Raw genomic sequence first — 52,993 nt, forward strand, 5'->3', positions numbered from 1 at the left:
CCGCCAGAGGGGCGGATAGTGAACAGTGCATGTCGGTTTCGGCCGGCTTTGTTTCAGGGAAAACGCGTCTCCCGGCTGCAACAGCCTAAACTTTCATGGCTGGCATACCGTTTTGGCGCTTGAACTCTCGGTTTTCGCGCGTATGTAAGCGTCGCGAATTGACTTCAGGGAAGTGGACTTGGCTATCTACAGGGAAAAAGACATTTTCGAGCGGCGCAATGCCGCGAACGAGGCAAAGAAGGCGCTTCTGGAGCGCTTCAAGTCGAAGCCGGCGGCTGATGATCCTGCGGTTCTGGCCAAACAGGCCGAACGCAAGGCGATTCTTGAGGCTCGCGAAATACGCGAGGCCGAAAAGGCCAGGCTGAAGCAGGAAAAGCTGGCACGCGAGGCGGTCGAGAAGGCCGAGCGCGAGGCAGCAGCCGAAGCGGCGCGTATTGCGGCCGAAGAGGCAGCGCAGGCTGAAGCGAAGATCAAGGAAGCCGAAGAAAACGAGCGCATCGCCCGTTTGCTGGCCGACGAAGCCGAACGCAAGGCCAAGCGCGACGCACGCTATGCGGCGCGCAAGCAGCGTACCGGCAGGACGCCTCCGGGCTTCTCCGCCCGCTAACGCTTCGATCGAAACGATCGGACATCAGGGTCGCCTTCCAGCGGCCCTGAATGTGTTTGTGCGTCGATTTCCTTGGTTGCTTTGCTCAGGCGGCGAGCTTCAGCCCCATAATGCCGCAGACGATGAGCGCAATGCAGGCGAGCCGGATGGCCGTCGCAGGCTCGCCCAGCAGCCAGATGCCAAGAAGCGCCGTGCCGACCGTGCCGATGCCGGTCCACACCGCATAGGCCGTCCCGACAGGCAGCGTCTTGAGCGCCAGGCCGAGCAACCCGAGGCTGATGATCATCGAGGCGACAGTGAGCACCGTCGGCAGCGGCTTCGAGAAGCCGTCGGTGTATTTGAGGCCGATCGCCCAGCCGATTTCGAACAGGCCGGCGAAAAACAGAAAAATCCACGACATCGGGATGCACTCCATTCCATGAGCATGGCGGGCCGTCCCGGCCGATTTATGGGAAGGCGCGAGGTCGTCCTCGCCGCTTCGACACAAGCGGCTGCGCCGGTGCGATCAACAAACACCGGCCGCATCGTTCATGCCGCCGGTGTCAAAATCTGCGCCGAAACGGTTTGTCCGGATTTCAACCGTCCAAGATCTTCCGAGGCGGGCTTACTTTTCCTTGAGCCTCATCGCCTTGACGGGCGGCGCCTTGAGTGCCGGAGCCGCTGCGGGCTTCTTGGCGTCTTTTTTCGGCTTCCGAGCTTCCTTGCCCGCCTTCATCGCACCTTTAGCCATGATTCGTTCCTCCAGTTGCTGGGAGGCCAAGTGAAACAAGAGAAACGCCGGACTGCAAGAGGGCTGCGTCTGTCGCCGGCGCCGTCGGGCCGCTTTCAACCGGTTTCTAATTTGCTCGTAAACCATTCCGGTCCGTGCCATGGTTGCCTTCGCACTGCAGCATCGGCCATGCCTTCGCCCGGCGATGATCAGGCAGTGCGGTCAGGACGACAATGCGAATCCGCATCGGCAGCGAGATGAGTTTCGATTTTCCGCAGGAAACGCCGCTGATCGCGATGCTCAACGTCCACTACTCCAGGGCCTCCGATCTCGAGCGCCCGGATTTCCTGACCTCCAACCCGCCGGTGCCGATCCAGAGCTACCGCGACAGTTTCGGCAATTGGTGCAACCGTTTCGTCGCCCCGCCCGGTCGCTTCACCTTCGGCACCGATTCGGTAATCCGCGACCCCGGCACGTTCGAGATGGGCGACCTGATGGCCTGGCAGCACGAGGTGCGCGATCTGCCGTCGGACACATTGCTGTTCCTGTTGCCCAGCCGCTTTTGCGAGAGCGATCTGCTGGCCAGCGAAGCCTGGCGGCTGTTCGGGCATACGCCGCTCGGTATTGCCCGCGTCCAGGCGGTCTGTGACTTCGTCCACAACCATATCGTCTTCAGCTACGGCAATGCGCGGCCGACCCGCACCGCGGCGGAAGCCTATCGCGAGCAAAGCGGCGTCTGCCGTGACTTTGCCCACCTCGCCGTCACCTTTTGCCGTGCGCTAAACATCCCGACCCGCTACTGCACCGGCTACATCAGCGACATCGGCCTGCCCAAACCTTGGGCGAGCATGGATTTCGCAGCCTGGATGGAGGTCTATCTCGGTGGCCGCTGGCATGTCTTTGACCCGCGCAACAATTCGCCACGCATCGGCCGCATCCTGATCGCGTCGGGTCGCGACGCCGCCGACGTGCCGCTGACCCACATCTTCGGACCGGGCACGCTGGCTGGTTTCAAGGTGTGGACGGACGAGATCATCGAATAGGGGCGTCTTTCCGCAAGCTGGCCTTCAACCTGAACGACCAGGCGATTCGTGCGTTGTGATCCCTGTGGAGCTCGGCGGCAGGCCGTTCCATTGGGCGCCTTGGAGGGACAGCATGGCAGCGCATGGCGGGTCGAAAACGGTCATCTACGCGGCGCTCGCCGGTAATTTAGCTATTGCTGTGACCAAATTCGTCGCCGCCTTCTTCACCGGCAGCTCGGCGATGCTGTCGGAAGGCGTGCACTCGCTGGTGGATACCGGCAATGGCGGGCTGCTGCTCTACGGCATGCACCGCGCCGCCCGTCCGCCGGACCGCACGCATCCGCTCGGCCATGGCCGCGAGCTGTATTTCTGGAGCTTCATTGTCGCCCTGCTCGTCTTTGCGCTCGGCGCTGGCGTGTCCTTCTATGAAGGCGTCGTCCACATCATGGCGCCTGAGCCGGTCGCCAATCCCAAAATCAACTACATCGTGCTTGGCCTTTCGATGCTGTTCGAGGGCAGCTCCTGGTACGTGGCGCTGAAGGAGTTCCGCCAGCAGAAGGGCAAGCAAGGCTGGCTGCAGGCCGTGCAATCGAGCAAGGATCCGAGCGTCTACACGATCCTGTTCGAGGACAGCGCCGCCCTGCTCGGTCTGTTCGTCGCCTTCGCCGGCATATTGGCGGCCGAACTCCTCGACATGCCCGAACTCGACGGCGTCGCCTCGATCGGCATCGCGATGATCCTCGGCGCCACCGCCATCTTTCTGGCGCGCGAAAGCAAGGGATTGCTCATCGGTGAGCCGGCCTCGCCGGAAGTGCAGGCCAAGGTGCTGGCCATCGCCCAGCAGGATCCGGCAGTGCAGCGGGCCAACGGCGTTCTCACCGTCCATCTCGGCCCGCAACAGATCGTCGCTGGGCTGAGCATCGAATTCGAGGACCATCTGACGGCGCCTGAGATCGAAGCCTGTGTCGAGCGCATCGAGGCGCTCTTGAAAAAAGAAATGCCGGAGATCACCAGACTGTTCGTCAAGCCGCAGACGACCGGAACCTGGGAGCACCGGCGCAAGCAGGTCGAGGCGGCGTCGGACTAGTTCTGGACCAGCAGTCCACCGTTGGCCCCGTCGCCTGGTCCCGCTAAGATCACCCGACGGATTTCGGAGAATCAACCATGAAAATCGATGGTGGGTGCCATTGCGGCGCCATAACTTATGAAGCAGACGTCGACCCGGAAAAGACCTCTATCTGTCATTGCACCGACTGCCAGCAACTGACCGGTACCGCCTTTCGTGTCACTGTTCCCGCGCCTGAGGATCATTACAGGATCACAAAGGGCACACCGAAGGTTTATATCAAGACGGGATCGAGCGGCGCCAAGCGTGCCCAGGCGTTCTGCGGCGACTGCGGTTCGCATCTTTACGCAACGTCGGTTGGCGACGGGCCGAAGGTCTATGGGATCAGGGCGGGGACCGCGCGGCAACGCGAGGATCTCGTTCCGACCCAACAGAAATGGCACCGATCGGCCCTGCACTGGCTTCCGGAATTCGAGGGCGTAAGCATCGTAGAGGCGCAGTAGCACCTGCCTCCCGGTTAAACGCGGCCCAAACCAGCCAATTATGTGCTAGGCTCGCCATCAAACGGATGGCGGGGGATAGCAATGTCGGAAACGGACAAAGTGTTTGCCGGCTCGATTCCGGAAAACTACGACCGCTACATGGTGCCGTTGATCTTCGAGCCGTTCGCCGCGGATTTGGCACGACGGGCAGCGTCCTTGTCGCCCGGCGCCGTCCTGGAAGTCGCCGCCGGCACCGGCGTTGTCACCCGCGCATTGGCGCCGAAACTGTCCCCTGGCGCAAGCTATGTCGTGACCGACCTCAACCAGCCTATGCTCGACTACGCGGCCTCGCGACAAGCTCCCGACAGTCGCATACAATGGCGTCAGGCGGATGCTCTGGCGCTGCCGTTCGAAGATGCGGCTTTCGATCTCGTTTGCTGTCAGTTCGGCGCGATGTTCTTTCCCGACCGAGCCGCCGGCTATCGCGAAGCAAAGCGGGTCCTGAAGACCGGCGGCCATTTCCTGTTCAACGTGTGGGATCGCATCGAAGACAATGTATTCGCCAATGATGTGACGAATGCTCTTGCGGAGATTTTTCCGAACGATCCGCCCCGCTTTCTCGCCCGCACGCCGCACGGCTACAATGACACTGCATTGATCCGCGGCGAGTTGGAAGCCGCAGGTTTCTCCCGTGTGGTGATCGACACGAGGGCCGAACAAAGCCGTGCCTCCTCGCCGCGCCTTCCGGCGGTTGCCTATTGCCAGGGAACTCCGCTTCGCAACGAAATCGAGGCCAGAGGAAAACTGGAAGCCGCAACCGATCACGCCGCGTCCGTGATTGCAGCCAGACACGGCAGCGGCGAGGTTGCGGCCAAGATCCAGGCGCACATGATCGTGGCTACGGTCTAATGCATGGCGCCCAGAAGTGTGCCGCGGTTCCGGGACAACGACATGCATCAAAACAAAGACTTTTAAAGCGCGTCGTATGAATCCGTTCAGCGCGACGCGCTTTAATCGTCGCCTTCGACGACACGTAGCCTGAGCTGCCCCGTCTTGGAATCCGCCACCCGCACCCCGGCTTCGGCCTTGGCGGGTCCGCCACCGCGCACTTCGGCTTCGCTTTCGCCAAACTCCAGCGCTTCGATCTTTTGGCCGCGCTTGGTCACCTTCGACGTCGACACCAGTATCTCGTCGATATCCTTGGCCGACTGGCCAAAATGCGTCTGCAACCGGCGCACGCGTTCGTCGACGCGCGCGACGTCTTCCATCAGCCGGATCACCTCGCCCTGGATCAGATGCGCCTGTTCGCGCATGCGGGCGTCCTTGAGGATGGCCTGGATGACCTGGATCGACAGCATCAAAAGCGACGGTGAGACGATGATGACACGCGCCCGGTGCGCCTTCTGGACCACGGCGTCGAAATTCTCGTGGATTTCGGCGAACACCGATTCCGACGGCACGAACATGAAGGCGGTGTCCTGCGTCTCGCCCTGGATCAGGTATTTTTCCGAGATATCGCGGACGTGAATTTCGATGTCGCGGCGGAAAGCCTGGGCCGCGATCTTCTGTTGTTCGGCGCCATCGGCGGCGCGGATGGCGTTCCAGGCTTCCAGCGGAAACTTGGCGTCGATGGCAAGCTGCGGCGCACCGTTCGGCATCCTGACCAGGCAGTCGGGACGGCTGCCGTTTGACAGCGTTGCCTGGAACTCGTAGGCGCCCATCGGAAGGCCGTCGGCGACGATCGCCTCCATGCGCGACTGGCCGAAGGCGCCGCGCGTCTGCTTGTTGGACAGGATCGCCTGCAATTGCACGACCTGGCCGGCCAGCGACTGGATGTTGCCTTGCGCGGTGTCGATGACCGCCAGCCGTTCCTGCAGTTTGGCGAGGCTCTCATGCGTCGATTTGGTCTGTTCGGTCATGGTTTGACCGAGCCTGCCGGTCATGGCGTCGAGGCGCTGGCCGATCGACTGGTTGAGTTCGGCCTGCCTTGCGCCGAACACGTCGGCGATGGCGCCCATGCGGCCCTGCATCTCGGCCTGGCTTTGCAAAATGCCGGCCATCCGCGCCTCGGCGTCGCGGGCGTGGTCGGCGGCTTCCGCCGCGGCGATGGTGCGCGCCTTGGCCGATCGCCACAGCGCCACGACAAGCGCCAGGAACAGGCCGAGAAACACCAGCGCGCCGAGGGTCAGTGCATGGCCGAGCGTGATCGTCGTGGCGCCAAGCCGGGCAACGGGTTCGGAAAGGATGGTGCTCAGGTCGTTCATCCCGCCAGCATAGCCGATTCGCAGACCTGGCACAGATCAAAACGTGAACGAGACCGATTCGCACCGGTTGACGCTTCTCCTGCGACGTTTTAGGTGAGGCGCCATGTCGATCAAGCCGCTCATCATCCTTCCCGATCCCATCCTGCGCCAGGTTTCCAAACCAGTCGAACGCGTCGACGCGCCTTTGCGCAAACTGGCCGACGACATGCTGGCGACGATGTATGATGCGCCGGGCATCGGCTTGGCCGCAATCCAGATCGGCGAGCCGCTGCGCATGCTGGTCATCGACCTCGCCAAGGAAGACGAGCCAACGGCGCCGCATGTGTTCATCAATCCCGAAATCCTCGAAAGCGCCGACGCCCGCTCGGTCTACGAGGAAGGCTGCCTGTCGATCCCGGACTATTACGCCGAGGTCGAGCGTCCCGCCTCGGTGCGCGTGAAATATCTCGACCGCGACGGCAAGCTGCGGGAGATCGAGGCCGAAGGCCTGATGGCGACTTGCCTGCAGCACGAGATCGACCATCTCAACGGTGTGCTGTTCATCGACCACATCTCGAAGCTGAAGCGCGACATGGTGGTCAAGAAGTTCAAGAAGCTCGCCAAGGACAAGGCGCCGGGCAAGCTGGTGGGATAGGCCCTGCTTTCGGCGACTCGCACAAAATCGCGTCTCGACCCGCCCCTATTGAGAGACGCTTCCTTGCGTGATATCATTGATATCAGACTGGAGACTCCGATGGGCGATATGTTGATCAGAGATATTCCCGAGCCGTTGAAGCGTGAAATCGAGCATGCGGCACGCAAGGGCGGCCAAAGCCTCTCGATCAAGGCGATCGATCTGTTGCGAAAAGGCATGGTTGCGGAAAAAGAAGGCAAGGCCGAGCCTGGACTCACGGCTTGGGATGCGATTCGCGCTGCCTTCGCCTCGGAAAATGCAATCAGCGACGAATTTGCGCAGATGATGGATGAGATCGAAGCGGAACGGAAACGCGACTTTGGCCGCACCATTGAGAATTTCGAGTGATAATCCTCGATACCAATGTCGTCTCGGAAGCGAGCCGGCCCGCGCCCGATCCAAACGTCGCTAAGTGGTTTCGCAGACAGGACCTGCTCGACCTCTATCTCTGCGGTCCTGTTGTCATGGAGCAGTCCTTTGGAGCCGAAAGGTTTCTGAACAAGACCGGCTCGGACCGCCACGTCCGTGCACTTGACCACCTGGTTTCGAAGCAGTTTTCGGGACGTGTCGTCGAATTTGCCGGTCCCATTCCCCGTCTGGCGGGCAAGCTCCGGGCAATGCGGGAAACTATCGGCCGGCCGATCAGCCTTTCCGATGCCATGATCGCTGCCATCTGCCTGTCGCACGACGCTATGCTGGCGACGCGCAATATTAAGGACTTCGAAGAGCTTGACCTCAAGATCGTAAACCCGTTTGAAGCAGACGCTTGAGCGGACTGCCGCGCGCAGAACAGGATACTGGACGAAAAATGCCGCTTCGCGTCATCTTCATGGGCACGCCGGAGTTTTCGGTGCCGGTGCTGCGCGCGATTGCCGAGGCCGGGCACGAGATAGCAGCCGTCTACACGCAGCCGCCGCGCGCCGCGGGCCGCCGCGGGCTGGAGCTGACACCGTCGCCGGTGCAGCGCGAGGCTGAGCGGCTGGGCATCGAAGTGCGCACGCCGCTGTCGCTGAAGGGCGAGGGCGAGCAAGCTGCTTTCCATGCGTTGCGTGCCGATGTCGCAGTCGTCGTCGCGTATGGTTTGCTGTTGCCGAAGGCTATTCTGGAGGCTCCGCGCCTCGGCTGCCTCAATGGCCACGCCTCGCTTTTGCCGCGTTGGCGTGGTGCAGCTCCCATCCAGCGAGCCATTATGGCCGGCGACGTCGAAACCGGCATGATGGTGATGCGCATGGAAGAGGGCCTGGACACCGGTCCGGTGGCACTGGTTGAAAAATGCGCCATAGAGCCCGACATGACGGCCGGCGATCTGCACGACCGCTTGATGAACATTGCTGCCACGCTGATGGTGGAAGCGCTGTCCCGATTGGAGACAAATACCCTGGCATCGACTTTGCAGGCGGCTGACGGGGTGACCTACGCCAGGAAAATCGATAAGTCGGAGACACGTGTGGACTGGACGCGCCCGGCTGCGGAGGTCCACAATCACATTCGCGGCCTGTCGCCATTTCCCGGCGCCTGGTGCGAGGCCGACATCGGCGGCCGCACGGAACGGCTGAAACTGCTTCGCTCGACGCTTTTGGAAGGCACGCTTTCTGAAAGCATGGGCGAGTCGGGAGGAATTCTCGATGACCGGCTGACGGTCGCCTGCGGGTCGGGCGCGGTCAGGCTGGTCGAAGTTCAACGGGCAGGCGGAAAGCCCGCTGCCGCGCAGGAGTTTCTGCGCGGGGCCAAGATCGAAAAAGGAATGAAGTTCTCATGAGCATGATGTCGATACGCGGCGCGACGCCGCGGGACCGCGAGGCCATACGCCTGGTCGAGGAACACGCATTCGGCCAGCAGGCGGAGGCCGGGCTGGTCGACGCTCTGGTCACCGGCGGCGACGCCGTTGTCGAACTGGTGGCGGAAGAAGACGGCCAGGTGGTCGGCCACATCCTGTTTTCCAGGCTGTTCGTCCAGAACGGCGGCAAGCAGTTCGCAGCCGTGGCGCTGGCGCCGTTGGCGGTGGAACCTTCGTTCCACGGCTCGGGCATTGGCGGTGCGCTGATCCGCGAGGCGCATATCCGCCTCAGGGATGGCGCCGAGACGCTCGCCGTTGTGTTGGGCGATCCGGCCTATTACGGCCGCTTCGGCTACAGCCATGCGCGCGCCGAAAAGTTCGAGAGCGAATATCAGGGCGAAGCGCTGCAGGCGCTGGCCTGGGGTGACGCACCCGAAAAAGGCAAACTGGTCTACGCCCAGGCCTTTACCGCACTCGCCGCCTGAACGAAGGGTGTATGCCGCGTTTTCGTCTCGATATCGAATATGACGGCAGCCTCTTCGCCGGCTGGCAACACCAGGCGGATCAGCCTTCGGTGCAGCAGGCGATAGAGCAGGCGATCGAGAAATTTTGCGGTGAGGCGGTGCGGATACGCGCCGCCGGCCGCACCGACGCCGGCGTGCATGCGACCGCCCAGGTGGCGCATGTCGACCTCGCCAAGGCATGGCCAAACGACAAGGTGCGCGACGCCGTCAACGCGCACCTGCAGGCGGCAGGCGCGCGCATCGCCATCCTGCAGGCCACGGTTGTCCCCAATGAGTTCGACGCCCGTTTCTCGGCCACCGGACGGCACTATCTCTACCGCATCCTCAACCGGCGCGCGCCTGCAGCGATGGAAAAGGGCAAGGTCTGGTGGGTGCCGAAGCGGCTCGATGCGGACGCCATGCACGAAGCGGCGAAAGTCCTGCTCGGCCGACATGACTTTACCACCTTCCGCTCGACGCAATGCCAGGCCAATAGTCCGGTGCGGACGCTGGAGCGGCTCGATGTAAGCCGCCAGGGCGACCTGATCGAAGTCAGGGCCTCGGCGCGCTCTTTCCTGCACAACCAGGTGCGCTCCATGGTCGGTTCGCTGAAACGCGTCGGCGACGGCGGCTGGACCGCCGCCGACCTCAAGGCCGCGCTCGCTGCACAAGACCGCGCCGCCTGCGGCCAGGTGGCGCCGCCCGACGGGCTTTTTCTCGTCGGTGTAGACTATCCGGAAAAGTTCTAGGCCGGAGCGGCGGTCGGCACAGTGATGCCGAGCAGCGCCACCAGGCCGAACAACACGGCCAGAGACACCACCAACATGCCTGCGAACACGGCGCTGCCGACAGCCGCGCCCTTGCCGATCGCGGCGTTGGTCATCCGCCAGGAGAGTACCAGCGAAAGCACCACCAGAACCAGCCACACCAATTCGGCAACCGGGTTGCCGGACGGCAGGAAAAGCCTGATCAGCGCTGAAGGCAGCAGCATCCAGGCGGTGATCGCCGACGCCCAGTTGCTGGCAACGACATAGTGGACGAAGCGGTCGCCGATGCCGGCGCGCGATGCGACCAGGGCAAGCACAAACAGGGGCAGCAGCCACGAGCCGAGGTCGACGGTCGCCAGGCGAACCAACATGCCCAGCCGGCCGGCGAACGCATTGGGATCGCCGATCTCGTTGGCCGTGCCGACCCACCCGACGATCATCGCCGGCGCTGCGACGACGATGGCGAAGAAGGAATTCCAGAAGCCGTCCGCCGAAAGGTCGAGCAGCCGCAAGCCGTCGGCCTTTCCGAGCATCAGCCGCCAGGCGCCGTTAAGCGATGAAGAGGTCTCGTCAACCGAAAGCATGATCAGCCCTGCTCGAACCAGTCATCGATGAAGCGCTGGTAGATTTGGGTCAGCGTCTCGAGGTCGGCCAGTGCGACGCGCTCGTCGACCATGTGCATGGTCTTGCCGACCAGGCCGAACTCGACCACCGGGCAATAGTCCTTGATGAAACGCGCATCCGAGGTTCCGCCCGAGGTGGACAGCGCCGGCTCCTTGCCGACCGTCGCCTTGATCGAGCCGCGCAGCGTCCCGATCAGCTTGTCGTCGCGCGTCAGGAAGACATGGCTCGGCCGGTCGCGCCAGATCAACTCGTAGTCGACCGGCGTCTTGCCGGTCCGGTATTTCTTGCGCTTCGCCGCCTGGTCGAGGCGGTTATGGATCTCGGCCTGCACCGTCTCGGCAGTCCATGTGTCGTTGAAGCGGATGTTGAAGGTGGCTGTCGCCTTGGCCGGAATAACATTGGTCGCGGGGTTGCCGACATCGATCGAGGTCACTTCCAGATTGGTCGGCTGAAAATCCTTCGTGCCCTTGTCGAAGACGGGCGACAGCAAGGCGTCGACCAGGCTGATCAGGCCGCGCACCGGATTGTCGGCGAGCAATGGATAGGCGACATGGCCCTGGCGGCCGTTGACCGTGACACTGCCCGACATCGAGCCACGCCGGCCGATCTTGATCATGTCGCCGAGCGTGTCCGGATTGGTGGGCTCGCCGACGATCGCGGCGTCCCATTTCTCGCCCCTGGCCGCCGCCCAGTCGAGCAGTTTTGTCGTCCCGTTGATGGCCGGCCCCTCCTCGTCGCCGGTAATCAGCAGCGAGACCGAGCCTTTCGGACCACCCTTGTTCTCGACATGGCGCGCCACGGCAGCGATGAAACAGGCAATGCCGCCCTTCATGTCGACGGCGCCGCGGCCGTACATCTCGCCCTTGGCGATCTCGGCGGCGAAGGGCGGATGCGTCCACGACGCCTCGTCGCCCGCCGGCACCACGTCGGTATGGCCGGCAAACATCAGATGCGGCCCGTTGCCGGAGCGACGCGCGTAGAGGTTCTCGATGTCGGGGGTGCCGTCTTCGGAAAACACAGGGCGTTCGACGGAAAAGCCGAGCGGCTTCAGCATGCCTTCCAAGGCAGCCAGCGCGCCGCCCTCGGCGGGCGTTACGGAGGCGCAGCGTATGAGGGTCGCGAGGTTGGCGGCGGGATCGGTCGGCAGTTTCATGGGCAAAGCGATAGTCGAAAGCGAAAGGCCTGTCACGGCCAGAGATGATGACCGATCCTGCCGCCGACATTATGGTTTTCCTGTCGTATAGTGCAGGCCAACACGAGATAATCGCATGGCCAACGCCGAAAAGACCATCGTCATTGCCGGCGCCGGCAGCATCGGCTGCTATGTCGGTGGTTGCCTGGCGCTGGCCGGACGCAAGGTGGTGTTTTTGGCGCGGCCAGACATAGCGACGGCCTTGCTGGGCGGTGGCCTGCGCATCACCGATCTCGATGGTCGCGACCGATCCATCCGGCCGGAGTCCGTCACCACCGATCCCGCCGCTGCCCTCGCCAGCGCCGACGTGGTGCTGGTGACGGTCAAGAACGGCGCTACCGAGGAGATGGCGTCGCTTGTTGCCGGACATGCGCGCGGCGATGTCGTGGTGGTCAGCCTGCAGAACGGCGTCGGCAATGCCGACCGGTTACGCGCCGTGCTCGGTGGCCGGACTGTACTCGCCGGCATGGTGCCGTTCAATGTCGTCCAGTCGGCCATAGGCAATTTGCCGCTTCACGTGCATCGCGCCAGCGACGGCAAGGTCATGATCGAAGATGGCGTGACCGGCCTTGCCGGCCTTCTCGATGTCGAAGGGCTTGGCGTGGAAACCCATCCCGACATGAAAGCCGTTCAGTGGGGCAAGCTGCTGATCAACCTCAACAACGCGCTTGTCGCCTTGTCCGGCCTGCCGCTGGCGAGCGAACTTGCCGACCGCCGCTGGCGGCGGATCCTGGCCGGTCAGATCGACGAGGCCCTGGCGGCGATGAAGGCGTTACATATCGCGCCGGCGCGGATCGGCGGCTTGCGTCCCGGCCTGCTGTCGAAGCTGCTCCGGCTGCCGGACTGGCTGTTCCGGCTGGTCGCCCGCCGCATGCTCGCCATCGACCCGCAGGCGCGCTCGTCCATGTGGGACGACCTCCAGCGCGGTCGGCCGACCGAGATCGGTGACCTGCAGGGGGCCGTCCTGAGCCTCGCCGAAAAGGCCGGCACGCCGGCGCCTCTGCTGAAGCGGGTCACCGCGCTGGTGCAGCAGGCCGAGCGGGAAAAGCGCGGCTCACCCGGGCTGACGCCGGAAGCCGTCACTGGATAGTCTGCTTGCGCGAGCCTCGGGCCTTGGCCCGCATAGCCCGAAAATAGGCGCGTGGGCCCGCCGCGTCACAGCTTTGGTGCGCGCCTCGGAGCCGGCGCTTTGCTCGCCGAGCCTGGCGCCGGCAGGGGCTGCGCAGCCGGGTGGTTCTCGATCAGCGTGATCTTCTGCCAGATCTTGCGCGACAGGTTGGACGCCAGGTTCTCGACGTCGTTGACGCCGTCGATGACCACATCGTCATTGACCGACTGCGCAAACAGCGCCGCGATCTTGCCGGTGATCGACAGCATCTCCGAGCAATAGTCGAGGTAGCGCGCCAGGTCGGCGGCATTGGTGATGCGCGCCGGCGAATGCGCGGTCGGCCTGAAATTGGCGGACAATGCTGCCGGATCCTTGGTCAGCTGGTGCATGTCGATGACATGGATCAGCGATCTCAACCCATGCAGCTGGCGAAACACCCGCTTGCGCTTGATGCGCTCCTCGGTGCGGATCAGCGCCAGCAGGCCAAGCACGGCAAGGATCATCATGTTGATCGTGGCTTCGATGCCTTGCACCGACTGCACCGCATCGTCGGCCTGCGAGATATGGATGAGCGGCAGGATGGTGCCGACGAACAGGAAGATCAGCGCGCCGGCGGCAACAGCGGCGACGATGGCGCCGCGGAGCCACCAGATCGGCGCTTCGAGCGCCTGCGCCGCCTTGGCCAGGTCGCGCGACAGCGACACCAGTTCGGCGGCGACGCCGCGCAGGCCGGCATCGGGAAAACGCTCGGCGACGCGCTCTTCCAGCCGCTCGGCGGTGTCGATGATCAGTTTCGGATCAAGCGTGCGGTAGCGCATGGCGAGATATCCGGTCGGCGCTCATGGTTCAGCCGGCGCGTTGCTGCGTTTGCCGTAGCGGTTCGGACCGGGGTCACCGCGGAAACACGCTAGAACGATGAGAAGAATGGGGCCGATGATAAGAGAGATCAACGCGAAATAAGTCGGCTTGCCGAAATCATGAAACCGCTTTGCGGTTACCGCAAAGCTCGACCATGTCGAGATCAGCAAAACGACCCAGAACACAAGTGCCCAGTTCTGGCTGGTTGCGGTGCCGGGTTCCAGTCTCGACAACTGGTAGAGCGGGAAAAACTGTGCAAGCACCAGCAGCAGCCCGGCGAGCACGTAGGCACTTGGGCTGACGCGCCCTGAGAGGCTGAAGAAAAGCCAGGGAAGTGGTGGTGTGTTGGGCAATCTGGAGCGCTCTGGTTGCTCGGACAGGATCAATCACGCAGCAGTTCGTTGATCGAGGTTTTCGACCGGGTCTTGGCATCGACGCGCTTGACGATGACGGCGCAGTAGAGGCCAGGGCCCGGCTCGTTGTTCGGAAAGGCCTTGCCCGGCATCGAGCCGGCGACGACGACCGAATTAGGCGGCACCTCGCCATAAAACACTTCGCCGGTGGCGCGGTCGACGATCTTGGTCGACTGGCCGATGAACACACCCATTCCGAGCACCGAGCCTTCGCGCACGATGCAGCCCTCGACCACTTCGGAGCGCGCGCCGATGAAGCAATTGTCCTCGATGATGGTTGGGCCGGCCTGCATCGGCTCCAGCACCCCGCCGATGCCGACGCCGCCCGAGAGGTGCACATTCTTGCCGATCTGGGCGCAGGAGCCGACCGAGGCCCAGGTGTCGACCATGGTGCCGCTGTCGACATAGGCGCCGACATTGACGAAGGACGGCATCAGCACCGCGCCCGGCGCGACATAGGCAGAACGGCGCACGATCGAAGACGGCACGGCGCGGAAGCCTGCCTTCTCGAAATCGACCGCACTCCAGCCGTCGAACTTCGACGCCACCTTGTCCCACCAGACCGCCTGGCCGGGGCCGCCCTTGATGATCTCCATCGGATAGAGCCGGAAGGAGAGCAGCACCGCCTTCTTCAGCCACTGGTTGACATGCCATTTGCCATCCGGCTGGCGCTCGGCGACCCGCACGGTGCCACGGTCGAGCAGGTCGAGTGAGGACTGGATGGCGTCGCGCGTTTCGCCACGGGTCGCGGTCGAAATCGTGTCGCGCTCCTCGAAGGCCTTCTCGATGATCTTTTCGAGGCTGGCCAGATCAGGCTTCGACATGAATTCGCTCCGTTACCACGCTGTTAAGGCCGTCGGCCTTAACCTTGTTTTGAAAGTCGCGCGGACCCTATGTTAAGGCGTATTGGGGGTCAATCGCGGGTGCGCCATGGGACGGCGCAAGTGAACTGTTGGGACGGGTAGAAGCATATGACTCCTATGGAAAAGGCGGGATGGACGCCGCTGCCGCATTCGGACGAGGATCTGGAGCGCTCGAAAAGCGTACCCGACACGCCGCAGACTCGCGCCGAAACCTACCGGCTGGCCTGGAACGATCCCGACTTCATGACGCGCCGGGAGTTGCGCGCTGTGCGCTTGCAGCTTGAGCTCTTGAAGCCCGAAATGATCCTGGCCGAGCGCGGCATCCGCTCGACGGTGATCCTGTTCGGCGGCGCGCGTATTCCCGAGCCCGGCGGCGAGGCCTGGGCCGCCAAGAACGAGACGCAGAAGAAAAACCTCGAGGAAAACAGCAAATATTACGAGGAGGCGCGCAAATTCGCCCGCCTCTGCTCACAGCAATCGGCCACGTCCTACTACCGCGAATTCGTCGTCGTCACCGGTGGCGGCCCAGGCGTGATGGAGGCGGGAAATCGCGGCGCCGACGATGTCGGCGCGCCGTCGATCGGCCTCAACATCGTCCTGCCACACGAGCAGGCGCCGAACGCCTATGTGACCCCGGAGCTGTGCTTCAACTTCCACTATTTCGCCATCCGCAAGATGCATTTCGTCATGCGCGCCAAGGCCGTCGCGGTGTTTCCGGGCGGCTTCGGTACCATGGACGAATTCTTCGAGACGCTGACGCTGATCCAGACCGGCCGCATGGAGCGCGTGCCGGTGATCCTGTTCGGCAAGGCGTTCTGGCAGCGCGCGATCGACCTCGATTTCCTGGCCGAACAAGGCACCATCACGCCCGGCGACCAGGATATCATCGACTTTGTCGACACCGCCGACGAGGCCTGGGGGATCATCAGCCGCTTCTACAAGTTGGGGGAGTAGGGGAACCGGGAATTGAAGAACTGAAGAATTGAGGAAAAGGAGGTCCGGATCGGTCTCCCTTTCACCAGTTCTTCAATTCTTCAGCTCCTCAATTCCTCTACCCCCTCCACTATCCCCGTCAGAAACGCCGCGAGATCGTCGGTGACGAAATCGACGTCGTCCTCATTGGCCGGATCGCGTTCCCAGATCTCGGCAAAGGTCGGCTCGAAATTGCGCGGCACCACCAGCACCGTGGTCATGCCCAGTGATTTCGGCACCTCGAGGTTGCGGGCGAGATCCTCGAACATCACCGCATTGTGTCCGGTGACGGCGTGCAGTTCGGCAAACTTCTCATAGGTCTGCCGCGACGGCTTCGGCGTCAGCCCGGCGGCGACGATATCGAAAATGTCGTCGAAATGGTCGAGTATGCCGAGCTGGCGCGCGGTGCGCTCGGCGTGCCTGCGGTCGCCATTGGTGAAGATGAACTTGCGGCCGGGCAGCTGGCGGATAGCGGTGCCCAGCACCGGATCCGGCACCAGCCACGAATAGTCGATATCATGCACCTTTTCGAGAAAGTCGTCGGGGTCGATGCCGTGACGCGTCATCAGCCCGTTCAGCGTCGTGCCATATTCGAGATAGAGTTCCTTCTGCAGCTTGCGCGCTTCCTCGCGCGGCAGCGTGAGCAGTTCTCCGACATAGGCCGTCATCTTGACGTCGATCTGCGAAAACAGATTCGAATGGTGCGGATAAAGCGTGTTGTCGAGGTCGAACACCCAGTCGGTGACATGGGCGAAGCGGGCGGGATCGGGCAGCGTGGTCATGGCGTCCTTATGGCATGAAATATCTGCCGTTCGAACCCCTTTCTGATGTAGAGCTTATCCACAACCTATGTGCATCTAGAGTTGTAAAAATGGGCTCACCATTCAAATTTTAGCCATCACGGAAAGGTGGCCTTCAGGGCTTGCTGGCACAGAGACGGTTCAGTGGGAGCCAGCGATGAGTCGCATAGTCTTAAAGTCCGCCGCGGTCGCATTCGGCTCGGTAGCCATCTCGCTTTTGCTGACGCTGATCATCGTTCCCGCCATGGGTTTTCCGGTCGACCGCACTGTCTGGCTGACATCGACGGTGTGCCCGCTGGCGCTCGCCTGGATCGCCTGCGCCAGCACCTTCTGGCAGAGCGACCGACTGAAAAACGCGCATCGCGATCTCGCCCGCGCGCATGCCCAGCTCGCCGCCGCGCATCGGCGCCTGTCGGCGAAGGCGAGCCGCGACGACATGACCGGCATGCTCAACCGCGAGAGCTTCTTTGCCGCGTTGGACGGCTCGCGGCGCAAATCCGATCGCGGCGCGCTGCTGATCATCGACGCCGACCATTTCAAGGCGATCAACGACAGTTTCGGCCATCTGACCGGCGATGACGCACTGGTGTTGATCGCCAGCGCCATCGAGCGCGGCGTCCGCAGCGGCGACGTGCTCGGCCGCATTGGCGGTGAGGAGTTCGGCGCCTTCCTGGTCGGCGCTACGGAAGCCGAAGCCCGGCGCGTAGCCGAGCGCATCCGCCGTGAAGTCGAGCTGGTCCGCTTTCGTCCGGTCGACGAGCGCACGGTGCCGCTGACCGTCTCGATCGGCGGCATCACCTGTGCGCAAGATGCCGATGTCTCGGACCTGATGCGCGCCGCCGACCGCCGGCTCTACGAGGCCAAGCACCGCGGCCGCAATTTGTCGATCCTCGACCGGGACATTTCCGAAGCTGCCTAGGTGTTGGTGGTGGGGCTGTTAACGGTTCGCCAACATTGTTTCCACGCAACTGCGCCGTTTACCGGGTTGTAACTCGTTTACAGGCAAGGCTTGGCACGGGAATGGCATGTCTGGCCGGTACCTGTGCCGTTCAGGGAACGCCATGCGTGGATCGAAGCCCCCATCCAGAGACGTGTCATGAGTTTCTTCATCAGGAAAATGTCGCGCCGCACCATCGTGCAGGCGCTGATTGCGATGCCGGCGCTACAGCTTTTTCGCAAGCTGCCTGACAGCGACCGCCCCCCGGCCGATCCCGACGAGATCGTCGTGGTCAATGGCTGGATCCTGAAGCGGAGCGACCTGGCATGATCTTCGACAGCTATGAGGCGTTTCGAGCCTCGGATTTCAAGCCCAAGGTCTGCATTCTCGGCTCCGGGCCTGCCGGCACCACCATCGCCAGAAAGCTCGGCGCCGCCGGCATTCCGGTGGTGATGCTGGAAGCCGGTTCCCGTGAATTCAGCGATGAATCTCAGGATTTCTATCGCGGCTCCACGGTCGGCGATCAATATTTCGATCTCGACATCACCCGGCTGCGCTTCATGGGCGGGTCGTCGAACCACTGGGCCGGCTGGTGCCGCGTGCTCGACAAGCAGGACTTTGAGCCCAAGGCATGGGCGCCGGACACCGGCTGGCCAATCGCCCGGACCGACATCGAGCCCTATCTGTCCGAGGTGCACGACATACTCGAGCTTCCCGACTTCAAGCCCGATGTGCCGATTTCAGACGACATACGCTGGGTGCAGCTGATCAAGAGCCCGGCCGTGCGCTTTGGCGAGAAATTCTCCGACGAGCTCGACAAGAGCAAGAACATAGCGCTCGTGCTCAACACCTATGCCACCGAACTTGCCGGGGACGGCAAACGAGTGACCGGCGCCAGGCTGTGGTCGAACGGCAAGGATGCCGGCGCCTTCAGCGCCGATTATTTCATCGTCTGCGCCGGCGGGCTGGAGAATTCGCGGCTGCTTCTATGGTCGAACCAGCGCTCGAATGGCGGCGTGGTGCCGAACGCCACGGCACTTGGCCGCTACTGGATGGAGCACCCGACCTTCGAGGGCGGCAATGCCATCCTGGCCGATTACAGGGAGTTCGAGGTTGACGCCGTCAACGAGGCGTTCTTCTCGCCGACGCTCGCCGCCATGGAGCGGCTGCAGATCATGAATTTCGGCATACGCCTGATCGAGATGCCCTATGCCGGCGTCAAGAGCCTGATTGCCGACCTCGCCTGCACCGCGCCCGAGGCCGCCGAATGGGTCGCCTACCAGCTCAGCCAAAACCTGCGCTGTGCGGCCCAGCTCTACGTCGCCTGGGAACAGGCGCCGCTGGCCTCGAACCATATCGAATTGTCGAAGACCGATGTCGACCGTGCCGGCGTGCCGCGCATCGAGCTGCACTGGAAGAAGTCGCCGTTGGAGCGCCGCACCATCCTCGAGGGGCTCAAGCTGTTCGGAACGACGCTGATCGAGAAGGACCTCGGCCGCGTCCGCATCATGGACTGGCTGACCAATGGCGAGGACTACCCGACGGATGAGGAACTGGCCGGCCACCATCATATGGGCGGCACGCGCATGGGCACCGATGTCACCAAGAGCGTGGTCGACGCCAACTGCAAGGTGCACGGCATGGACAATCTCTATGTCGGCGGTTCCTCGGTATTCTGCACGTCGGGCGAATGCAACCCGACGACGACGATCACCGCACTTGCCTGCCGGCTAGGCGACCATCTGACCAAAGTAATCACGGTGTGACGAAGTCATCCCCCCGGGTGTGACGAAGTCATCACCGTCTGATTGTCAAAAAAGCGAACGGCGCGACAGGATTGCTGCCGGCGCTACCCATGCCTTGGTGTCGAAACCCTCGGAAATCAGCGCCAACGAGATCTCCCTCCCCCTTGTGGGGAGGGATTAAGGGTGGGGATAGGTGCCGCGCAACCCTTCAGGATTTGCTAAACCGTCGCTGGGTCCAGCGCCGGCTGCCCCTTGCGGCGGGCGACGATCGCCTTGAAATCGGCGGTCCGGAACGCATCGCGCAACACGTCGAAAGACGGCAGCACGAAATAGGCGCGCTGGAACTTGTCGATCTCGTAACCGGTGCGCATCACCGTTTCGAGGTCGAAGGGCACGTGGTGCGCGTCCGCGCTCGCGACGGCGAACTGCAATTCGGTGAACGACGACATCAGCCCGGCGCCGAAAGCTTTCAGCTTCTGGCCCTCCTCCTGTATCAGGCCGTATTCGGCGGTGTACCAGTAGAGACGGGTGATCATCTCGTCACCGCCCAGCGCAATCACGCTCTCGGCCTTTTCGCCATATATCTGCATGAAGTCGGCAAACACCGGCTGCGTCAGTATGGGCACATGGCCGAAGAAGTCGTGGAACATGTCGGGTTCGACGATGTAGTCGAGCTCGTCCTTGGTGCGAAGCCAGTTGGTAACGGGGAAGCGGCGGTTGGCGAGATGGTCGAAGAAGGGCGCGGCCGGGATGAGGCCAGGCACGGCGACGATTTCCCAGCCGGTCAGCTTGCGCAGCTTGTCTGAGACCGCGCCGAAATCCGGGATCTTGTCGAGCAGGCCGAGTGCGGCGACCCCATCGAGATAGGAATGGTGCGCCAGCTTCTGCGTCAGCTTGGTCTGCCGGTCGCACAGCGTGCGCCACACCGCCTGTTCGTCAGCGCTGTAGTTGTAGCCCTGCGCCACGGTGAAATCGGAACGGCAGACCGAATAGTCGCCACGCAGGCCTTGCGCCGCGCAATCACGGGCATATTCGGCAACGCTCATCGTCGTCATGGTTCTTCTCCCCTGATCGTGACACTTTAATCTGTCCGCAGAGTCTAGCGGCGGCCGGCGAGGCAATTCAGCTTTGATGATGGCTTGGGTCCATGATTTGAGGTAAAAACCACCGAACAGAAGCTGAAAGAGAGTGAAAATGCCTCAGTTCGACGATTTCGAGATCAAGATGCTGGATGTGCTTCAGCGCGATGGACGCAAGCCCGTGTCCGAACTGGCGCAGGAGATCGGCCTGTCGACGACGCCTTGCGCCCGCCGCTTCGAGGCGCTGCAGGGGGCCGGCATCATCAAGGGCTTTGCCGCCGTGCTCAACCGCCGCGCCGTCGGCCTGATGGTCGAGGTGTTCATCCAGGTGCGGCTCACCAGCCACAGCGACGGTTCGCCCGAAACCTTCATCGCCGCCGTGCAACGCATGGATGAAGTGTCGTCATGCTGGACGATGACCGGCGACCACGATTTCCTGCTGCACGTCATGGTGCCGTCGGTCGACGAACTCAACGCCTTCGTCATGCACCGCCTGATGCGCCTTGCCGGCGTGCGCGACGTTCACACCCAGCTGGTGCTGCAGAACATCAAGGGCCCGGGCCACGTGCCGCTCGCCCACCTCAGGCGGTAGGACACGCACCGCCATTTCTGCGGAAAAGCTGCACGCAAACTGCTGAACGGAGCCCAAATGCGAAACTGAAACGCCGGCTACGCCATGCGGACCGTCGCTCAAAGGTCCGTCATGAACATCGTGCTGATCAATCCGCCGCACACCGCCATCGGCAGCCGCGTGCCCGATGACCATCTGCCACCGCTCGGCCTGCTGGCACTGGGCGGCCCGCTTATCGAAGCCGGCCATAAAGTCCGGCTGGTCGATGCCGAATTCGGGCCGATGCCGTTGGAAACGCTGGTGCGCGATGCGCTCAGCGGCCAGCCCGATTGCATCCTGATCGGCCATTCCGGCTCGACCTCGGCGCATCCCACCGCGCTCGCGATCGCCCGCATGGTCAAGGCGCTCGAGCCGGCGACGCTGGTGATCTATGGCGGCGTGTTCCCGACCTATCACTGGCGCGACATACTGGCGGCGAGCGATGTCTTCGACTTCATCGTGCGCGGCGAGGGCGAGGCAACCATCCTTGCCCTGGTCGTGGCACTGGACAATCGCCGGCCACTGGCCGATGTCGCGGGCATCGCCTATCGCGACGATCTCGGCCGCCCCTTCGCGACGCGGCCGGCCGGGACCATTGCCGATCTGGACGAGTACCGCGTCGGCTGGGAGCTGATCGATCACCGCCGCTACAGCTATTGGGGCGGCAAGCGCGCCGTGGTCATGCAGTTTTCGCGGGGCTGCCCGCATCTGTGCAACTATTGTGGCCAACGCGGTTTCTGGACCCGCTGGCGGCATCGCGACCCCAAGAAATTTGCGCAGGAGATTGCCTGGCTGCACCGCCAGCACGGCGTCGAACTGATCAACCTCGCCGACGAAAACCCGACCGTGTCGAAGAAGGTTTGGCGCGCCTTTCTCGATGCGCTGATCGCCGAGAACGTGCCGGTGCTGATCGTCGGCTCGACCCGGGCCGATGACATCGTGCGCGATGCCGACATCCTGCACCTCTATCGCAAGGCCGGCGTCATCCGCTGGCTGCTCGGCATGGAAAACACCGACGAACAGACGTTTCAATTAATCCGCAAGGGCGGCAGCACCTCATCCGACCGCGAGGCAGTCCGGCTGCTCCGCCAGCATGGCATACTGTCCATGGCGACCTGGGTGGCCGGGTTCGAGGATGAGACCTTTCGCGATCTGTGGCGCGGCTTTCGCCAGCTGCTTGCCTATGACCCCGACCAGATCCAGGCGCTCTATGTCACGCCGCACCGCTGGACGCCGTTCTTCCGCATCGCCAAGAACCGCAAGGTGATTCAGACGGATGCCCGGCTGTGGGACTACAAGCACCAGGTGCTGCAGATGACCCGGCTGAAACCGTGGATGCTGTTCTTCTCGATCAAGCTGATCGAGGTCGCGGTGCAGTCGCGGCCGAAGGCGCTGACGCGCATTCTCTTCCACCCCGATCCCGAACAGCGCCATTCGATGCGCTGGTACACGCAAATGGGCCGCCGCGTGTGGTTCCGCGAGGTCTGGGGTTTTCTGGCCCGCGACCGCCGCCTCAAGGATGGTCCGACGCTGGCTGAGTTCTGGGGCGCGCCGCAGGATGCCGATGAGGAATCCATGGTCGTCATGCGCCCGCCGCTCAAGCCGGCCGAAGCGGCTGTCGCGATCTCGGCCGGCGCCTGACGGGCTCGCTGCCCTTCATACCTACCGTATGCATATTGACATACGCAGCGTATGTACCTACCTCATGCATACGGGACGTATGTGAGTGCCCCGGACAATGGAGTGAAAATGACAAAACGCGACGCGATCTTTCCTGCCGGCCGGCAGGCTCTCTACGAGATAAATCGCTATTCTGCTGCAATCCGATCAGGCGATCTTTTGTTTGTCTCGGGCCAGGTCGGCAGCCGCGAGGACGGGTCGCCCGAACCTGTCTTCGAAAAGCAGGTCCAGCTTGCCTTCGATAATCTCGCGGCCGTGCTGAAAGCAGCGGGCGCCACGTTCGACGATATAGTCGACGTGACCACCTTCCACACGGATCCGGCAGCGCAATGGCCCGTGATCGATGCCGTTCGGCTGAAGGTGTTCGGTGAACCGCCCTACACCAATTGGACGGCGGTCGGCGTCAACTGGTTAGCCGGCTTCGACTTCGAGATAAAGGTCATCGCGCGCCTGCCCCAGCCTGCCTAACGGCTGGCCAGCCGATCGACTGGCCGCCAAGCCAGTTGCACCTCAGGGCACGATCAGCGTGCCGGCGCCGTGTTCCGTGAACAGTTCCAAAAGCACCGCATGCGGCGTCTTGCCGTTGAGGATGACGACGCCTTCGACGCCGCGCTCGATCGCCTCGATGCAGGTCTCGACCTTGGGGATCATGCCGCCCGACACCGTGCCGTCCTTGATCAGCGCCTTGGCTTCGGCCACTGTCAGTTCGTCGATCAGCTTCTTGTTCTTGTCGAGCACGCCGGGCACGTCGGTCAGGAACAAAAGGCGCGTCGCCTGGCAGGCGCCGGCGATGGCGCCGGCGAAGGTGTCGGCATTGATGTTGTACGTGTGGCCGTCGCGGCCCGGCGCCACCGGCGCCAGCACCGGGATCATTTCCGAGCGTGCCAGCAGGTCGAGCAGGGTGCGGTCGACCTCGACCGGCTCGCCGACGAAACCGAGATCGAGCACACGCTCGATGTTGGAGTCCGGGTCGATCATGGTCTTGCGCGCCTTTTCGGCGAACACCATGTTGCCGTCCTTGCCGCACAGGCCGATCGCCCATTCGCCCTCGGCGTTGATCAGCGCGACGATCTCCTTGTTGATCGAACCGGCCAGCACCATCTCGACGATTTCGACCGTCTTCTGGTCGGTAACGCGCAGGCCGCCTTCGAACTTGGATTCGATGCCCATCTTGGCCAGCATGGCGCCGATCTGCGGCCCGCCGCCATGGACGACGATCGGGTTGACGCCGGACTGCTTCAGCAGCGCGATGTCACGGGCGAAAGCCTTGCCGAGCTCGATATCGCCCATGGCATGACCGCCATATTTCACCACCACCGTCTTGTGCTCGTAGCGCTGCATATAGGGCAGGGCCCGCGAGAGCAGGGCGGCCTGCATTTCGGCGGTGGCGGTGATCTCCGTCATCGGCATGGTTCCCTGGATGTGGGTAAGGACGGCGGCGTCTTAGCGGGAATTGGCCCAGGCCGCAAACAGCTTTGCTATCACGATGATGAAATCTGCCGGATCAGGCCGGCACCTTGAGCGGCGCCCGCCGCGTCAGCCACCCGGAAATCTTCTCCATCTGCGCGGCGAGCGACAAAACCGTCTGCTCGTCGCCGGGGCGGCCGACGCCCTGGATGTCGAGCGGCAGGCCATTCTGGATCGCCGGCCAGTGGTGAACCACAGGCTCTTGTCCATCAATCGCCCAAACAGGGATCTGATCTCCAAGGCACGGGTCAGATGCAATTTTTCGAGCAGGTTTCGATGAGCTCGTCGGCCCTCTTCGGGTCCATGGCGCGCAGGCAAGCGGCGGATGCGCAATGATCGGGTTGCCTCGGCGCGCGCGATCGCAGCATCGACAACGTCCGGCGGCGAGATCTCGCCTCTGTGCAACAGCTCTGCCAAGCCGGTCGCATCGTTCTCCCACAGCATCCGTTCGGCCGACATTGCTGTTCCCCTATTTGCGGGAGGCTAACGACAGCCGATTTCCTTGGCAACCGACCGGCGATTACTGGCGATTGGGCGCGACATCGATTGCGTGGACAACAAGATTTCTGCCTTTGCAAACAAATTGTGATCGCTTAGCTTGTCCGTATGACGCCGCAGGATATCTCCACCCTGATTGTCCGGACCTCGATGAAGGATCGGACTGCGTTCGATCTGCTTTACCGGCAAACCAGTGCGAAACTTTTCGGCGTGTGCCTTCGTGTATTGAAGGATCGCGGAGATGCGGAAGAAGCGCTGCAAGAGGTCTTCGTCAAAGTGTGGACGAAGGCGGATCGTTTCGCTGTTTCTGATCTCAGCCCAATCTCCTGGCTGGTGGCCATAGCACGCAATCATGCGATTGATCGCATCCGGTCGCGACGCAAGCCTGCTGCCGATATCGATGCCGCGCTCGACGTGGCTGACCCCGGTCCCGGGCCAGAGGCTATGGTTGTTGCGGGCGGTGAATCCGAGCGCATCTATCAGTGCCTTGAAGAGTTGGAACAAGACCGGGCGCAAGCCGTTCGGGGTGCGTATTTGAACGGCGAAAGTTACGCCGAGCTCGCGGAACGTCACAAGGTTCCGCTCAACACGATGCGGACATGGCTGCGCCGCAGCCTGTTGAAACTTAGAGAATGTCTGGAAAGATGACCCTGGCAGAAGAAAATGGACCGGAACGTGGAGGCGACGACCTGCTCGCAGCCGAATACGTTCTCGGCGTGCTGCCGGCGGATGAGCGCCAGATAGCCTCCGGACGCATCGACGCGGAGACCGGCTTTGCCCGTCTCGTCGATTCCTGGGAAGTGAATCTCTCGCCGATGGCTGCCGCTTATGCTGAGGTAGAGCCGCCGGCCACCATCAAGCCGGCTATCGATCGCCGGCTGTTCTCCTCCACCGCGGCGTCGACGACGGCCCCGAGCGGCAGCCTGTGGTCCAGCCTTAGCTTCTGGCGCGGCCTCACCGCAGCGGCTCTCGCGGCCCTGGTGCTCTATGTCGCCGTGCCTTACGTCAGGTCGCCGGTCGTCGTGCCGCAGGAGCGCCTCGTCGCCTCGCTGGCTGCCGAAGGCAGCGATGTCAAATACCTTGTCGTCTACGACGCTTCCCGCCGCGATGTCGGCCTGTCGCTGGTTTCGGGCGAACGCGCCGCCGGCAAGGACTTCGAACTGTGGATGATCGAAGGCAAGAATGCTCCGGTCTCGATGGGCGTCATCCCCGCCGGCCAGGTCGCCCATATCCCGGTTACCCCGGCCGTGCAGCAGAAGCTGGCGCAGGGCGCCGTGCTTGCTGTCAGCGTCGAGCCGACGGGCGGTTCGACGACGGGACAGCCGACCGGACCGGTCGTTGCCGCGGGCGACCTGAAGGGCATCTGATAGATCGTAAAACCATGACGTGATAATGAAGTCAGCGGAAGTAGATCTTCCGCTGTTTTCGTTTTGGATACGCTGCTGGAGATTAGAGATTCGATCTCCGGAGATAATTCGCCGACAAGATAAAGGATAAATTTTTCCCGGCGCGCGGAAACTCAGGCAGTTCTATTCCGTATCTCCTCATGTTCCCGAAAGAGGAAACAATAACCCCGAGGAGTTCGAACCTATGCGTAGAATCGCCACCCTTTTGCTCGCCGGTACCATTGCCGTCTCCGCCCTCGCCACAATCGCCTATGCCGAGAATCCGATGGTTGGCGGCGCCGCCATGTACGCCAACAAGAACATCGTCGAGAACGCCGTCAATTCGAAGGATCACACCACGCTGGTCGCCGCGGTCAAGGCTGCCGGCCTGGTCGAGACACTGCAGGGCGCCGGCCCGTTCACCGTCTTCGCGCCGACCAATGAGGCGTTCGCCGCGCTTCCGGCTGGCACGGTCGAGACGCTGCTCAAGCCCGAGAACAAGGACAAGCTCACCAAGATTCTGACCTGCCATGTCATCGGCGCCAAGGCGATGGGCGCCGATGTCGCCTCGATGGCCAAGGCCGATGGCGGAACCCATAAGGTCAAGACGGTTGGCGGCTGCGAGCTGTCGCTCAAGGCCGATGGCGGCAAGGTCACCGTAGCCGACGAGAACGGCAATGTCGCCAATGTCACGATCGCCGATGTCGAGCAGTCGAACGGCGTCATCCACGTCATCGACAAGGTCCTGCTGCCGAAGATGTAACAAAGCCCCTGCCGCCGACGAACAGGCGGTAAGCTCCTGCAGATTGCGCGGCCCCGCCCCCGTGGGCCGAGCAAACGACCGAGCGCTCCATCCCGTCCGCAACAAGCGCGGAGCCGGTGTGGAGCGTTCGTTTGCAGGACAACCGTCACCGGCTTTTGATTTTCCAGTGGCGGCCAAATTTGGCAAAACAACCCGCAGGAGGATTTCTGTCATGAACCGTCGAGATTTGCTTTTGAGCGGCGCCGCCATCGCTGCCGTGGCCGGCGCGGCGGCAACGTTGCGCATGGGCGGGCCCGCTAAGGCTGCCGAAACCTTCGAGGTCACCAAGACCGACGCCGAATGGCACGCCATCCTGTCCGACGAAGCCTTCAACGTGCTGCGCAAGGAAGGCACCGAATATCCCGGCACCAGCCCGCTGCTGAACGAGCACCGCAAGGGCATTTTCGCCTGCGCCGGTTGCGACCTGCCGGTCTATTCCTCGGAGACCAAGTTCGAGTCCGGCACCGGCTGGCCGAGCTTCTGGCAGGAGATTGCCAACGCCGTCGGCAAGACCGAGGACCGTTCGCTCGGCATGACCCGTACCGAGGTCCACTGCCGCCGCTGTGGCGGCCATCTCGGCCATGTCTTCGACGATGGCCCGGCGCCGACCGGCCTGCGCCATTGCATCAACGGCGTGGCGCTCAGCTTCAAGCCGGCCACTGCCTGACCGTTCGGTGCTGGGCGCGGTCAAAGCACCCGGCTCTGTGCTGGTCCGGCCTGACGGTTATGTGGCCTGGGTCGGCGGCCCTGAAGCAGCCGGGCTAACCGACTCGCTGACCAAATGGTTTGGGCCGCCTGCCGCAGCATAGCGCGCCGGGTGTTCGACCAAGGAGCTTGATAACGATCGATGCTTAAGCGTGACCCCGGAAATCGGGGGTGATTTCCGGCGTCACACATGAGGGCGCCAGGCGGGGGGTCCGGCGCGCTCAATGGCCTCCGCCACCGCTGCCCGCGGGCGGCGCCGGCTTGGCGATGACCAGGGTGAAGACCGCCATGGTCGCGAACAGCACGGTCAGCATGGTGAACACATCCATGAACGACAGCAGCGACGCCTGCTGCTGGACCATGCCCGACAGTTTGGAGATCGCGGCCTTGGTGGCGTCGAGACCAGGCGTCTGCTGGAAGTCGAGCGTCATGTTCTGCAGCTTGGTCTGCGCCGCCGCACTGCCCCATTCCACATGCTCGGCCAGCCTGGCGTAGTGGAAGGCGCTGCGATCGATCAGCACGGTGTTGATGACGGCAAGGCCGACCGCACCGCCGAGGTTGCGGGTCAGGTTGAACAGGCCCGACGCGTTCTTCAGCCGGTCCGGCGGCAAGGTGCCGAGCGCAATGTTGTTGATCGGCACCATGCACAGCATCATCGAGCTGCCGCGCAGGATCTGCGGGATCAGCAATTCCCAGAAATCCCAGTCGGCGGTCAGATGCGTCATCCACCATGTGCCGGCAGCGAAACCGAACAGCCCGATCATCATCATGATGCGCAAATCCATCTTGCTCGACAGGATGCCGGAAATCGGCGCAGTGACGAACATCGCCAGGCCGCTGACGAACAGGGCTTCGCCGATCATCAAGGAATCGTAGCCGCGGATGCGCCCGAGGAACACCGGGTAGAGATAGGTCAGACCGTACAGGCCGATGCCGATGACGAAAGAGAACAACGAACCGAAGGCGAAATTGACGTTGGTGAAGGCCCTGAGATCGACGATCGGCTCCTCGGCGGTGAAGGCACGCCAGAAGAACAGCGCCGCACCGACAACCATGATGATGGCGCAGATGAACACGGCCTGTTCCTGCAGCCAGTCATGGTTCGGACCTTCCTCGAGCACATATTCCATGCAGCCGAGAAACGCCGCCATGCCGGCAAGGCCCCACCAGTCGAACTTGCTGAACAGGCCGAGATTGGGCTTGTCGAAATCGATCAGGGTCCAAGTCGTGACCGTCACCAGAATGCCTGGAATGACATTGATGAGGAACAGCCAGTGCCACGACATGGCATGGCTGATATAGCCGCCGACGGTCGGGCCGATGGTCGGCGCCAGCGTCGCCACCAGGCCGATCATCGGCGACACCATGGCGCGGCGCGACGGCGGGAAAATGGTGAAGGCGGCGGCGAAAACGCTCGGGATCATGCCGCCGCCGATAAAGCCCTGGATGGCTCGGTAGACGATCATCTGGTCGATGTTGGTGGCGGTCGCGGCCAGCGCGCTGGCCGCCGTGAAGCCGGCCGCAGCGCCTGCAAACAGCACGCGCGTCGACAGCATCCGGCTGAGGAAGCCCGACAGCGGGATCATCACCACTTCGGCGATCAGATAGGCGGTCTGCACCCATGGGATTTCGTCGGAACTGGCGCTGAGGCCGGCCTGGATCTCGGCCAGCGAGGCTGAGACGATCTGGATGTCGAGGATCGCCATGAACATGCCGAACACCATCGCCAGGAAGGCGATGAGGCGGCGCGTCGAGATGGTCGTCGGTACCGCCGGCATGGCAGGCGCCGGCGCCGCTCCTGCAGTTATGGTTGCGGTTGCCATGGCGTTGCTCCCGGCTTTCGCTCAGTTCGCCGTAGCCGGAGCCGTGCGGCTGTCGACGGCGACGACGACGCTCAGGCCGGCGCGCAGCCTGCCTGCCTTCAGCACATCGGCCGGCACGTCGATGCGAACCGGGATGCGCTGCACCACCTTGGTGAAGTTGCCGGTGGCATTTTCCGGCGGCAGCAGCGAGAACACCGCACCCGAAGCCGGCGCCAGAGACGACACCGTGCCTTCGAAATCATGGCCGTCCGTGGCGTCGACCGAGACCCGCACCTTCTCACCGGGCACCAGCTTGGCCAGCTGCGTCTCCTTGAAGTTGGCAACGATGTAGAGCTTGTCCAGCGGCACCACGACGGCGAGCTTCTGGCCGGGGCTGACGAGGTCGCCCTGCTCGACCGAGCGGTTGCCGACCACGCCGTCATAAGGCGCCTTGAGCACGGTGAAGGAAAGATCGCGCGCGGCCTTGTCGCGGTTCAGCCGCAGCGAAGCCAGCGTGCTGGCCGATTCGGCGCGCTGCGCTTCGAACACGCCGATATTGGCCTGTGCGGCTGCAATCTGCGCGTCGGCGCCGACAAGGGCCGCATTGGCCTGGTCGAGAGCGGTCTGGGCATCGTCCAGTTGCGCCTGCGTGCCGACATGCGTCTTGACCAGTTGCGCGGCGCGCTGCTGGGCGCGAGCGGCGTTGTCGGCTGCCGCCTGGTCGGCGACCTTCTGCGCCTGCGCCTGTTGCAGCGAAGCTTGCGCCGCCTTGGTCTGCGCGTCGATACGGTCGAGCGTCTTGGCCAGCGTGGCGATCTGCGCCTCCGCCTGGGCAACGGCTATTCTGTAGTCGCCGTCGTCGATCGTCAGCAGCGGATCGCCGGCCTTGACCTGCTGGTTCTCCGAGACCTTGACTTGATCGACATAGCCGGAAATCTTCGGCGAGACGAACGACATGTCGGCCTGGACATAGGCATCGTCGGTCGAGATCAGGAACCGGCCGTCGGTCCAGTAATTATAGCCATACCAGGCGCCGGCGCTGAGCAGAGCGAGGCCGATGATCGGCAGCATGAACGAGCGAGCCGACCGCTTCTTCTTGGCCGGCACCTCGGCCAAAACTTCGGCGGCAGGCTTGATGGGCGCTTCCGGCGCTTCGATAACCGGCGAGACCTTGGCGTTGGGAAAGGGGCGGACTTCGGCGGTGGTTGGCGTGTTCGAGGACATGATATCTCGCTACCGTAGCTACATAAGGAAAATGTGTTATACTGAACCGTTCGGTTCGATGCGAACGTTGACATAGCGCTAAAGCAGGCCCATATCAAGAGCAATCGAACCGCTCGGTTCGAATTATTTCGCGAGGTGTGACTTTAATGGCCGACACGTTACCCGACGTCGAAAATGATCCCTGCGATGTGCTGGATAGTGCGCGTCGCGGCCGCCCGGCGGCGGGCCAGGATCCGGTCAAGCGCAGCCAGATCATTGAGGGCGCGCGGCGCGTGTTCATCGACAAGGGCTTCGAAGCGGCGTCGATGAACGACATTACCCGCGAGGCCGGCGTCTCCAAGGGCACGATCTATGTCTACTTCGCCAACAAGGAAGAGCTGTTCGAGGCGCTGATCGAGGAAGAGCGCGGCACCATCTTCAAGAACATGTACGACATGCTCGACCGCGCCGACGATCTGCGCCAGACGCTGGTGAAATTCGGCAAGGTGCTGTCGATGAAGATCACCTCGGCCAAGGTCATCCAGGCGCAACGCACCGTGATCGGCGCCTCCGACAGGATACCGGACATGGGCGCGCGGTTTTACGAACGTGGCCCCAAACGCGGCCACGACAAGGTGGTCAAGTTCCTCAATGCAGCCATCGAACGCGGCCTGCTCAAGATCGATGATGTCGATCTTGCCGCTTATCAATTCACCGAACTGTGCCTCGCCGGCCTGTTTCGCCAGTGCATCTTCGCCTACCGCACCAAGGCGCCGAGCCAGGATGAAATCGACCACATCGTGCGGTCGGGCGTCAGCCTGTTCCTGAAGTCCTACGGCACCGAAAAGCTTGCCGAGGAAGAAAGCCACCAGATGATCGCCGTGGAGGCGAAGCCAAAGGCAAAGGCCTAGTTAGCCAAAGGTCTTTTTTCGCAACTCCGGACGGAAAACCGCTTCACACTTTTCCCGGAGTTGCTTTTAACCGCCATTGGCCGCCAGCACGATCGCCGCGCGCAGTTCGTCCAGACCCTCGCCCTTTTCCGACGACGTGGCGAGCACGAACGGAAACGCCGCCGGTCGCTTCTTGATCTTCAGTAATGTCTCTTCGATCAGCCGCGGCACGCCGGCGGCCTTGATCTTGTCGGTCTTGGTCAGCACGATCTGGTAGGACACCGCCGCCTTGTCGAGCAGTGACAGCACCTCGTCGTCCTTGGCTTTGATGCCATGCCGGGAATCGATCAGCACATAGACTCGCTTCAGCGTCACGCGGCCCTTGAGATAATCGAAGACCAGCTTGGTCCAATCGTCGACTTTTTCCTTCGGCGCGCTGGCATAGCCGTAGCCCGGCATGTCGACCAGCGCCATTGGCGGCAAGTCGGCGCCTTCGCCGGAAAACCCGCCCGGCACGAAATAGTTGAGCTCCTGCGTGCGCCCCGGCGTGTTGGAGGTGCGCGCCAGCCCGTTATGGCCGACGAGCGCATTGATCAGCGACGACTTGCCGACATTGGAGCGGCCGGCAAAGGCGATCTCAGGCGGCCCCTCCGGCGGCAGGAACTTCATCGCCGGCACGCCGCGGATGAAGATCCACCCCTTGGTGAACAGGTCGGTGCCGATGACGGTGTTGCCCAGCGCGTTCAAATCGCTGCCTCCAGTCTGGAAATATCGGCGCCCCGGATGGCGTTGAGGTTGCGGCCGATCTTGTCCACGGGCCAATTCCACCACGCCACAGCCAGCAACCGCCGCACCGTCCTGTCGTCGAAACGCATCTTCACCACCTTTGCCGCATTGCCGGCGACGATCGCATAGGCCGGCACGTCATGCGTCACCACCGATTTCGCCGCCACGATGGCGCCATTGCCGACCGACACGCCGGGCATGATCACCGCATCCATGCCGATCCATACATCATTACCGACCACCGTGTCGCCGCGCAGTTCCTGCGACCACGTCTTCGGGTCGAAGCCTTGCTCCCAGCCATGGCCGAAAATGTTGAACGGATAGGTGGAAAAGCCGGACATGGCATGGTTGGCGCCGTTCATGATGAAGCGCGCGCCCTCCGCGATGGCGCAGAACTTGCCGATGATCAGCTTGTCGCCGATGAAGGGATAATGATGCAGCACGCATCGCTCGGCGAATTTGTCCGGTCCGTCAGGATCGTCATAGTAGGTGAACTCGCCGATCTCGATATTCGGCGCGGTGACCAGGGGCTTGAGGAAGCCGACGCGGGTGTGCATCGGGATGGGGTGTTTGATGTCTGGGTTGGGTCCGTCCATGGCGAGATCCGTCGAGAGTGGCGCAAATTAAAGCCGCCATTCTAGATGGCGTGATCCGCCCTATAGCACCAATCGCCCGATGAGCGAGCCCTGCTGGGCTTCGATGTTCAGTTCGTGCCGTGGCAGATCACGATCAGGTCGACCGCCGCCGTCGGCTAAGGCGCCCTGAAACCCAAAAAAACGGGGCCCTGCGAAGGACAAGCAGGACCCCGGTGGTGTCGAAGACGGCTTCAAAAGAATGGCACCTCCTCGTGAGGTGGGGAAGGCAGACCGAGAAAGCCCGTCGCAGCCCGCCGTCATTCGCCGTTGCCTAAAGCCGTTACTTCGGCAACAGCACCTTATTGACGACGTGGATGACGCCGTTCGACTGGTTGACGTCGGCGACCGTCACCTTGGCGGCGCCGCCGGACTCGTCGACGATGTAGAGCGAGCCGCCCTTGACCTCGGCGATCAGCGTGTCGCCGCTAACGGTCTTCATCTCATACTTGCCGCCCATCGCCTTGGCCTTGGTCATCATCTCCTTGGCCGAGATCTTGCCGGCCACGACATGGGCGGTCAGGATCTTGGTCAGCTTGTCCTTGTTTTCGGGCTTCACCAGCGTGGCGACGGTGCCGGCCGGCAGTTTCTTGAAGGCGGAATCGGTCGGCGCAAACACCGTGAAGGGTCCCGCGCTTTCCAGCGTGTCGACCAGGCCGGCGGCCTTGACGGCGGCAACCAGCGTCTTGTGGATCGGCGAGTTGAGGGCGTTCTCGACGATGTTCTTGGAGGTCAGCATCGCAGCGCCGCCAACGGCGGGATTGGCGAGCGTATAGGCCGTCGTCGCTGCGAGGCCCGATAGAGCCAGGCCGGCGGAAAAGCATAATGCCTTGAGGATGGACTTTGCCATTGGAGAACCCTTCTGGTGCGACAATTGTTGATTCGATTGTCGGGAAGAGTTACGCGGCAATTGCGGGAAAGTTTCGGTGCAGAGTAAAAAATGATAATGATAACAAACACTTAAAGGCGAATTCCCATTCCACGCGCCGCATCCCCGCGGTGGACATGACGGGGTCACGGATCAAAAACAATGGTCTTCGGATTAGGGCTGATCGGTGTTGATCGGCCTTGGCGGTACAAGCAGCAGCCACGCCGGTTGCACGCCGCAAGTTTCGCGCCTCACGGGAACGTGATGCGCGCCTCGTCCACAAAAACACCGGACGAGCCGGGGCTTTGATTGCCACGCCTTCTATTCAGCCGGCGAGGGTTTCTTTCGGAACAATGCCGTCAGATTGTCCCACAATTCGATCTTGGCGCCCTGGCGCTTCATGATCACGCCCTGCTGCAGGATCGACAGCGTGTTGTTCCAGGCCCAGTAGATGACGAGGCCGGCCGGGAAGCTGCCCATCATGAAGGTGAAGATCACCGGCATCCAGGTGAAGATCTGCGCCTGCGTCGGATCCGGCGGTGTCGGGTTCATGCGCATCTGCAGGAACATGGTGATGCCCATGACCACCGCCCAGGCGCCCATATGCGGCAGGAATGCCGGTGGCGCGAAGGGCAGCAGGCCGAACAGGTTGAAGACCGAGGTCGGATCGGGCGCGGCCAAATCCTGGATCCAGCCGAAGAACGGCGCGTGCCGCATCTCGATGGTGATGTAGAGCACCTTGTAGAGCGAGAAGAACACCGGGATCTGCAGCGCCACCGGCCAGCAGCCGGCGAGCGGATTGATCTTCTCGGTCTTGTACAGCTCCATCATCGCCTGTTGCTGCTTCATCTTGTCGTCCGCGTATTTCTCGCGGATCTCGAGCATCTTGGGCTGCACCTTCTTCATGTTCGCCATCGACGCATAGGATTTGTTGGCGAGCGGGAAGAAGAGGGTTTTGACGACGACCGTGGTGGCAAGGATGGCCAGGCCGAAATTGCCGAAGAATTTGTACAGCGTGTCGATCAGGTAGAACATCGGCTTGGTGATCCAGATGAACCACCCCCAATCGATCAGCCGGTCGAACAGCCTGATCTGCCGGTCCTGGGCGTAGGCGTTGATCTTGTTGACTTCCTTGGCGCCGGCGAAGATCTCGGTCTCCACCGTCGCCGACTGGCCGGCGGCAATGGTGATCGGGTCGGTGAGGAAGTCCGACTGGTAGCGCGGGCGGCCATTGTCGTAATAGGCATAGTGCGGCTGGAAGGGCTGCTTCTCGGTCGGCACCAGGGTGACCGCCCAGTATTTGTCGGTGATGCCAAGCCAGCCATCGGTCGATTTGCTCGGCGTATACAGCTTATTCTTCTCGATGTCGGCGTATTTGTGCTCCTGCAGGCCTTCCGTGCCGGTGACGCCGATCAGGCCTTCATGCAGCACATAGGAGCTGGCAATGGCTGGCTTGTCGAAACGGATGACGCGGCCGTAATTGGACAGCGTGACCGGGGCCGAGCCTGAATTCTGCACCGCATCGGAAACGGTAAACATGTAGTCGCCGTCGACGGAGATCGTGCGCTTGAAGGTCAGGCCCTTGTCGTTGGTGAAGGTCAGCGTCACTGGCGTCGCCGGCGTCAGAGTCGCATTGCCGTCGACGCTCCAGACCGTTTCCGGGCCCGGCACCGTGCCGGTCGTGTCGCTGCCGACAAAGCCGATCTCGGCATAATAGCCGGTGGGCAGCGCCTGCGGATTGAGCAGCTGGATCTGCGGCGATGTCTTGTCGACCGTCTCGGTATAGTGCTTGAGCTTTAGGTCGTCGAGACGCGCGCCGGCCAGGTTGATCGAGCCCGACAGGCTCGGCGTGTCGATGTTGACGCGGGCCGTCTTGGCCACTTCCTGCGCGCGGCCTTCCGGCGTCGTGACATAGGTGCCGGGCGCGTTTGGAATGGCGCCGGGCGCTGCGGGCGCCGGCGTGCCGCCGGGGTTGGCGGCCTCGGCCGCCTTCTTCTGCTCCGCCGCCCGCTGCTCTTCGATGCGGGCCGCCTCGCGCTGCTGTTCGCTGCGCGGCAGCACATAGAAATATTGCCACAGCCCGAGGATCAGCACCGACAAGACGATGGTGATGTAGAAGTTCCGGTTGTTTTCCATCGAAAGCCCTTGGCCTATCGTGTTCCGCTGAGACGGCGGGAGAGTTCGGCCTTCAACTGGCCGAACGGAATGGTGAGCACGTCTTCACGCCCGACGATGACATAGTCATTGCCGGGCGCCATGTCACTTGCGGCATGGGTGCGCACGGCTTCTTTCAGCCGCCGCCTGACGCGGTTGCGGACAACCGCATTGCCGACCTTCTTGGTGACGGTGAAGCCGACGCGCGGCGGCAGGCCGTCATTGCGGTCGAGAACTTCGACGAGAAAAAGCCGCCCGCGCCGCTTTTCACCGCGGCGGACGGCCAGGAATTCCGCACGTTTCAGAAGCCGCTTGGGGTTTGGTCCCACTGGCTTGCCGGTTGCGGGCAACGATCTCGTCTTCCGTTCAGGCGCTGAGCCGCTTGCGGCCGCGGTTGCGGCGAGCTGCGACGACGCCGCGACCACCCTTGGTGGCCATGCGAGCACGGAAACCGTGCCGGCGTTTGCGGACGAGTTTGGACGGTTGGTAGGTACGCTTCATTTGTTTTAATACCGCGGGGTGCGGCCCTTCTTGATTCTGTCACTGTGTAACAGGAGCTTTGCCGGGCCGGCATTGGCGCGATCGAAACCGCGCCGGGACGAATGGCCCGAGCGTGAGCGGCTTATAGAAAGAAGGGTTTTGGGAGTCAATCCAGCGCGAACTATGAGTTCGTCGCAGCGCGAACACCCAGTTCGAGGCGGTCTTTTATTGCTGGCACCATCGTCCAACGAAGGATGAAATTGGCAAAAAAGCCGCAATCGCCTAATCTCAACCGATCAAGCGTTTGTGAAGACAGGCCTTAATGAGCGAAGTTGCATCAGCGGATGAAGGGAGCGGCCCGGCGACAGCCGATGCCAGCCCGGCGACCGTTCGCCCGGTTGCGAGCCGTTCGGTGCCCAATCGTTCAGTGCCCTTGGCGCGCGGCCTGTCGACCAAGCTGCTCTTGCTCACCATTGTCTTCGTGCTCCTGGCCGAAGTCCTCATTTTCCTGCCCTGGATCGCCAGCTACCGCCTGGCCTGGCTGAAGGAGCGGCTAAGCACCGCTGCCGCGGTGTCGATCGTGCTGGTGCAGGGCGAGCCCAATTCGCTCTCCCGCGCCGCCCAGAACGACGTGCTGATGGCAATCGGCGCCAAGGCGATAGCGGTGCGCGACGGCGGCGTGTCGCGCCTGCTGGTGGTGGCCGAGATGCCGCCGCAGGTCGACGAGCATATCGATATCGCCAATGTCGGCATGATCAAGGGCATGACCGGGGCGCTGGATACGCTGTTCTTCGGCGGCAAGCGCATGCTCAGGGTGTTCGGCCCGGTCGGCGACAGCGACAAGGAATTCGAGCTGATCATGCCCGACTATTCCCTGCGCAACGCCATGCTGCGCTATTCGCGCAACGTCGCCTTCGTCTCGCTGCTGATCTCGCTGTTCACCGCAATGCTGGTTTATGCCGCGATCGACCTGATCATGATCGGCCCGATCCGCACCATGACGCGCTCGATGCTGTCCTTTTCCGAGGCGCCCGACGATCCAGGGCGCATCATCCACCCGGCCGCCCGTGCCGACGAGATCGGCGTTGCCGAGCGCGAACTGTCGCAGATGCAGGAACGGCTGCAAAAGATGCTGTCGGAGCAGAAGCACCTTGCCGACCTTGGCCTCGCCGTCTCCAAGATCAACCACGACATGCGCAACATCCTGGCCTCGGCGCAGCTGATGTCGGACCGCTTGCGCCTGGTCAAGGACCCGACGGTGCAGGCCTTCGCGCCAAAGCTGTTGCGCGCGCTCGACCGAGCCGTTTCCTATTCCGAAGGCGTGCTCCACTATGGTCGCACGCAGGAGCCGGCGCCCTCACGCCGCCGCTTGCGGCTGCGCCAGCTGGTCGACGACGTCCACGGCCTGCTCGACATCGAGGACGGCATCGAGTTCGTCAATGCCGTCGAGCTCGCTTTCGAGGTCGATGCCGATTCCGACCAGCTGTTTCGCGTGCTCACCAATCTGTGCCGCAATGCGGTGCAGGCGATGGCGGCCGACGCCGAGAGCGCGCTGGTGCGCCGGCTCGCCGTATCGGCCGAGCGCATAGGCAGCGTAAGCCGCATCATTGTCACCGACACCGGTCCCGGCCTGCCGGCGAAGGCGCGAGAAAACCTGTTCGCGGCGTTTCGCGGCTCGGCCCGCAGCGGCGGCACCGGCCTTGGCCTGGCCATCGCGCACGAACTGATCCGCGCCCATGGCGGCACGGTGGAGCTGGTCGAATCGATCGGCGGCCGCACCACCTTCGCCGTCACCATCCCCGACCAGCCGGTCCGCCTCGACCAGGCCCGCAACGGCCTGCGCCGCCCTGCCTGAGCTGTATTTAATATTCAGCCGAAGCCGGACTGAGCTGAATCTCAGCACCCCTTGATCGGCACCGTCGAAAGCAGCTGCGACAAAACTTTTGCCGGATTGGCTTGCTTTTCGGAAATTCAGTCGCTAGGGAACACGTCTTGTCGCGGCCGGTCGTCAGGATCGGTTAGCGGGGCTATGTAAAGCATGGCCTGTTGCGCGCCCGTAGCTCAGCTGGATAGAGCACCAGACTACGAATCTGGGGGTCAGGAGTTCGAATCTCTTCGGGCGCGCCATTCCCGCCGAAACTGTGATTTCCTGCGATCCGCTAGCCGGTCTTGGGCTCGCATATGAAGAGCATGTTGCTGAGCACCGCCTCATTCGAGTACTGGAGAACTGGACGCCGCCTATTCCGGGCTTCTTCATTTATTACCCCAGTCGTCAGCCTGACTGCGCTATAAACGCGCTGCGATGTTCTTGAAATGGTCCGGTACGCGGCGACTGTTATCTGGGCGCGGCGACGCGGAACGCTCGCTCGCGCCGCCGCGCAGCAGGCTCACTTTTCTTCCGCTTTCCCGGATCAGGGCCCAATCGGCCTCGCCCCAGCCAGATACCGCTCATTGTCGAACGGCTCGGCGTGGGTGCTGTCCGGGCTCCACATGTGGCGGTGGGTCTCCGTCAGATTGCCGAGATAGACATGCAGTGCGCCCGAGCGGGCGCTGCCGGTGTTGGCGACCGCATGCACCGTATCCGGGTTAATATGCACCACCGCGGGCGCCGCGATGTCGTGGCGTTCCGGCGCATCGATCTCGCTGCCGTCGACGGGATAGATGAAGTTGGTCTCGCTGCCCTTGTAGATGCCGATCAGCGCATCCATCAGATGGTTGTGCGGCGGGTACTGCAGGCCGGGCGACAGCGTGATGTGGTAGATGGTCAAGTCAGGGCTGGCATGCAGCAGCACCTCATCGTCGTCTTCCTCATGCGCGAGCACGCCTGATGCATGGAAGCGATCGGTGTGTTCGCGCAGCACCGCCTTGACCCGTTCGAAGGCATGAGCACCTTTGGCTGCGTTGACGATATCGGCGGTTACGGCGTAGAGAGGCGAGTTGGCGGCAAGAGACATTTGTCGTCATCTCCATTGGGAAGCTCAACCAATACAACTGAGATGCTCAGGCTAGCGAATGCCGGCAGACCCGTCAACCGGATGGTCGAAACGGGCAAGCAGACTACGCGGGCAGACCACACGGGCAGACCAAACGGGCAGGCAGATATGGCTCTTCCGAAATCAGTGTCACCGTCCGCCGTCAAGGCGCCGTCGACCGCCGACATATTGCGCAGCGAGGAAGCTTATGAGCAGCTGAAGAGCGACATCGTCGCCTGCGTCCTGCAACCCGGCGAAAGCCTGACCGAAAAGCAGATCGGCGACCGCTACCAGATCAGAAAGGCGACGATCCGCTCGGCTTTGGCCCGCCTGACGCAGGAAGGGCTGATCAAGAGCGAGCCGCGCCGCGGCTATGTCATCGCACCGCTTAGCCTGCGCGACGTCAACGAGATCTTCGACGTCCGCAGCCTGATCGAACCGGAAGTGTTCCGGGTGGCCGCGGCAAACCTCACCGAACGCGGGCTCGACGACATCAGGCTGGCGGCGCAGAAGGTGCTGAAGCCGGAGACGCTGCGCAGCCATGTCGCCTTTCTGGCGGCCGACCGCGCCTTTCGCCTGGCCCTGGCCGAACTCTCCGGCAATCTGCGGCTGGTTCGCCTGCTCGACCAAACGCTCGACCAGTCGGAGCGTGTCCTCCATCTCGGCTTCAAATCGCGCGACTTCACGCAAGCGATCATCGGCCAGCAGAAGGAGTTGGTGCTTGCCTGCGAGCTGGCCGAAGTCTCGGCCATCGCAAAGCTTGCCCGCTCGCAGTGCCTGTCGCTCAAGAAGCAGGTGCTCGAAACCTTGCTCGCCGGCTCCAAGCTGCAGGACGCCAATTTGCAAAGCTTCGCCTGAGGCGCGAAGCCCGCGCTCTCTGGCCGATGCTTACTCGTCGATGAAGCGGATGTCCGCATCGGCAAGGCAATAGGGCGCGTAGCGGAAATCGCGGATATGGCTGACCTTTCCATCCTGCCAGTCGACCAGCATGAAGCCGCGCACGGCGTCATCTCCCGCTTGCGGGCTGCGGATCAGGATGGCCGGCCTGCCGTCGACGAAGCCGAGCGACAGCGCCCAATCCTGGACACGGTCGTAATTGCCGAAATAGTTGGAAACCTGCGCCTTGCCGCGCATGCGGGTGCGATTGACGACTTCAAGCTGGATGTCCTCGGCGATCAACGCGCGCACGGCGTCGAAGTCGCGCGCGTTGAACAGGTCGACATAGCGGCGCAGGCGCCGCTCGTCGTCGGCGTCGAGCTTTGGGGCAGGCGCCTGCTCGTCCTGTGACGCCAGCAGGCACAGCTGCGACCGCCCGCGATGCAGCGCTGCCTTTGTCGCGGCCAGCGTCGCGCCGGACACTTCGCAGGTTTCGTGCAGGCTGAGGCCAAGCACGTCGACAAGGATCACGGCGCTGCGCTGCACTGTTGCCAGCTGCATGAAGCTTCGCAGGCTGGCGGCGGTGGCGAGCCTCGCATCGGCGCTTGCGGAGGGGTCTTCGATCGTCGTCATGTCGGTCTCGCTCATGCGCGCCTGCTCCCGCTGGCGCCGGCGCAGATGATCCTGCGCGGCATTGTGGGCTATGCGGAACAGCCATTGCTCCGGACGCTCGACCGCGGCGTCGCCGTCGATGGCCTGCAGTGCCTTGATCAGTGTCTCCTGGACGATGTCCTCGCCATCGATTACCGAGCCGGCCATGCGGGCGCAGTAGCGGTGCAGCTTCGGTCGCAAGGAGCCGAGCATCGCCTCCAGGGCAACGCGGTCGAGTTTTGCTGTGTTCATCCTGTCCGTTCCCAAAATGCCGGTCTTTGCATTCAAGCCGGCACGACCTCGCCGGCCAGCATACGATAATTACCGACGATCTTTGCCGGCGATCTGGCAAGCGGCGTCGAGCGGCGTCCGGCATGATCGGCGCTGAAGGCCTTGAAGGCTGCGAGCCCGGTCAGGCCGTCGCCATCCTGGCTGACAAGATGGATGAACTCGCCATTCTCCAGTTCCAGGACGAGGTAGCGCAAGGATTGCGGCTTCGTGTCGTCGAGTGCCTCGAACACCTGTGCAACCAGCATACGGTTCTCGGCGATGCTTTCGTCCTTCACGCCGTAGCGGACGAGATTGTAGCCCATTGTCGTCTCCTGTTTTTCAACTCTGCACGGAGAAGACGTTTCGCGACCCCGAAAAGATTCGTCGCCCGGCGAATCTTCTCGATCGTCCGGATCGTCTTTCCCGTCGACGGCTGCGCGGCAGCCATCGAGGAGCAGGAGAGATCCATCATGCACATCCAGTTTGCCGAATTGCCGGTGTTCGACCAGGACCGCGCCAAGGCCTTCTACACCGGCCATCTTGCTTGCGAGGTGGCGGAGGACCAGCTGATGGGCAACAGCGGCTGGCGCTGGATCGAGCTGACATTTCCCGGCGCCGTCACCAATTTGCATTTCGTCAAACGCCCCGATGACACGCCGGGCACTGAGCCCGTGCTGGTGCTCGTTGATGCGATGTCGAGGCAACGGTCGCGGGCCTGAAGGCGCGCGGCGTCGAAATCATCACCGAGCCGCAGGAAGCGCCTTGGCAGCGGGGCCGCACGGTCGCCGAATTCCGCGACAGCGAGGGCAACCGCATGGTTGTCACCGGCAAATGATCGGACCCGGCGCAAAGCCGAACTTTGACATGAGAACAACAGGAGAGATGGACATGACCCCCCAAACGTCGACGCGGAAAGTACCGGGCGCCAGCCTCTATTATGAGATGCGCGGTTCCGGCCCCGTACTGTTGATAATCCCCGGCGGACCGCAGGACGCCGGCGTCTTCGCCGATGTCGCGGGCCACCTCGCCGACCGCTACACGGTGGTCGCCTATGATCCGCGCGGCAATTCGCGCAGCACCTTTGACGGAGAGCCGCAAGAGCAGGACCTCGATGTCCATGGCGACGATGCTGCGCGATTGATCGAGGCGCTTGGCGCCGGACCGGCCTATGTGTTCGGCACCAGCGGCGGCGCCCAGATCGGGCTCAACCTCGCCGCCCGCCATCCCGGCCGGGTTCGTGCGCTGGTGGCGCATGAGCCGCCCAGCATGATGCTGCTCGACGACCCGTCGCCGTCACTGGCCGGCATGCGCGACCTGCACGACACCTATCGCAGCCAGGGCGTCGAGGCGGCGATGCAGAAATTCTTCAGCGAGAACAGCCTGTCGGAAGGGCCGGGTCAGGATGAAGCCGGGCCGCAGGACGGACCGCCTTCGTTCGAACCGTCGCCCGAGGAGGCCGAGACCTTTGCCAGGGTCAGCGGCAATTTCGAATACTGGCTGGCGCATGGCGTCATGCCGCTGTCGCTCTACCGTCCTGATATCGAGGCGCTGCGCGGCCGCCCGGTCGTGGTCGGCATCGGCGAAGAGTCCATCGGCCAGCCGATCGACGGCATGGGCAAGGCGCTGGCCGACAGGCTCGGCAGCAAGCGCGCCGCCTTCCCCGGCGACCATATGGGCTTTGCGCCCTATCCCGACCGCTTCGCCGAGACCTTGCACCTGACGCTCAGAGGCGCGTGAGATCGTCAGTCCAATAGGAAAGGAGCGTCCGCATGCACAATGCGGACGCCCTTCTCCCATGAAATTACCGGCTAAGATTGGTGTATCAGACGGCCTCCCAGCCTTCCTTGCCGCCGGCGCGGAAGATGGCGTCGATGACCTTCTGGTTGAGCACGGACTCCTCCAGCGTGAAGACACGCTCCTTGCCGCCCTGTGCCGCCCTGGCAAACGTCTCTACCTCGCGCCGGTATTGCTGGGTGCCGGGAAAGCGGAACACCTGCGCCTCCGTATGGTTCTGGTTGTGCAGTTCGATGCGGTGATGGTCGTAGAGCCCGGCATTGAACGGCGAGAACACCTCGATGAAACCTTTCTCGCCGTGGAACACCATCACCTGCCGCGCCGCCATCTGCGTCGACAGATAGAAGGACAGTTCGAAATCGCCGAAATCGGCGCGGATCGAGGAATAGATGTCGGTGCCGAATTTCTTGTCGCGCTCGATCGTCGCCTGCACGCGCAGCGGCTCCTTGCCGGTCGAAAACCGCGTCGACACCGTCGGATAGACGCCGATATCAGGCAGCGCGCCGCCGCCGAGATCGAGCTGGTTGCGCATGTTGGTGGGATCGACATTGTAATAGGAGAAGGCGCCCTGCACATGGCGCAGCCGGCCGATGGCGCCATCGGCGATGAGATCGCGCACCTTGATCCATTGCGGGTGGTAGATGACCATGAAGGCCTCGCAGACCAGCACCTTCTTCTGGTCGCGCAGCTTGATCAGCGGCGCGATGTCCTTGGCGTCGAGCGCCAGCGGCTTCTCCACCAGCACATGTTTTCCCGCTTCGATGGCCTTGGCCGTCCATTCGACATGCTGCGAGGTCGGCAGCGGGATGTAGACGCCGTCGACGTCTTTCGAAGCGAGCAGCTCCTCATACGAACCAAAGGCATGCCTGGCGCCGAACCGCTTGCCCAGGGCCTCGGCCTTCGACAGGTCGCGGCTGGCGATCGCGGACAAAACGCCATTCTCGGCCTCGACGATTGCCGGCAACAATTGCTCGCGGCCGATCTTGGCCGTCGACAAAACACCCCATCGGAACATCAGGCTTCTCCTATCGATTTACAGGCGAGGAGGTTTGCCCGAAATTGCGGGAAAAGCCAATGCGGATCGCTGGTCCTGCTAGCCTCGCTTGCCCGTCAGCGTCATGTCGAAATTGACGATATTCGAATAGATCGGCGTGCCGACATCCATGCCGTACCGGGAGCGCAGCACCTTGCCGGTGACGTGGAATTTAATGACGCCGCCCTTCAGCCCGCCGAGCTCGGCAGTGAATTTTTCCGCAAACGTCTTGCCGCGCGCCGTCAGCCGGCCGCTGACCAGCGCCGTGGTGTCGCTGGTTCGGGTTACGCTGGTCGAGCGGAACTGGATTTCGGGGCTGTTGGCCACGTCGAACACCGCATCGGAGCGCAGGAAGGCGTCGATGCGGCCCTGGCCGGTGCCGACGCTTTCGGGATAGATGGTGAAGTTGACCGCGGAACGGCCGACATCGCTGTTGTCGATGCGGATGGAGCCCTTGAAGCGGCCAAAGGCGCCGTCGAGGCCGCCGCCACCGACCTTGCCGATGGAGAAGCGAATGCTGGAGCTGGCCGGGTTGACCGTGTAGCTGCCGGCGGCGTCGCCGAGGTCCACAGCGGCGGAGACAGGCATGGCAAGGCAAGCGGCAACAGCCGCCAATCCGAAGATGCGCGCATACATGGGTTTTGTCCTTCTGGGGCAGGCGAAGTGTTGCGCCCTCACTCCAATGAACGAATGCGCGGCGCGCGCTATTCCATGTCCTGATCTGACGAAGGCGTGATCATGCGCGTGAGCACGCTGTCGCGCAGCCAGAAATGATGCCGCAGCGCCGCCAGCGCATGCAGCGCAACCAAGGCAATGCCGGCATAGGCGAGATACCAGTGTGCTGCCGCCCAGAAGTTTTCCGCCGCATCGGACACGCCGAGCGGCAGGTTCGGCATCACGAACAGATTGAACGGCATGCTGGGTATCTCCAGCATCGACACCGAAACCAGTGCCCAGCCGGACAGCGGCACCGCGAGCTGGAAGCCATAAAGTGCCAGATGCGCCAGCGGCGCCGTCCGACGCTCCAGGCCTCCGACCGAGGCCGGCAAGGCCGGGGCCGTATTGCCGAGCCGCCAGGCAATGCGCAGGATGAGGAGGCCGAGCAGCAGGAAGCCGAAGGATTTGTGCAGCTGGATCAGCTCGAAGGCGGTGCGCTGGCTGGTCAATAGCACCATGATGAAGCCGAGCATGAACTGGCCGATGAACAGGATGCCGATCAGCCAGTGGAGGACGATCGCCGCCCAGCCGTAGCGGGTTGAGTTGTTGGTGATGGATGCCGGCATGGTTGGTGAACGAATGGCAGATGGGCTTTCTTCCACCCTCCCCCTTGTGGGGAGGGTCGGCGCGAAGCGACGGGGTGGGGGTGTCGCCCTACGAAGACCCCCACCCCGATCCGCTACGCGGATCGGCCCTCCCCACAAGGGGGAGGGTGGCTAACCACTCACCTTGAAGAAATCCACAAACGCCCGCAGCGCCGGGCGCATCTGGCGGCGGCTGGGGTAGTAGACGAAGAAGCCGTCGAAGGGCGGACACCAGTCTTCCAGTACGTGGATCAAGCGGCCGTCAGCGAGCGGTGCGCGCACATAATCGTCGAAGACGAAGGCGAGCCCTGCGCCGTCGACCGCTGCCTGGGCGATCAGATGGTCTTCGTCGAGGATCAGCGGCCCTTGCGCCGCGATCTCGATCTCTTCGCCGTCCTTCTCGAATTCCCAGCGGTAAAGAATGCCGCTGGAAAAACGGAAGCGGATGCAGCGGTGGTCGGCAAGATCGCGCGGATGACGGGGTCTTGGCATGGTCGCGAAATAGGATGGCGCGCCGACCACGGCGCCGCGAAGGTCCGGTCCGATGCGCACCGCGATCATGTCGCGCTGCAGGCTCTCACCGAGCCGCACGCCGGCATCGAAGCCGCCTTCGACGACGTCGGTGAAGCGATCCTCGATGACGATTTCCAGCACGATGTCGGGATAGGCCGCGGCAAAGCCGCCGAGCCTGGGCGTCAATGCCAGGTGGGCCGCGGTGCGCGGCACGGTCAGCCGCAGGTTGCCGGCCGGCCGGTCGCGCGCCTCAATCGCCGTTTCCAGCGCCAGATCGATCTCGGACAGCGCCGGCCGCAGCCGTTCGAGCAGCTGCGCGCCCTCTTCCGTTGGCGCTACGCTGCGGGTGCTGCGCGCCAAAAGCCGCACGCCGAGCCGCGCCTCCAGGCTGGACACGGCATGGCTCACTGCCGAGGGCGCGATGGCCAGTTCGCGCGCCGCGCCACGAAAACTGCCGCATTGGGCGACTGTTGCCAGTACAGCCAGTTGAGAAAGATGCGCTCGGTTCATTGCTCTATTTTATAGAACAGCCCGTGCGAATGACAGCCGATTATCGAACGTAAAGCCAGGCGCTATCTCCCTTTCATCGCAACAAGGAGACGCGCCATGAAAACCCGCAAACTTGGTACTGAACTCGAAGTCTTCCCCGTCGGCCTCGGCTGCATGGGCATGAGCTTCGCCTATGGCGGTCAGGCAGAGGTTGACGCAATCGCCACGCTGCGCCGCGCTGTCGAGATCGGCGTGACGTTTTTCGACACCGCCGAAGTCTATGGTCCCTTTGAGAACGAGATCCTTCTCGGCAAGGCGTTGAAGCCGGTGCGCGACAGGGTGACGATCGCGACCAAATTCGGCTTCAAGATCTCCGAGGAAGGCTCAGGCCTCGAACGCATGGTCGGCGTCGACAGCCGCCCGGAGCACGTCAAGGCGGTGGCGGAAGCCTCGCTGAAGCGGCTCGATGCCGATGTCATCGACCTCTACTACCAGCACCGCGTCGATCCCAACGTGCCGATCGAGGACACGGTCGGCGCCATGGCGGAACTGGTGCGCGACGGCAAGGTACGGGCGCTGGGCCTGTCGGAGGTCAGTGCCGCCACCATCCGCCGGGCGCACGCCGTGCATCCGATTGCTGCCGTGCAGAGCGAATACTCGCTGTGGAGCCGCGACCCCGAAGACGAGGTGTTAGATCTCTGCCGCGAACTCGGCATCGGCTTTGTCCCCTACAGCCCGCTCGGCCGCGGCCTGCTTACCGGCACCATCGCCAAGCCCGAGGCCCTGAGCGACGACGACTGGCGCCGCACCTTGCCCCGCTTCCAGGCCGACGCCATGGCGGCCAATGCCAAGGTGATCGCCACGCTGGAAAAGCTGGCGACGGAAAAAGGCGTCACCTCGGCGCAACTGGCGCTGGCCTGGGTGCTGCACCAGGGCGACTTCATCGTGCCGATCCCCGGCGCGCGGAAAATCCGCCATCTCGAGCAGAACACGGCGGCGGCCGGGATCGAGCTGAGTGCGGCCGAAGTGGCGGCGATCGGCGATGCGCTGTCGCCGGACAAGGTGGTTGGCAAGCGCTATACGGAGGAGCTGTTGGCGCTGGTGAATGGGTGAGTGCCTTTACCCTCCCCCTTGTGGGGAGGGTCGATCCGCGAAGCGNCCCCACAACGGGGAGGGTAAGTCTCACCAAGGCACCACCGTAATCTCCGGCCAGCACGCCTTCGCCCTCGCCCCCTTGGCCTCATGCGTGCGCCTGTTATCCATCAGCCGGTTGGGCGTGATGCGAAACGCGAAGAGGTCATCCAGCCCGAACGGCGCCACGACCTCAAGCTGCCCGTCGGCATCGTATCGCGCCCCGACCGCATGCGTCTTCGAGGCGAAATAGCTCACCGACTCGCTGGAGCTCGTATAGCGCGGGCAGGGCTGGCCGAATTTCTGCGGATACCACAGATGCACCCGTGCCTGGTTGCGCACCTCGGCCGGCAGAGCCAGCCCCTCGAAATGCTGCGCCGCCCGGCGGATGACCGCGTCCTCGGCCTCGTAGGACAGGTCGCTGTCATCGAAGTAGAAGAGATCGACATCCTTGATGCCGTAGCCCGGCGGCTTGCCGGTCAGATGGTTCCAGATGCTGTTGTAGAGCGCGCCGGACACCACCAGCCAGTCCGGCAACGCCAGCGTGCGGGCCCGCTCCAGCGCGTCGCTGACGAGCGCATCCGCCAACACCATGGCGACAAACGCTTCGCGCTGGGCTTCGAACGGCAGACCGGAATAGCGCAGATGGTCCATCGCCCTTTGGAGAGCGATTCGCAACTGCCGGCAATCCTCAGAAGCAATTCCAGGAAAAGTGTGTAGCGGTTTTCCTGGGAAAGCGCGCCGCGCTTTCCCTAAGACGCGCTTTCCCTAAGAATTGCGTGGAGTCGAAATACGTAGGCGGCGTTAGCCGCTCTACGTTCTCAGCAAGCCGCCCGTTTGCTTGCCGACATTGTCGACGATGCGCTTGGCCAGCGCCTCGAAATCCTCGTCGGTGAGCGTCTTTTCAACCGGCTGGATAGATACTTCGATGGCAATCGACTTCTTGGCGGCCCCGAGAGATGCCCCCTCGAAGACATCGAACACCGAAACGCCGGTGATGAGCTTCTTGTCGGCGGCGAGCGCCGCGCGCACCAGCGCGCCGGCCTCCACCGTCTTGTCGACGACGAAAGCAAAGTCGCGCTTCACCGCCTGGAAGGCGGACAGCTCCAGCTTTGGCTTGGTTTTCGTCGGCTTGGCCTTCGGCTCCGGCACGGCGTCGATATAGACCTCGAAGCCGCAGATCGGTCCGGAAACGTCCAACCCCTCCAGCGTCTTCGGGTGGAACTCGCCGAAGGCGCCGAGCACCGTCTTCGGGCCGAGCTTGATCGTGCCGGAGCGGCCGGGATGATACCAGGCCGGACCGCCTGGCTCGATCTGCAGCCTGTCGACCGGCGCGCCGCAGGCTTCCAGCGCTGCAATCGCGTCGGCCTTGGCGTCGAATACGCCGACCGGACCGGAATTGCCGGCCCAACTGCGGCCGGAGCCGTCGAGCTTGGCGGTGCCGCGGCGCACACCGGCCGCAACGCGCCGCTGCTGGTCGGGGCCGTCGCCCTCATAGGTACCGGAGACCTCGAACAGCGCGACATCGCCGATGCCCTTGTCGGCATTGCGCTGCGCGGCGACGATCAGGCCGGGCAACAGCGAGGGCCGCATATCGGACATGTCGGCTGCAATCGGATTGGCGAGCTTCAGCGCCGTCTGGCCGCCGCCGAACAGTTCGGCGTGTTTGGCCGGGATGAACGACCAGGTGAGAACCTCCAGCATGCCCCGCACGGCGAGCGAGCGCTTGGCAGTGCGGGTGCGAACCTGCAGCGTCGTCAGTATCTTGGAGTTGACCGCGTCATGCGCGCCGAGCGGCTGCGGCGCGATGTTGTCGACGCCGTGGATGCGCATCACTTCCTCGACCAGGTCGGCCTTGCCGTCGACGTCAGGACGCCAGGACGGCACAGCGACATCGACGACGTCGCCCGCGCCTGACGGCTTGAAGCCGAGGCGGGTCAGGATGTCGAGGCTTTCCGCCTTCGGCACCTCGATGCCGGTCAGCCGCTTCACTTCCGAGATCGGGAAGGAAACGATCTTCGGCGTATGGCCGGCATAGCCGACGACTTCCGTCTCGGTCGGCTCGCCGCCGCAGAACTCCAGCACAAGCTTTGTCGCCAGCTCGACGCCGGGCACCATGAATTCCGGGTCGACGCCACGCTCGAAGCGGTAACGGGCATCGGTGATGATGCCGAGCGTACGGCCAGTGCGGGCCGTGGTGATCGGGTCCCAAAGAGCGGACTCGATCAACACGTCCGTGGTGTTCTCGTCGCAGCCGGAATGCTCGCCGCCCATGACACCGGCGATCGATTCGACGCCATTGTCGTCGGCGATCACGCACATCTGCGGCGTCAGCGTGTATTCGCGCCCGTCAAGCGCCAGCACCTTCTCGCCGTCGCGTGCGCGGCGCACGACGAGATTGCCGGTGACCTTCTTGGCATCGAACACATGCAGCGGCCGGCCACGGTCGAAGGTGACGTAGTTGGTGATGTCGACAAGCGCGCTGATCGGGCGCAAGCCGATGGCGATCAGCCTTTGCTGCAGCCATTTCGGCGACGGCCCGTTCTTCACGCCTTTCACCATGCGCAGCGCGAAACCGGGGCAGAGCTCCGGCGCCTCGATGGTCACCTTGACCGGCGTTTCACCTTTGCCAAGGACCGCTTCGACCGGCGCGGTCTTGAGCCGGCCAAGCCCGCTTGCCGCCAGGTCCCGGGCGACGCCGTAAATGCTGGTCGCATCCGGCCGGTTCGGCGTCAGATTGATCTCGATCACCGGATCGTCGAGATGCGCGTAAGCCGCGAAGCTGGTGCCGACAGGCGCATCGGCCGGCAGGTCGATAATGCCATTGTGCTCATCCGACAGCTCCAGCTCGCGCTCGGAACACATCATGCCATGGCTCTCGACGCCGCGGATCTTGCCGACGGTCAGCGTCACGTCGATACCGGGCACATAGGCGCCGGGCGCGGCGAAGGCGCCGATCAGGCCGGCGCGGGCATTCGGCGCACCGCACACCACCTGGACAGGGGCTGCGCCATTGCCGGTGTCGACGGTCAGCACCCGCAGCCGGTCGGCGTCGGGATGCTGCACCGCCGTCAGCACCTTGGCGATGACGAACGGCTTCAGGCCGGCCTTGTCGTCGACATGCTCGACTTCGAGGCCGATCGAGGTCAGCCTCTCGACGATCTCGTCGAGCGTGGCGTCGGTGTCGAGATGATCCTTGAGCCAGGAAAGGGTGAGTTTCATCACTATGTTCCGTTTTGTCTGTACCCGCCCGGACCTTGTCCATCGGGTCTGGGCACGCTTGTCTTCAAATGGCGCGGCAAGTCGTCGGGCATATGCACGAAGGGCAGCTGCTCGCGCACATAGGCATGGTGCGTCGGCCGGAAATAGGCCGGCATGTCCATGGCGCCCAGCATGAAATAGATGTGGTCTTCCAGCCGCTCGTCGACATAGGCGATAGGCGAGCCGCAAATGCCGCAGAACGAGCGCGTCACCGGCCCGTTCTCGTACATCTTCAGCGCCTTGCCGGTGAAAGCCACCTGCTCGGTCAGGAAGCCGACAAAGGCCGACACCGGCGCGCCGCTGGCGCGCCGGCAATCGCCGCAATGGCAATAGCTGATATGGTGCGGTTCGACTGATGCCTCGAACCGTACCGCGCCGCAGCGGCAGCCACCCGTGTGCGGCGCCGTCATGCGGAAAGACCTCCGAACAGCGTCGGCATGTCGAGCGGCCTGAAACCGTAATGCGACAGCCAGCGGACATCGGCGTCGAAGAAGGCGCGCAGGTCCGGCATGCCGTATTTCAGCATGGCGATGCGGTCGATGCCCATGCCCCAGGCAAAGCCCTGATATTCGTCGGGATCGAGCCCGCCGGCGCGCAGCACATTGGGGTGGACCATGCCGCAGCCGAGGATCTCCATCCAGTCGGAGCCTTCGCCGAATCGCACTTCGCCGGGCCGCGAGCGGTCGCACTGGATGTCGACCTCGAGGCTGGGCTCGGTGAACGGGAAGAAGGACGGCCGGAAGCGCATCTTGACCTGCGGCACCTCGAAGAAAGCCTTGCAGAATTCTTCCAGCACCCACTTCATGTTGGCGACATTGGCCGATTTGTCGATCACCAGCCCCTCGACCTGATGGAACATCGGCGAGTGGGTAGCGTCGGAATCCTGGCGGTAGGTCTTGCCGGGAATGACGATGCGGATCGGCGGCTTCTGCTTCTCCATGGTGCGGATCTGGACCGGCGAGGTGTGGGTGCGCAACAGCTTGCGCTCGCCCTTCTCGTCCGGCTGGAAAAAGAAGGTATCGTGCATCTCGCGCGCCGGATGCCCTTCGGGGAAATTCAGCGCGGTGAAATTGTAATAGTCGCTCTCGACATCGGGACCTTCTGCGATGGCAAAGCCGAGATCGCCGAAGATCGCCGCGATCTCGTCGATGACCTGGCTGATCGGATGGATGCGGCCGCGCTCGGCCGGCGATTGCCGCACCGGCAGCGTCACGTCGACCGTCTCGGCGGCGAGGCGCGCAGTGACAGCAACATCCTTCAGCTCGGCCTTGCGTGTCGTCAGCGCTTCGGTGACGCGGTTCTTCAGGCCGTTGATCGCGGGGCCCTTGACCTGGCGCTCCTCGGCGCTCATCGCGCCCAGTGTCTTCAGCAATTCCGAGATCGACCCCTTCTTGCCGAGAGCCGCGACGCGCACGGCTTCGATAGCAGCCTCATCGGCGGCCGACGCGACGTCGGCAAGCAGGGAGTTTTCGAGAGTATCCAAGCCGGTAGCTATGTCGTTCACGGTCAAACTCGCTGTGTTGGGAGTCAACTTTGAGGTGAAAGTCACTTTCAAGTCGAAAGTTCAGCCATAAGAAAAACCCGCGCCAGCCGTGCCAGCGCGGGTTCCCCAATCAGAATTGCGAATGCTGGGAAGCGCTGGGCTCGGAGCCCGATCCCGAAAAGTTGCAGACTTTTCGGAAAGATCGCGCTCCTCGCTAAATTTCCCTGAGCATGATGTTGTCCAAAAAGTCAGCAACTTTTTGGCATCATGCTCTAGGCGACAGCGCTTTCAAAAGCATTCGGGGTGGTGTTCTTCAGATATTCGAGCGCGACCTTGGCCTTGGCCACGAGTGCGGCGAACGCCTGCGGTTCATGGATGGCCATGTCGGACAGGATCTTGCGATCGATCTCGATACCGGACTTGTTGAGGCCGTCGATGAAGCGGCCATAGGTCAGGCCATGCTCGTGCGTCGCGGCGTTGATGCGCTGGATCCACAGCGCGCGGAACGAGCGCTTGCGGTTCTTGCGGTCGCGATACGCATACTGCATCGACTTTTCGACCGCCTGCTTGGCGATGCGAATGGTGTTCTTGCGGCGGCCGTAGAAGCCTTTCGCGGCTTTCAGGACCTTCTTGTGCTTGGCGTGCGAGGTGACGCCTCTTTTTACGCGTGCCATGTCATGATCTCCTTAAACGCTGTTCCTGAAACCGAATGCTCAGAGGCCGTTCGGCAGAAAATTCTTGATGACCTTCTTGCCATCCGGTTCAGCCAGAACCATCGTGCCGCGGGCATTTCGAA

63 protein-coding genes, 1 tRNA gene and 2 pseudogenes (1 of these 66 only partly in view) are annotated in these 52,993 nt (G+C 63.0%); 33 read left to right on the forward strand and 33 right to left on the reverse strand.

The window, feature by feature from the left end:
• Positions 1–178: 178 nt before the first annotated feature.
• Positions 179–607 (forward strand): DUF6481 family protein, encoded by a 429-nt coding sequence (locus X727_RS146320; RefSeq protein WP_023673205.1) that lies wholly within the window; start codon positions 179–181, stop codon positions 605–607.
• Between the two features lie 85 nt (positions 608–692).
• Here the strand turns inward: X727_RS146320 and sugE are convergent, their stop codons facing one another.
• Entirely contained in the window at positions 693–1,007 is a 315-nt protein-coding gene (gene sugE, locus X727_RS146315) for a quaternary ammonium compound efflux SMR transporter SugE (protein WP_023681326.1), read from the reverse strand.
• 204 nt (positions 1,008–1,211) lie between these two features.
• Entirely contained in the window at positions 1,212–1,337 is a 126-nt protein-coding gene (locus X727_RS1000000169630) for a hypothetical protein (protein WP_006200611.1), read from the reverse strand.
• Between the two features lie 212 nt (positions 1,338–1,549).
• Between X727_RS1000000169630 and X727_RS146310 the strand changes: the two genes are divergently transcribed.
• The 4 genes from X727_RS146310 to X727_RS146295 all read left to right on the forward strand — a co-directional run bounded on the left by X727_RS146310 (position 1,550) and on the right by X727_RS146295 (position 4,795).
• On the forward strand, positions 1,550–2,359 hold the full coding sequence (locus tag X727_RS146310; RefSeq protein ID WP_023687480.1) for a transglutaminase family protein: 810 nt from the start codon (positions 1,550–1,552) through the stop codon (positions 2,357–2,359).
• A gap of 112 nt (positions 2,360–2,471) precedes the next feature.
• Positions 2,472–3,425 (forward strand): cation diffusion facilitator family transporter, encoded by a 954-nt coding sequence (locus X727_RS146305; RefSeq protein WP_023701969.1) that lies wholly within the window; start codon positions 2,472–2,474, stop codon positions 3,423–3,425.
• 77 nt (positions 3,426–3,502) lie between these two features.
• On the forward strand, positions 3,503–3,907 hold the full coding sequence (locus tag X727_RS146300; protein WP_023673210.1) for a GFA family protein: 405 nt from the start codon (positions 3,503–3,505) through the stop codon (positions 3,905–3,907).
• Between the two features lie 81 nt (positions 3,908–3,988).
• On the forward strand, positions 3,989–4,795 hold the full coding sequence (locus X727_RS146295; RefSeq protein ID WP_023834585.1) for a class I SAM-dependent methyltransferase: 807 nt from the start codon (positions 3,989–3,991) through the stop codon (positions 4,793–4,795).
• 101 nt (positions 4,796–4,896) lie between these two features.
• On the opposite strand, the gene X727_RS146290 is transcribed toward X727_RS146295, so the two are convergent.
• Entirely contained in the window at positions 4,897–6,150 is a 1,254-nt protein-coding gene (locus X727_RS146290) for a DNA recombination protein RmuC (protein ID WP_023828842.1), read from the reverse strand.
• A gap of 103 nt (positions 6,151–6,253) precedes the next feature.
• Here X727_RS146290 and def point away from each other — a divergent pair, with 103 nt between their 5' ends.
• From def to truA, 6 genes are all read left to right on the forward strand, one after another.
• A complete protein-coding gene (gene def, locus X727_RS146285; RefSeq protein WP_023828841.1) occupies positions 6,254–6,784 on the forward strand; it encodes a peptide deformylase in 531 nt (176 codons plus the stop codon).
• A gap of 99 nt (positions 6,785–6,883) precedes the next feature.
• A complete protein-coding gene (locus tag X727_RS146280; RefSeq protein ID WP_023696043.1) occupies positions 6,884–7,171 on the forward strand; it encodes a hypothetical protein in 288 nt (95 codons plus the stop codon).
• On the forward strand, positions 7,168–7,593 hold the full coding sequence (locus X727_RS146275) for a type II toxin-antitoxin system VapC family toxin (protein WP_023732763.1): 426 nt from the start codon (positions 7,168–7,170) through the stop codon (positions 7,591–7,593). Before X727_RS146280 ends, X727_RS146275 begins: the two co-directional genes overlap by 4 nt.
• A 38-nt stretch (positions 7,594–7,631) precedes the next feature.
• The gene (fmt, locus tag X727_RS146270; RefSeq protein WP_023725313.1) at positions 7,632–8,582 is read left to right on the forward strand and encodes a methionyl-tRNA formyltransferase; all 951 of its coding nucleotides are present in this window, start codon (positions 7,632–7,634) and stop codon (positions 8,580–8,582) included.
• Positions 8,579–9,085 carry an N-acetyltransferase gene (locus X727_RS146265; RefSeq protein ID WP_023692998.1) on the forward strand — a complete coding sequence of 169 codons (507 nt, stop codon included), beginning with the start codon at positions 8,579–8,581 and terminating at the stop codon, positions 9,083–9,085. Before fmt ends, X727_RS146265 begins: the two co-directional genes overlap by 4 nt.
• An 11-nt stretch (positions 9,086–9,096) precedes the next feature.
• Positions 9,097–9,852: a tRNA pseudouridine(38-40) synthase TruA gene (truA, locus tag X727_RS146260; RefSeq protein WP_023681338.1), complete on the forward strand. Its 756-nt coding sequence runs from the start codon at positions 9,097–9,099 to the stop codon at positions 9,850–9,852.
• Here truA and X727_RS146255 read toward each other — a convergent pair.
• On the reverse strand, positions 9,849–10,454 hold the full coding sequence (locus X727_RS146255; RefSeq protein WP_023696038.1) for a hypothetical protein: 606 nt from the start codon (positions 10,452–10,454) through the stop codon (positions 9,849–9,851). The genes truA and X727_RS146255 overlap by 4 nt on opposite strands.
• Before the next feature lie 2 nt (positions 10,455–10,456).
• Positions 10,457–11,647, reverse strand: a complete 1,191-nt coding sequence (gene dapE, locus X727_RS146250) for a succinyl-diaminopimelate desuccinylase (RefSeq protein WP_023732760.1) — start codon at positions 11,645–11,647, stop codon at positions 10,457–10,459.
• Positions 11,648–11,762: 115 nt separating this feature from the next.
• On the opposite strand from dapE, the gene X727_RS146245 reads away from it, so the two are divergent.
• Complete coding sequence (locus X727_RS146245; RefSeq protein WP_023744892.1) at positions 11,763–12,776, forward strand: 2-dehydropantoate 2-reductase; 1,014 nt, start codon at positions 11,763–11,765, stop codon at positions 12,774–12,776.
• 65 nt (positions 12,777–12,841) lie between these two features.
• On the opposite strand, the gene X727_RS146240 is transcribed toward X727_RS146245, so the two are convergent.
• From X727_RS146240 to dapD, 3 genes are read right to left on the reverse strand one after another with little or no spacing between them, the layout of a single operon-like run.
• Positions 12,842–13,612, reverse strand: coding sequence for a hypothetical protein (locus X727_RS146240; protein WP_023732758.1), 771 nt, complete (start codon positions 13,610–13,612; stop codon positions 12,842–12,844).
• Between the two features lie 21 nt (positions 13,613–13,633).
• Entirely contained in the window at positions 13,634–14,038 is a 405-nt protein-coding gene (locus tag X727_RS146235; RefSeq protein WP_081726158.1) for a DUF805 domain-containing protein, read from the reverse strand.
• Positions 14,035–14,889: a 2,3,4,5-tetrahydropyridine-2,6-dicarboxylate N-succinyltransferase gene (gene dapD, locus X727_RS146230; RefSeq protein ID WP_023744894.1), complete on the reverse strand. Its 855-nt coding sequence runs from the start codon at positions 14,887–14,889 to the stop codon at positions 14,035–14,037. The genes X727_RS146235 and dapD overlap by 4 nt, the downstream gene beginning before the upstream one ends.
• Before the next feature lie 147 nt (positions 14,890–15,036).
• Here dapD and X727_RS146225 point away from each other — a divergent pair, with 147 nt between their 5' ends.
• Entirely contained in the window at positions 15,037–15,882 is an 846-nt protein-coding gene (locus X727_RS146225) for an LOG family protein (RefSeq protein ID WP_023681343.1), read from the forward strand.
• An 80-nt stretch (positions 15,883–15,962) separates the two neighbouring features.
• On the opposite strand, the gene X727_RS146220 is transcribed toward X727_RS146225, so the two are convergent.
• Positions 15,963–16,682 (reverse strand): pyrimidine 5'-nucleotidase, encoded by a 720-nt coding sequence (locus X727_RS146220; RefSeq protein WP_023834586.1) that lies wholly within the window; start codon positions 16,680–16,682, stop codon positions 15,963–15,965.
• A 175-nt stretch (positions 16,683–16,857) separates the two neighbouring features.
• Between X727_RS146220 and X727_RS146215 the strand changes: the two genes are divergently transcribed.
• From X727_RS146215 to X727_RS146210, 3 genes are all read left to right on the forward strand, one after another.
• Entirely contained in the window at positions 16,858–17,619 is a 762-nt protein-coding gene (locus X727_RS146215; protein WP_023681345.1) for a GGDEF domain-containing protein, read from the forward strand.
• Positions 17,620–17,796: 177 nt separating this feature from the next.
• Positions 17,797–17,967: a hypothetical protein gene (locus tag X727_RS1000000168025; RefSeq protein WP_023673226.1), complete on the forward strand. Its 171-nt coding sequence runs from the start codon at positions 17,797–17,799 to the stop codon at positions 17,965–17,967.
• A complete protein-coding gene (locus tag X727_RS146210; RefSeq protein ID WP_023744895.1) occupies positions 17,964–19,403 on the forward strand; it encodes a GMC family oxidoreductase in 1,440 nt (479 codons plus the stop codon). Before X727_RS1000000168025 ends, X727_RS146210 begins: the two co-directional genes overlap by 4 nt.
• A gap of 197 nt (positions 19,404–19,600) precedes the next feature.
• Here the strand turns inward: X727_RS146210 and phhA are convergent, their stop codons facing one another.
• Positions 19,601–20,437 carry a phenylalanine 4-monooxygenase gene (phhA, locus tag X727_RS146205; RefSeq protein ID WP_023834587.1) on the reverse strand — a complete coding sequence of 279 codons (837 nt, stop codon included), beginning with the start codon at positions 20,435–20,437 and terminating at the stop codon, positions 19,601–19,603.
• A 139-nt stretch (positions 20,438–20,576) separates the two neighbouring features.
• Here phhA and X727_RS146200 point away from each other — a divergent pair, with 139 nt between their 5' ends.
• The 3 genes from X727_RS146200 to X727_RS146190 all read left to right on the forward strand — a co-directional run bounded on the left by X727_RS146200 (position 20,577) and on the right by X727_RS146190 (position 23,219).
• Positions 20,577–21,053, forward strand: a complete 477-nt coding sequence (locus tag X727_RS146200; RefSeq protein ID WP_023834588.1) for an Lrp/AsnC family transcriptional regulator — start codon at positions 20,577–20,579, stop codon at positions 21,051–21,053.
• Positions 21,054–21,164: 111 nt separating this feature from the next.
• The gene (bchE, locus tag X727_RS146195; RefSeq protein ID WP_023834589.1) at positions 21,165–22,712 is read left to right on the forward strand and encodes a magnesium-protoporphyrin IX monomethyl ester anaerobic oxidative cyclase; all 1,548 of its coding nucleotides are present in this window, start codon (positions 21,165–21,167) and stop codon (positions 22,710–22,712) included.
• A gap of 108 nt (positions 22,713–22,820) precedes the next feature.
• Entirely contained in the window at positions 22,821–23,219 is a 399-nt protein-coding gene (locus tag X727_RS146190) for a RidA family protein (RefSeq protein WP_023710405.1), read from the forward strand.
• A gap of 42 nt (positions 23,220–23,261) precedes the next feature.
• Here the strand turns inward: X727_RS146190 and argB are convergent, their stop codons facing one another.
• Together argB and X727_RS1000000169095 are read right to left on the reverse strand one after the other, a co-directional pair.
• The gene (argB, locus tag X727_RS146185; protein WP_013528489.1) at positions 23,262–24,155 is read right to left on the reverse strand and encodes an acetylglutamate kinase; all 894 of its coding nucleotides are present in this window, start codon (positions 24,153–24,155) and stop codon (positions 23,262–23,264) included.
• Positions 24,156–24,255: 100 nt separating this feature from the next.
• On the reverse strand, positions 24,256–24,414 hold the full coding sequence (locus X727_RS1000000169095) for a hypothetical protein (RefSeq protein WP_023732753.1): 159 nt from the start codon (positions 24,412–24,414) through the stop codon (positions 24,256–24,258).
• A 410-nt stretch (positions 24,415–24,824) separates the two neighbouring features.
• Between X727_RS1000000169095 and X727_RS146180 the strand changes: the two genes are divergently transcribed.
• From X727_RS146180 to X727_RS1000000169810, 5 genes and pseudogenes are all read left to right on the forward strand, one after another.
• Positions 24,825–25,364, forward strand: coding sequence for a sigma-70 family RNA polymerase sigma factor (locus tag X727_RS146180; RefSeq protein WP_023673234.1), 540 nt, complete (start codon positions 24,825–24,827; stop codon positions 25,362–25,364).
• Entirely contained in the window at positions 25,361–26,083 is a 723-nt protein-coding gene (locus tag X727_RS146175) for an anti-sigma factor (protein WP_023736962.1), read from the forward strand. The genes X727_RS146180 and X727_RS146175 overlap by 4 nt, the downstream gene beginning before the upstream one ends.
• A gap of 223 nt (positions 26,084–26,306) precedes the next feature.
• Positions 26,307–26,864, forward strand: coding sequence for a fasciclin domain-containing protein (locus X727_RS146170; RefSeq protein ID WP_023739778.1), 558 nt, complete (start codon positions 26,307–26,309; stop codon positions 26,862–26,864).
• A 211-nt stretch (positions 26,865–27,075) separates the two neighbouring features.
• Positions 27,076–27,570, forward strand: a complete 495-nt coding sequence (msrB, locus tag X727_RS146165; protein ID WP_023834591.1) for a peptide-methionine (R)-S-oxide reductase MsrB — start codon at positions 27,076–27,078, stop codon at positions 27,568–27,570.
• Between the two features lie 7 nt (positions 27,571–27,577).
• Positions 27,578–27,712: pseudogene (locus tag X727_RS1000000169810) on the forward strand (hypothetical protein); the annotation flags it as partial.
• A 117-nt stretch (positions 27,713–27,829) separates the two neighbouring features.
• Here X727_RS1000000169810 and X727_RS146160 read toward each other — a convergent pair.
• Together X727_RS146160 and X727_RS146155 are read right to left on the reverse strand one after the other, a co-directional pair.
• The gene (locus X727_RS146160; RefSeq protein ID WP_023755369.1) at positions 27,830–29,431 is read right to left on the reverse strand and encodes a DHA2 family efflux MFS transporter permease subunit; all 1,602 of its coding nucleotides are present in this window, start codon (positions 29,429–29,431) and stop codon (positions 27,830–27,832) included.
• A gap of 21 nt (positions 29,432–29,452) precedes the next feature.
• Positions 29,453–30,634: an HlyD family secretion protein gene (locus tag X727_RS146155; RefSeq protein WP_023732747.1), complete on the reverse strand. Its 1,182-nt coding sequence runs from the start codon at positions 30,632–30,634 to the stop codon at positions 29,453–29,455.
• A gap of 146 nt (positions 30,635–30,780) precedes the next feature.
• Here X727_RS146155 and X727_RS146150 point away from each other — a divergent pair, with 146 nt between their 5' ends.
• The gene (locus tag X727_RS146150) at positions 30,781–31,524 is read left to right on the forward strand and encodes a TetR/AcrR family transcriptional regulator (RefSeq protein ID WP_023748263.1); all 744 of its coding nucleotides are present in this window, start codon (positions 30,781–30,783) and stop codon (positions 31,522–31,524) included.
• 66 nt (positions 31,525–31,590) lie between these two features.
• Here X727_RS146150 and yihA read toward each other — a convergent pair whose 3' ends face one another.
• The 6 genes from yihA to rpmH all read right to left on the reverse strand — a co-directional run bounded on the left by yihA (position 31,591) and on the right by rpmH (position 36,444).
• On the reverse strand, positions 31,591–32,250 hold the full coding sequence (gene yihA / locus X727_RS146145; RefSeq protein WP_023703785.1) for a ribosome biogenesis GTP-binding protein YihA/YsxC: 660 nt from the start codon (positions 32,248–32,250) through the stop codon (positions 31,591–31,593).
• On the reverse strand, positions 32,247–32,885 hold the full coding sequence (locus X727_RS146140; RefSeq protein ID WP_023701989.1) for a CatB-related O-acetyltransferase: 639 nt from the start codon (positions 32,883–32,885) through the stop codon (positions 32,247–32,249). Before X727_RS146140 ends, yihA begins: the two co-directional genes overlap by 4 nt.
• Before the next feature lie 319 nt (positions 32,886–33,204).
• Complete coding sequence (locus X727_RS146135; RefSeq protein WP_023696020.1) at positions 33,205–33,771, reverse strand: fasciclin domain-containing protein; 567 nt, start codon at positions 33,769–33,771, stop codon at positions 33,205–33,207.
• Positions 33,772–34,110: 339 nt separating this feature from the next.
• Positions 34,111–35,925 carry a membrane protein insertase YidC gene (yidC, locus tag X727_RS146130; RefSeq protein WP_023739770.1) on the reverse strand — a complete coding sequence of 605 codons (1,815 nt, stop codon included), beginning with the start codon at positions 35,923–35,925 and terminating at the stop codon, positions 34,111–34,113.
• A gap of 14 nt (positions 35,926–35,939) precedes the next feature.
• Positions 35,940–36,293, reverse strand: coding sequence for a ribonuclease P protein component (gene rnpA / locus X727_RS146125; RefSeq protein WP_023672264.1), 354 nt, complete (start codon positions 36,291–36,293; stop codon positions 35,940–35,942).
• Positions 36,294–36,309: 16 nt separating this feature from the next.
• Positions 36,310–36,444: a 50S ribosomal protein L34 gene (gene rpmH / locus X727_RS1000000166700; RefSeq protein ID WP_008833937.1), complete on the reverse strand. Its 135-nt coding sequence runs from the start codon at positions 36,442–36,444 to the stop codon at positions 36,310–36,312.
• Between the two features lie 301 nt (positions 36,445–36,745).
• Here rpmH and X727_RS146120 point away from each other — a divergent pair, with 301 nt between their 5' ends.
• From X727_RS146120 to X727_RS1000000169100, 3 genes and pseudogenes are all read left to right on the forward strand, one after another.
• Positions 36,746–38,278, forward strand: a complete 1,533-nt coding sequence (locus X727_RS146120) for a HAMP domain-containing sensor histidine kinase (protein WP_023672265.1) — start codon at positions 36,746–36,748, stop codon at positions 38,276–38,278.
• 195 nt (positions 38,279–38,473) lie between these two features.
• Positions 38,474–38,550, forward strand: a tRNA-Arg gene (locus X727_RS146115).
• Between the two features lie 38 nt (positions 38,551–38,588).
• A pseudogene (locus X727_RS1000000169100) lies at positions 38,589–38,735 on the forward strand (LysR family transcriptional regulator); the annotation flags it as partial.
• Between the two features lie 99 nt (positions 38,736–38,834).
• Here X727_RS1000000169100 and X727_RS146110 read toward each other — a convergent pair.
• Positions 38,835–39,377, reverse strand: coding sequence for an autotransporter (locus tag X727_RS146110; RefSeq protein ID WP_023825798.1), 543 nt, complete (start codon positions 39,375–39,377; stop codon positions 38,835–38,837).
• Between the two features lie 147 nt (positions 39,378–39,524).
• On the opposite strand from X727_RS146110, the gene X727_RS146105 reads away from it, so the two are divergent.
• The gene (locus X727_RS146105; RefSeq protein WP_023834592.1) at positions 39,525–40,253 is read left to right on the forward strand and encodes a GntR family transcriptional regulator; all 729 of its coding nucleotides are present in this window, start codon (positions 39,525–39,527) and stop codon (positions 40,251–40,253) included.
• 30 nt (positions 40,254–40,283) lie between these two features.
• Here the strand turns inward: X727_RS146105 and X727_RS146100 are convergent, their stop codons facing one another.
• A complete protein-coding gene (locus tag X727_RS146100) occupies positions 40,284–41,174 on the reverse strand; it encodes a sigma-70 family RNA polymerase sigma factor (RefSeq protein ID WP_023834593.1) in 891 nt (296 codons plus the stop codon).
• Between the two features lie 32 nt (positions 41,175–41,206).
• Entirely contained in the window at positions 41,207–41,515 is a 309-nt protein-coding gene (locus X727_RS146095) for a hypothetical protein (RefSeq protein ID WP_023834594.1), read from the reverse strand.
• Positions 41,516–41,662: 147 nt separating this feature from the next.
• Here X727_RS146095 and X727_RS01000000164840 point away from each other — a divergent pair, with 147 nt between their 5' ends.
• From X727_RS01000000164840 to X727_RS146090, 3 genes are read left to right on the forward strand one after another with little or no spacing between them, the layout of a single operon-like run.
• Positions 41,663–41,911, forward strand: coding sequence for a hypothetical protein (locus X727_RS01000000164840; protein ID WP_245274183.1), 249 nt, complete (start codon positions 41,663–41,665; stop codon positions 41,909–41,911).
• A 20-nt stretch (positions 41,912–41,931) separates the two neighbouring features.
• Positions 41,932–42,027, forward strand: a complete 96-nt coding sequence (locus X727_RS1000000169815; RefSeq protein ID WP_348524531.1) for a hypothetical protein — start codon at positions 41,932–41,934, stop codon at positions 42,025–42,027.
• Positions 42,028–42,080: 53 nt separating this feature from the next.
• Complete coding sequence (locus X727_RS146090) at positions 42,081–42,929, forward strand: alpha/beta hydrolase (protein ID WP_245274184.1); 849 nt, start codon at positions 42,081–42,083, stop codon at positions 42,927–42,929.
• 85 nt (positions 42,930–43,014) lie between these two features.
• Here X727_RS146090 and X727_RS146085 read toward each other — a convergent pair whose 3' ends face one another.
• From X727_RS146085 to X727_RS146070, 4 genes are all read right to left on the reverse strand, one after another.
• Positions 43,015–44,001: a Gfo/Idh/MocA family oxidoreductase gene (locus X727_RS146085; protein WP_023834596.1), complete on the reverse strand. Its 987-nt coding sequence runs from the start codon at positions 43,999–44,001 to the stop codon at positions 43,015–43,017.
• Between the two features lie 78 nt (positions 44,002–44,079).
• On the reverse strand, positions 44,080–44,655 hold the full coding sequence (locus tag X727_RS146080) for a YceI family protein (protein ID WP_023681381.1): 576 nt from the start codon (positions 44,653–44,655) through the stop codon (positions 44,080–44,082).
• 68 nt (positions 44,656–44,723) lie between these two features.
• Positions 44,724–45,302, reverse strand: a complete 579-nt coding sequence (locus tag X727_RS146075; protein WP_023834597.1) for a cytochrome b — start codon at positions 45,300–45,302, stop codon at positions 44,724–44,726.
• 150 nt (positions 45,303–45,452) lie between these two features.
• The gene (locus X727_RS146070) at positions 45,453–46,343 is read right to left on the reverse strand and encodes a LysR family transcriptional regulator (RefSeq protein WP_023828832.1); all 891 of its coding nucleotides are present in this window, start codon (positions 46,341–46,343) and stop codon (positions 45,453–45,455) included.
• A gap of 96 nt (positions 46,344–46,439) precedes the next feature.
• Here X727_RS146070 and X727_RS146065 point away from each other — a divergent pair, with 96 nt between their 5' ends.
• Positions 46,440–47,435, forward strand: a complete 996-nt coding sequence (locus tag X727_RS146065; RefSeq protein WP_023834598.1) for an aldo/keto reductase — start codon at positions 46,440–46,442, stop codon at positions 47,433–47,435.
• Between the two features lie 69 nt (positions 47,436–47,504).
• Here X727_RS146065 and X727_RS146060 read toward each other — a convergent pair whose 3' ends face one another.
• The 6 genes from X727_RS146060 to rpmI all read right to left on the reverse strand — a co-directional run.
• Positions 47,505–48,107 carry a nucleotidyltransferase family protein gene (locus X727_RS146060; RefSeq protein ID WP_023834599.1) on the reverse strand — a complete coding sequence of 201 codons (603 nt, stop codon included), beginning with the start codon at positions 48,105–48,107 and terminating at the stop codon, positions 47,505–47,507.
• A 159-nt stretch (positions 48,108–48,266) separates the two neighbouring features.
• Entirely contained in the window at positions 48,267–50,675 is a 2,409-nt protein-coding gene (gene pheT, locus X727_RS146055; protein WP_023834600.1) for a phenylalanine--tRNA ligase subunit beta, read from the reverse strand.
• A gap of 2 nt (positions 50,676–50,677) precedes the next feature.
• Entirely contained in the window at positions 50,678–51,124 is a 447-nt protein-coding gene (locus X727_RS146050) for a GFA family protein (protein ID WP_023696009.1), read from the reverse strand.
• Positions 51,121–52,218, reverse strand: coding sequence for a phenylalanine--tRNA ligase subunit alpha (pheS, locus tag X727_RS146045; protein ID WP_023696008.1), 1,098 nt, complete (start codon positions 52,216–52,218; stop codon positions 51,121–51,123). The genes X727_RS146050 and pheS overlap by 4 nt, the downstream gene beginning before the upstream one ends.
• A gap of 251 nt (positions 52,219–52,469) precedes the next feature.
• Complete coding sequence (gene rplT, locus X727_RS146040; RefSeq protein ID WP_023672281.1) at positions 52,470–52,871, reverse strand: 50S ribosomal protein L20; 402 nt, start codon at positions 52,869–52,871, stop codon at positions 52,470–52,472.
• 39 nt (positions 52,872–52,910) lie between these two features.
• A protein-coding gene (rpmI, locus tag X727_RS146035) for a 50S ribosomal protein L35 (RefSeq protein ID WP_006201248.1) crosses the window boundary here: on the reverse strand, positions 52,911–52,993 show its end. It continues 121 nt past the right edge of the window; the window shows 83 of its 204 coding nt (coding positions 122–204); its start codon lies beyond the right edge, outside the window — the gene reads right to left on this strand; its stop codon occupies positions 52,911–52,913.

Origin of the sequence: Mesorhizobium sp. L103C105A0, from assembly GCF_000502215.1 — a bacterium.
Taxonomy (GTDB): Bacteria; Pseudomonadota; Alphaproteobacteria; order Rhizobiales; family Rhizobiaceae; genus Mesorhizobium.

What these genes read in the sequence shown, in the direction of transcription:
- X727_RS146105 (WP_023834592.1), top strand. Translation starts at nt 39,525, where the DNA reads ATGGCTCTTCCGAAATCAGTGTCACCGTCCGCCGTCAAGGCGCCGTCG.
- X727_RS146070 (WP_023828832.1), bottom strand. Translation starts at nt 46,343, where the DNA reads ATGAACCGAGCGCATCTTTCTCAACTGGCTGTACTGGCAACAGTCGCC.
- X727_RS146160 (WP_023755369.1), bottom strand. Translation starts at nt 29,431, where the DNA reads ATGGCAACCGCAACCATAACTGCAGGAGCGGCGCCGGCGCCTGCCATG.
- X727_RS146190 (WP_023710405.1), top strand. Translation starts at nt 22,821, where the DNA reads ATGACAAAACGCGACGCGATCTTTCCTGCCGGCCGGCAGGCTCTCTAC.
- X727_RS146085 (WP_023834596.1), bottom strand. Translation starts at nt 44,001, where the DNA reads ATGTTCCGATGGGGTGTTTTGTCGACGGCCAAGATCGGCCGCGAGCAA.
- X727_RS01000000164840 (WP_245274183.1), top strand. Translation starts at nt 41,663, where the DNA reads ATGCACATCCAGTTTGCCGAATTGCCGGTGTTCGACCAGGACCGCGCC.
- argB (WP_013528489.1), bottom strand. Translation starts at nt 24,155, where the DNA reads ATGACGGAGATCACCGCCACCGCCGAAATGCAGGCCGCCCTGCTCTCG.
- rpmH (WP_008833937.1), bottom strand. Translation starts at nt 36,444, where the DNA reads ATGAAGCGTACCTACCAACCGTCCAAACTCGTCCGCAAACGCCGGCAC.
- sugE (WP_023681326.1), bottom strand. Translation starts at nt 1,007, where the DNA reads ATGTCGTGGATTTTTCTGTTTTTCGCCGGCCTGTTCGAAATCGGCTGG.
- X727_RS146120 (WP_023672265.1), top strand. Translation starts at nt 36,746, where the DNA reads ATGAGCGAAGTTGCATCAGCGGATGAAGGGAGCGGCCCGGCGACAGCC.
- X727_RS146180 (WP_023673234.1), top strand. Translation starts at nt 24,825, where the DNA reads ATGACGCCGCAGGATATCTCCACCCTGATTGTCCGGACCTCGATGAAG.
- X727_RS146080 (WP_023681381.1), bottom strand. Translation starts at nt 44,655, where the DNA reads ATGTATGCGCGCATCTTCGGATTGGCGGCTGTTGCCGCTTGCCTTGCC.
- X727_RS146295 (WP_023834585.1), top strand. Translation starts at nt 3,989, where the DNA reads ATGTCGGAAACGGACAAAGTGTTTGCCGGCTCGATTCCGGAAAACTAC.
- fmt (WP_023725313.1), top strand. Translation starts at nt 7,632, where the DNA reads ATGCCGCTTCGCGTCATCTTCATGGGCACGCCGGAGTTTTCGGTGCCG.
- X727_RS146300 (WP_023673210.1), top strand. Translation starts at nt 3,503, where the DNA reads ATGAAAATCGATGGTGGGTGCCATTGCGGCGCCATAACTTATGAAGCA.
- X727_RS146170 (WP_023739778.1), top strand. Translation starts at nt 26,307, where the DNA reads ATGCGTAGAATCGCCACCCTTTTGCTCGCCGGTACCATTGCCGTCTCC.
- X727_RS146215 (WP_023681345.1), top strand. Translation starts at nt 16,858, where the DNA reads ATGAGTCGCATAGTCTTAAAGTCCGCCGCGGTCGCATTCGGCTCGGTA.
- bchE (WP_023834589.1), top strand. Translation starts at nt 21,165, where the DNA reads ATGAACATCGTGCTGATCAATCCGCCGCACACCGCCATCGGCAGCCGC.
- X727_RS146155 (WP_023732747.1), bottom strand. Translation starts at nt 30,634, where the DNA reads ATGTCCTCGAACACGCCAACCACCGCCGAAGTCCGCCCCTTTCCCAAC.
- X727_RS146060 (WP_023834599.1), bottom strand. Translation starts at nt 48,107, where the DNA reads ATGGACCATCTGCGCTATTCCGGTCTGCCGTTCGAAGCCCAGCGCGAA.
- dapE (WP_023732760.1), bottom strand. Translation starts at nt 11,647, where the DNA reads ATGAAACTGCCGACCGATCCCGCCGCCAACCTCGCGACCCTCATACGC.
- X727_RS146135 (WP_023696020.1), bottom strand. Translation starts at nt 33,771, where the DNA reads ATGGCAAAGTCCATCCTCAAGGCATTATGCTTTTCCGCCGGCCTGGCT.
- X727_RS146225 (WP_023681343.1), top strand. Translation starts at nt 15,037, where the DNA reads ATGACTCCTATGGAAAAGGCGGGATGGACGCCGCTGCCGCATTCGGAC.
- X727_RS146310 (WP_023687480.1), top strand. Translation starts at nt 1,550, where the DNA reads ATGCGAATCCGCATCGGCAGCGAGATGAGTTTCGATTTTCCGCAGGAA.
- X727_RS146150 (WP_023748263.1), top strand. Translation starts at nt 30,781, where the DNA reads ATGGCCGACACGTTACCCGACGTCGAAAATGATCCCTGCGATGTGCTG.
- pheT (WP_023834600.1), bottom strand. Translation starts at nt 50,675, where the DNA reads ATGAAACTCACCCTTTCCTGGCTCAAGGATCATCTCGACACCGACGCC.
- X727_RS146305 (WP_023701969.1), top strand. Translation starts at nt 2,472, where the DNA reads ATGGCAGCGCATGGCGGGTCGAAAACGGTCATCTACGCGGCGCTCGCC.
- X727_RS146090 (WP_245274184.1), top strand. Translation starts at nt 42,081, where the DNA reads ATGACCCCCCAAACGTCGACGCGGAAAGTACCGGGCGCCAGCCTCTAT.
- dapD (WP_023744894.1), bottom strand. Translation starts at nt 14,889, where the DNA reads ATGTCGAAGCCTGATCTGGCCAGCCTCGAAAAGATCATCGAGAAGGCC.
- X727_RS146255 (WP_023696038.1), bottom strand. Translation starts at nt 10,454, where the DNA reads ATGCTTTCGGTTGACGAGACCTCTTCATCGCTTAACGGCGCCTGGCGG.
- X727_RS1000000169630 (WP_006200611.1), bottom strand. Translation starts at nt 1,337, where the DNA reads ATGGCTAAAGGTGCGATGAAGGCGGGCAAGGAAGCTCGGAAGCCGAAA.
- X727_RS146095 (WP_023834594.1), bottom strand. Translation starts at nt 41,515, where the DNA reads ATGGGCTACAATCTCGTCCGCTACGGCGTGAAGGACGAAAGCATCGCC.
- X727_RS146110 (WP_023825798.1), bottom strand. Translation starts at nt 39,377, where the DNA reads ATGTCTCTTGCCGCCAACTCGCCTCTCTACGCCGTAACCGCCGATATC.
- rplT (WP_023672281.1), bottom strand. Translation starts at nt 52,871, where the DNA reads ATGGCACGCGTAAAAAGAGGCGTCACCTCGCACGCCAAGCACAAGAAG.
- X727_RS146200 (WP_023834588.1), top strand. Translation starts at nt 20,577, where the DNA reads ATGCCTCAGTTCGACGATTTCGAGATCAAGATGCTGGATGTGCTTCAG.
- X727_RS146065 (WP_023834598.1), top strand. Translation starts at nt 46,440, where the DNA reads ATGAAAACCCGCAAACTTGGTACTGAACTCGAAGTCTTCCCCGTCGGC.
- X727_RS146210 (WP_023744895.1), top strand. Translation starts at nt 17,964, where the DNA reads ATGATCTTCGACAGCTATGAGGCGTTTCGAGCCTCGGATTTCAAGCCC.
- X727_RS146100 (WP_023834593.1), bottom strand. Translation starts at nt 41,174, where the DNA reads ATGAACACAGCAAAACTCGACCGCGTTGCCCTGGAGGCGATGCTCGGC.
- X727_RS146140 (WP_023701989.1), bottom strand. Translation starts at nt 32,885, where the DNA reads ATGGACGGACCCAACCCAGACATCAAACACCCCATCCCGATGCACACC.
- yidC (WP_023739770.1), bottom strand. Translation starts at nt 35,925, where the DNA reads ATGGAAAACAACCGGAACTTCTACATCACCATCGTCTTGTCGGTGCTG.
- def (WP_023828841.1), top strand. Translation starts at nt 6,254, where the DNA reads ATGTCGATCAAGCCGCTCATCATCCTTCCCGATCCCATCCTGCGCCAG.
- X727_RS146245 (WP_023744892.1), top strand. Translation starts at nt 11,763, where the DNA reads ATGGCCAACGCCGAAAAGACCATCGTCATTGCCGGCGCCGGCAGCATC.
- msrB (WP_023834591.1), top strand. Translation starts at nt 27,076, where the DNA reads ATGAACCGTCGAGATTTGCTTTTGAGCGGCGCCGCCATCGCTGCCGTG.
- phhA (WP_023834587.1), bottom strand. Translation starts at nt 20,437, where the DNA reads ATGACGACGATGAGCGTTGCCGAATATGCCCGTGATTGCGCGGCGCAA.
- X727_RS146075 (WP_023834597.1), bottom strand. Translation starts at nt 45,302, where the DNA reads ATGCCGGCATCCATCACCAACAACTCAACCCGCTACGGCTGGGCGGCG.
- X727_RS1000000168025 (WP_023673226.1), top strand. Translation starts at nt 17,797, where the DNA reads ATGAGTTTCTTCATCAGGAAAATGTCGCGCCGCACCATCGTGCAGGCG.
- X727_RS146265 (WP_023692998.1), top strand. Translation starts at nt 8,579, where the DNA reads ATGAGCATGATGTCGATACGCGGCGCGACGCCGCGGGACCGCGAGGCC.
- X727_RS146050 (WP_023696009.1), bottom strand. Translation starts at nt 51,124, where the DNA reads ATGACGGCGCCGCACACGGGTGGCTGCCGCTGCGGCGCGGTACGGTTC.
- X727_RS146280 (WP_023696043.1), top strand. Translation starts at nt 6,884, where the DNA reads ATGGGCGATATGTTGATCAGAGATATTCCCGAGCCGTTGAAGCGTGAA.
- truA (WP_023681338.1), top strand. Translation starts at nt 9,097, where the DNA reads ATGCCGCGTTTTCGTCTCGATATCGAATATGACGGCAGCCTCTTCGCC.
- X727_RS146220 (WP_023834586.1), bottom strand. Translation starts at nt 16,682, where the DNA reads ATGACCACGCTGCCCGATCCCGCCCGCTTCGCCCATGTCACCGACTGG.
- X727_RS146290 (WP_023828842.1), bottom strand. Translation starts at nt 6,150, where the DNA reads ATGAACGACCTGAGCACCATCCTTTCCGAACCCGTTGCCCGGCTTGGC.
- X727_RS146175 (WP_023736962.1), top strand. Translation starts at nt 25,361, where the DNA reads ATGACCCTGGCAGAAGAAAATGGACCGGAACGTGGAGGCGACGACCTG.
- X727_RS146240 (WP_023732758.1), bottom strand. Translation starts at nt 13,612, where the DNA reads ATGCGCTACCGCACGCTTGATCCGAAACTGATCATCGACACCGCCGAG.